We start from the raw sequence: 54467 nt of genomic DNA on the forward strand, positions 1-54467 counted from the left end.
ACCGTGCAAGCACTCTATAACGGCCAGATAACGCTGACAAGAGTTCGCTGTTATGTTTTCGTGATCGGTTTCCTGAGAGGCCCCCCGGGGGTGGAAGCTGCGAGCAGGCGAGGCGGATCTGACGCCCTCTTGACCGCTGCATCCAGATGTGTACAGTGTCAACATACGCACTCGCACACTCGGAGGTTCCGATGCAGAGCTCGACCCAGAACGCCCTTCCGCCCGTCGTCGATGCCGAGGAATGGCGACGTGAGCTCGATGAGCTCCGCGTGCGCGAGAAGGCGGCGACGCGAGAACTCGACGCCATCGCGGCGCAGCGCCGCAGGCTGCCGATGGTGGAGATGCCCGACTACACGCTGATGGGCGAGTACGGTCCGGTGCGCCTCGCCGACGTCTTCGAGGGCAGATCGCAGCTCATCGTCTACAACCACATGTGGTTCGAGGGGAAGCAGTGGCACTGCCCGGGCTGCACCGGGTACACCTCGCAGTTCACCCGGCTCGACTTCCTCGACGCGTACGACGCCCGGTTCGTCATCGTGACGCAAGGTCCGATCGACGAGGCGCTCGAGTACAAGGAGCGCACGGGCAACCGCATGGACTGGTACTCCAGCGCCGGGAGCCCGTTCGGCGCCGACGTCGACGCGCCCGCCGGCGGCGGTTTCGCGGTGAATGTCTTCCTCCGCGACGGCGACACCGTCTACCGCACCTGGCACACGAACGGCCGGGGCACCGAGCAGCTGAGCCACACGTTCCCGCTCATCGACGTGCTCCCGTACGGCCGCCAGGAGGAATGGCAGGACTCGCCGGAGGGCTGGCCGAAGACCGACGCCTACGACGGCTGGTTCACGTCGAAGAAGGTCGCGGAGCTGTACGGACCCGGCGCGCACACACACGCGTAGAGCACGGATGCCGCACCCCGCGACTGCGGCCGGGGTGCGGCATCCGTATCAGGTCGAAGCTGACTGATCAGTACCAGTCGGTGGCCTGCGAGTGGCCCCACGCGGCGCACGGCGTGCCGTACGAGCCGGCGATGTAGCCGAGGCCCCACGCGATCTGGGTCGCGGCGTTGGTCTGCCAGTCGGCGCCGGCGCTCGCCATCTTGTTGCCGGGGAGCGACTGCGGGATGCCCGTCGCGCCGCTGCCGGCGTTGTAGGCCTGGTAGTTCCAGCCCGATTCCTTGTTCCAGAGCGACTCGAGGCACGAGAACTGCCCGTCGCCCCAGCCGTACTGCGAGGCGGCCATCTGGCGCGCGATCGCCTTGGCGCCCTCGGGAGTGTTCGCGGCGGCGAGCGCGGCGGCGGCCGCTTCGGCCTGGCGCTGCGCCTCGGCGGCTGCGGCTGCGGCGGCCGCGGCCGCCTCTTCCGCGGCCTTCTTCTCCTTGGCGGCGGCGAGGTGTTCGCGCAGCTCTGCCACACGTGTCTTCACCGTCTCGGTGACGGCGCTCGCGTCGGCGGTGAGTCCCGGAACCAGGAGCATGGGAACGAGGTCGACCTTCGCGAGGCGGTCGGCCGCCTGCTCGAGGCCGGCGGTGTCGACGGAGGTGTCGCCGATGCCCAGGTCGAGCCCCGCGGCGGTGATGTCGGCGGTGACCGAGGCGGCGTCGCTCAGCGCGACGCGGGCCGAGAGCAGGGTGCCCTGCGCATCGACGCGGATGTCGCGGAAGGAGTCGGCGGTCGCTTCGGGTGCGGCGGCCGAGGCGATGGCCGAGGCGGCCAGTGGGGCGGCTGCGGCGAGTGCCGGAGAAGCGAGCGTGAGGCCCGTCGTGAGGAGCACGCCCAGGGCGGCTCCGGTGGCGACGGCGGGCACGAAGAAGCGGCGGCGTGAACGGCGGGCAGGCGTGGGTGACTGGTCTGAATGCATGACGAACGTACGATCCTTCGGGTTTCGCGCCGCGGGTATCGGCGCCCGTGCGCCTTCGGGTCGGACGCACAAGTCCCCGAGTCTGCCTCATCGTGTCTGGACGGTTCCCGGTGTTTTCCTGGACGGAACGTGAGAGCGCTTTTCCGGGAAAGGCCTGATCGGAGAATGAGAATCTTCTCACGTGGGTGCGTCGGAGGGCCTTCGCGGGCGATCGACAGCAGTGAATTGCGGTTCACTTAGCGCTTGTCGGAAGCCCGACGGATGGTGCATGCTGGCCGCAGCAACGGCGCACCAGGAGGCACCCATGACGTTGACCGCAGCGCAGCGGGCGACATTCGAGTCCATCTTCGACACCTTCGCTCCCGGCGACGGCAACGGCATCCCCTCGGCCACCCGGCTGGGCGCGGTACCGATCGCCGAGGGCATGCTCGAGGCGAACCCGCGGAGGGAGGAGGCGGAGCTCCTCGCCCGCGTGCTGTCGCTGTGGGACACGCCGCTCGGCGGCGTGCTCCTGGGCATCGGCCCTCGCCGCTTCTCGACGCTCCCGGCTGCGAAGCGCGAGGCCGCGCTCATCGCGCTGTCGGACTCGCGCGTGCCCCTCAAGCGCGTACTGTTCCAGAACCTGAAGTCCGCGGCGATGCTGTCGTACTACGTCGCCCCCGGAGCCGACGGCGCCTCACCCCTGTGGGCGTCGATGGGCTATCCGGGTCCTCCTGGCCCACGCACCGATGCGGCGACGCCGCCGCTGCACCCGCAGACGCCGGAGTCCGATCTCTCGCTCGACTGCGACGTGGTCGTCGTCGGCTCGGGTGCGGGCGGCGGGACGGCCGCCGCGGTGCTCGCCGCGCGGGGGCTCGAGGTGATCGTTCTCGAGAAGGGCGCCTACTACGACGATCGGGACTTCGACGGCAGCGAGCTCGGCGGACTCGCCCGCCTGTACGCGCCAGGACCCTCCGCCACGGCCGAGGGCCAGCTCAGCATCCTGTCGGCGCAATGCCTCGGCGGCGGCACCGTCGTGAACTTCTCGACCTCGTTCCGCACACCCCATCACGTGCGCGAGGAATGGGCCGCAAACGGGGTGCCGCAGTTCACGACGCCCGAGTTCGACGCCGCCCTCGACGCCGTGTGGGCGCGGCTCGGCGTGAACGGCGCGTACAGTGCGCCGTCGGCGCGCGACCGCATCATGGAGCGCGGACTCACGAGCCTCGGCTGGCATGTCGGCGCGCTCGAGCGCAACGTCGTCGGCTGCGACACCAGTCTCGAGTGCGGCCGTTGCGGCTACGGGTGCCGCATCGGCGCGAAGCAGTCGGTCACGAAGACATGGCTGACGGATGCCGAGGGCTCCGGCGCGCGGCTCTACACGGGCGTCGACGTGCGAAAGGTCGAGACCGCGGCTGGTCGGGCGACCGGGGTGACGGGCCGCACCGCGACCGGGCACTCCGTCACGGTCCGCGCTCGCGCGGTCGTGGTCGCCGGCGGAGCGGTCCAGACGCCGGCGCTCCTGCGTCGCTCAGGACTGACGAACCCGAACATCGGCAAGCACCTGCGCCTGCACCCCGCGACGGCGGTGTGGGCGGAGTTCGACGAAGAGGTGCGTCCGTGGGAAGGTGCCATGCAGGCGCGCTACTCCGCCCAGCACGCCGACCTCGACGGCTCCGGCTACGGCGCCGTGTACGAGACCGCGGCCGCCAACCCGGGCCTTCGGTGGCGTTCCAGTCGTGGCGCGGCGCTCAGTCCCACCTCGAGGTGATGAAGCGCCTCGCGCACTACTCGAGCGTCGGCGTCATCACACGTGACCAGGACGCGGGCGAGGTGCGCGTCGACAAGTCCGGCGAGCCGACCATGCACTACCTCCTGTCGGACCGCGACGCCGCACGCGTGCACGCGGGGGTGGCGGGCGCGTCCCGCATCCTCGAAGCGGCCGGTGGGCTGCGCATGTTCTCGGGGCATCAGGCGGGCATCGAATGGACCCGCGCCGGCGGCGAGCCGCTCGACGCCTTCATTGCGCGCTGCGCCGCGGCCGGGTACGGGCCGGGGCGGTGCTCCATGGCGGCGCTGCACATCATGGGATCCGCGCGCATGGGCGGCTCTGCGGCCACGAGCGCGGTCGACCCCGACGGTGCCACGTGGGAGGTGCCCAACCTCGTCGTCGCGGACGCCTCCACCTTCCCCACGGCCTCCGGCGTCAACCCGATGATCTCGATCGAGGCCATCGCGTACATGACGTCGACCCGTCTCGCCGGCCGTCTGGGGGGATGACTCCGTAACGAAAGTCCTGGCGTGTGGGTGTTTCCCGCGCCATCGGGCGGGCGCTAGCGTTGCGCTCGACGGGGCACGGCGTGGTGCGGTGCGTCGTCGGTGCGCGCACGACACCTCGCGAAGGAGAGATCCATGGCTACATCGTCCGCAGCAGACATCGTCAAGGCCGTCGGCGGCGCCGGCAACATCGAGAGCCTGACGCACTGCGCCACCCGGCTGAGATTCCAGCTCCACGACGCGTCCGGCGTCGACGCCAAGGCCGTCGAGGCGATCCCCGGAGTCATGGGCGCCGTGCCGCAGGCCGGCGAGCGGTTCCAGGTCGTCATCGGCGGCGGCGTCCAGAACGTCTACAACGACATCATGGCGCTGCCCGAGATGAAGGACGGCGGCGGGGGCGCAGCATCCGATCCCGACGATCTCGATTCCATCAAGGCGCGCGAGCGCGCTAAGGGCGTGCGCGGCAAGGTCGCGTGGATCGACTCCTTCTTCGAGTTCCTGTCGGACTCGTTCCGGCCGCTTCTCGGCGCTCTCCTCGGAGCGTCGTTCTTCATCACGTTCATGGCGCTGCTGGCCACCGTGGGCGCCATCCCGGACTGGAATGCTCCGGGTGTCACGCTCGAACCGTCGTGGGCGTTCGTCAACCTGATGTGGCAGTGCATCTTCGTGTTCCTGCCCCTGATGGTGGCGTACAACGCGACGAAGAAGGTCGGCGCAGACCCGTGGGTGGGCTTCGGCATCATGGCCGTGCTGATGCTGCCGGGCTTCCTCGCGCTCGGCGACGGGGTCGAGCCCACCGTGGTCTTCGGCGTCGATGTGACGATCGTGCCGATCTTCGGGTTCCCGCTCACGATCTTCGACTACAGCTCGCAGGTGTTCCCGCCGCTGCTGATGGCGGGTGCTCTCGGCCCGCTGTACAAGCTGTTGCGCAAGCTCATCCCCGCGAACCTGCAGCTCATCTTCGTGCCGTTCTTCGCCATGCTCGTCATGATCCCGCTGACCGCGTTCATCATCGGCCCGATCGGCGTCTACGCGGGCGCCGCTCTCGCGCAGGGGCTCGCGGCGATCAACAACTTCTCGCCGTTCATCTTCGCGATCGTGATCCCGCTCGCGTACCCCTTCATGGTGCCGCTGGGCCTGCACTGGCCGATCAACGCCGTCATGCTCCTGAACATCCAGACCCTCGGGTACGACTTCATCCAGGGCCCGATGGGCGCGTGGAACTTCGCGTGCTTCGGAGCGACCGCCGGCGTGCTCGTGCTGTCGCTCCGCCACCGCGACACGCAGATGCGCCAGACGGCGACCGGCGCGCTCGCCGCAGGCCTGCTCGGCGGCATCTCGGAGCCGTCGCTGTACGGCATCCATCTGCGGTTCAAGCGGATCTACCCCCGCATGCTGGTGGGCTGCTTCGTCGGCGGTCTCACGATCGGCATCGGCAGCCTCATCATGGGGCTTCCCGACGGGGTCACCACGCAGGCGTTCGTGTTCACCTCGCTGCTGACGATTCCGGCGTTCAACCCGATCGGGCTGTACGCGATCGCGATCGGTCTCGCGTTCTTCACGTCGATGTTCCTGGTGATCTGGTCGAACTTCCGCACGCCCGAGCAGCAGGCCGAGTTCGAGGCGACGCGTGACGCGGCCGAGGCGGCCGCGGCCGCCGAGCACGTCACCCCGGCTGCGGTCGAGGCGAGCGAGCCCCGTGCCATCGACGCGTCGGAGGCGGCCCCGGCAACGGCCGCCGTCCCGGTTGCCACCGCCGTGCTCGAGAAGGCGTCGATCGAAGTGCTGTCGCCGCTGGCGGGCAAGGTCGTTCCGCTGTCGGAGGTGCCCGACCCGGTGTTCGCGGGCGGGGTCATGGGCCCGGGCGCGGCCATCGAACCGGTCGGTGACACGGTGTTCTCACCCGGCGCGGGCGTGATCGCGGCCGCACAGCCGACCGGGCACGCGTTCGGCATCGTGCTCGACGGCGGTGTGGAGCTGCTCATCCACGTCGGCATCGACACCGTCAACCTGAAGGGCGAAGGCTTCGACGTGAAGGTGAAGAACGGCGACCGTGTCGAGCTCGGCACGCCGCTGGTGACGTTCGATCGCGCGGTGATCCAGCAGGCCGGCTACCCGCTCATCACGCCCGTCATCGTGCTCAACGCCGACGACTTCGGGGAGGTGTCGCCGGTGCTCGAAGGCGATATCGCCGTGGGAGGCTCGCTCATCACGGTCGACCCCAAGCCCGCCGCGGGCTGACGCGAACGACGAAGGGGGTGGATGCCGGAGGCCCGGCATCCACCCCCTCCGTCGTGCGGCCTACTTGCGGTGCGCGGTGTAGTACGCGAGGAGCGCGCGGGTCGAGGCATCCTGAGCAGCGATCGCCGCCTCGTCGCCCTCGATGGCCGGCGCGATCTGCAGCGCCAGCTGCTTGCCGAGCTCGACGCCCCACTGGTCGAACGAGTTGACGCCCCAGATCACGCCCTGCGTGAAGGTGATGTGCTCGTACAGCGCGACCAGCTGGCCGAGCACGGCGGGCGTGAGCGCCGGCGCGAAGATCGACGTCGTCGGCTTGTTGCCCGCGAACGTGCGAGCGGCGACCAGGGCGCCGGTCGTGCCCTCGGCCTCGACCTCTTCGGCGGTCTTGCCGAAGGCGAGGGCCTTCGTCTGCGCGAGGAAGTTCGACAGGAACAGGCCGTGCACGTCGCGACCGCCGTCCTCGAGCGGGTACGCGGGGTTCGCGAAGGCGATGAAGTCCGCGGGGATGAGGCGCGTGCCCTGGTGGATCAGCTGGTAGAACGCGTGCTGGCCGTTGGTGCCGGGCTCGCCCCAGAACACCTCGCCGGTGTCGGTCGTCACCGGACTCCCGTCCCAGCGGACGGACTTGCCGTTGGACTCCATGGTCAGCTGCTGCAGGTACGCGGCGAAGCGGGAGAGCTGCTGGGCGTAGGGGAGCACCGCGTGCGACTGGGCGCCGAGGAAGTTCGAGTACCAGACGTTGAGGAGCCCCATCAGCACCGGCACATTGCGCTCGAGCGGCGTGTTCGCGACGTGCTCGTCGACCGCGTGGAAGCCGGCCAGCAGCTCGCGGAACACGTCGGGGCCGAGCTCGATCATGAGCGAGAGGCCGATGGCCGAGTCCACGGAGTAGCGGCCGCCGACCCAGTCCCAGAAGCCGAACGCGTTGTCGGTGTCGATGCCGAACGCGGCGACCTTGTCGAGAGCGGTCGAGACGGCGACGAAGTGGTGGGCGACGGCATCCGTCTTCGCCTCGTCCGAAGCGTCGATCGAGCCGGACGCCGCGAGACCCGCCCAGAGCCAGTCGCGCGCGAGGCGCGCGTTGGTCAGCGTCTCGAGGGTGGTGAAGGTCTTCGACGCGACGATGAAGAGCGTGGTCTCGGGGTCGAGGTCCTTCGTCTTGTTCGCGAGGTCGAACGGGTCGATGTTCGACACGAAGCGGGCCTGGATGCCGGCGGTGGCGTAGGGCTCGAGCGCGGCCGAGATCATCACCGGGCCCAGGTCGGAGCCGCCGATGCCGATGTTGACGATGTGCGTGACCTTCTTGCCGGTCACACCCTTCCACTCGCCGGAGCGCACGCGGTCGGCGAAGGCGGTCATCGCGGTGAGCACCGACTGCACGTCGGCGTCGACGTCCTGGCCGTCCACCACGAGCGCGGGCTCGGCGCCGGCGGGGCGGCGGAGCGCCGTGTGGAGCACCGCGCGGTCCTCGGTGGTGTTGATGTGCTCGCCGGCGAGCATCGCGGCGTAGCGCTCGGCGACGCCGGTCTCTTCGGCGAGGCGCACGAGGGCCGCGAGGATCTCGTCCGTCACGAGGTTCTTCGACAGGTCGACGTGGAGGTCGGCGAGCTCGAAGCTCAGGCGCTCGGCGCGACGCGGATCGATGGCGAACCAGTCGCGCAGATCGGGGGCGAACGAGTCGCGGATCGAGCTGAGCTCGGCCCAGGCGGACGTGGTGGTGGCATCGATGGGAGCTGTCACGCACCCCAAGGTACCCGCGCGGGTGCGCGCGTTGGTTACGCGTTACTCACCGACGCCCCGCCGCTGTTGTGAGGCAGGCGTCCCGCCGTCGTTCAGGGAGCCGACCGTAGGCTGGAGGCACCATGCCCTTCCCCTCGCCCGACCTTCGCCTGATCGCCGTCGACATGGACGGCACCCTGCTCGACGGCCACGGCCGCATCCCCGAGGCGCTCTGGCCGCTCTTGGACCGCCTGCACGCGGACGGCATCCGCTTCGCGCCGGCGAGTGGGCGGCAGCTCGCGACTCTCCAGCGCGCGTTCGCCGAGCACCTCGACCACATGGTGTTCATCGCCGAGAACGGCGCGTACGTCGTCGAGGGCGACACCGAGATCAGCTCTGACGCGATGGACGCCGCGTTCACGGTGTCGCTCGTCACGCGCCTGCGTGCGCTCGCTGCGAAGGGGCGCGACCTCGGCGTCGTCGTGTGCGGCAAACGGTCCGCCTACATCGAGCGCGCCGACGACGCCTTCCTCCCCGAGGCCGAGAAGTACTACGCCCGCCTCGAGGCGGTGCCGGACCTGCTCGCGGTCGACGACCAGATCCTCAAGGTCGCGATCTTCGACTTCGCGGATGCCGCGGCCACCGCCCCCGCGCTCGACGACCTCCGGGCCACCCACCAGGTGGTGGTGTCGGGCGAGCACTGGATCGATGTGATGAACCAGGGCGTCAACAAGGGCGTCGCGCTCGGGCGACTGCAGGCGGCGACCGGCATCACGCCCGCGCAGACGGCGGTGTTCGGTGACTACCTCAACGACCTCGAGATGATGGATGCCGCGTCCCTGTCGTTCGCGATGGCCAACGCGCACCCGGATGTCGCGGCGCGGGCGCGCTTCCGCGCCCCGTCGAACCTCGACCACGGCGTGATCACCACGATCGAGAAGCTCCTCGACGGCGTGCCCGACACCGTCGCCTGACGGAGTCGATAGCCTTCGGGCATGGCGGTGAGTCAGACCAGGCGTGCGCGCGCAGCGCGACGCCGTGCCCGCCGGGTGGCCGCAGCCGACAACGACCTGACGCTCGACGAGTGGGAGGCCCTGGTCGAGGCGTGGGGAGCGTGCGCCTACTGCGGCGTGACGGCGGGTCCATTCCAGAAGGACTGCGTGCTTCCCATCTCACGCGGCGGCCGCTATACGTTCGAGAACGTCGTTCCCGCGTGCCGGTCGTGCAACGCGAGCAAGTGCAACGACGAGGTGACCGGGTGGCTGCGGCGCAAGCGGCTCGACGAGCGCGCATTCCTGTTGCGTCATGTCGAGGTGCTCGCCGCGTGGCGCGGCACCGCCTCGGTGCCTCAGGAGACACCGTGACCGTCAGCATCCGTCCCTACGAAAGCGCCGACTGGGACGACATCCAGCGCATCCACGACGCCGCGCGGCTCGACGAGCTCCGCGGCGCCGGTCTCCTCGATGCCTATCTCGACCTCGCCGCCACGTACGAGAACGAGGGCCTCTTCGACGACGAGGTCTGGGTCGCCGAGACCGACGGCGCGGTCACGGGCTTCATCGCCGGCAGCGTCGGCCCCGACGGTGGCGAGATCACCTGGATCTACGTCGACCCCGGCCAGTACCGCCGTGGCATCGGCCGGGCGCTCGTCGAGCATTTCGTCGCGCGCTCCGGCGGACGGGTCGAGCTCGAGGTGCTCGACGGAAACGCGGCGCGCGACTTCTACGAGGCGATAGGCTTCGTGCTCGAGTCGACCACGACCGGCAAGCTCGCCGGTAACGAGATGTTCACCGCGACCGGACACACTCTCGTCTGGACCCCGCCGCAGCTGTAGACATCGCGCGGAATGGGAGGCGGCCCGCGTGCTTCGGGTGCACGCGGGCCGCCGGTTCCGGAGCGACGGATGCTACTGCGCGGCGTATCCGCCGTCGACGAGGTGGTAGCTGCCGCTGACGAACGTGGCGGCGTCCGACGCGAGGAAGGCCACGAGGTTCGCGACCTCCTGCGGGTCGCCGAGGCGGCCCAGCGCGTGCTTCGCGGCGAGCGCCGTCTGCGCGTCGGCGTCGAGGTTCGCGTCGACGAGCGGCGTGTGGATGAATCCGGGGCCGACCGCGTTCACGCGCACGCCCTGCGTGCCGTACTCGAGCGCGGCGTTCTTGGTGAGGCCGACGACGCCGTGCTTGGACGCGACGTACGCCGACGACATGGGGATGCCGACCGAGCCGAGCACCGAGGAGATGTTGACGATCGAGCCGCCGCCGTTCTTCGCGATCGCGGGCGCCTGCGCGCGCGTGCCGTAGAACACGGCGTTCAGGTTGATCTCGATGACCTTCTGCCAAGAGTCGATCGGGTACTCGCCGACCGGTGCCGCCGCGCCGCCGATGCCGGCGTTGTTGACCGCGATCCGCAGGGGAGCGAGGGCCTCCGCGGCCTCGACGGCCGCCTGCCCGACCGCGGGGTCCGACACGTCGCCGACGAACGCGGCGGCCGCGCCGCCCGCGCCGGTGATCTCGGCGACGACCGCGTCCGCGGCCTCCTGTCGCACGTCCGCGACGAGGACTGCTGCGCCGTTGGCGGCGAGGGTGAGGGCGACCGCCCGGCCGATGCCGGATCCTGCGCCGGTGACGATCGCGGAACGCTCCGCGACATCGTACGTAGCCATGATTACCTCCGTTGGTGGCGTCATCGCGTGGCGCCGATCACTTCTCCGACATCTGTCGGGTATGTGTGAGTTAACCTACACCTGTCGAAAAGATTCCCGGAGGCGCGATGGATCCCCGCAAGCAGCGCAGTCGCGACCGCCTGTACGCCGCGGTGCTCGCGCTCGCGGCGGATCAGCCGATCTCGAGCCTGACGGTGACCCAGATCGCCGACGCGGCCGGCGTGCACCGCTCGACCTTCTACGAGCACGCCGAATCGCCGCAGGGGCTCGTCGAGGCCGCGCTCACCGCGGAGCTCGACGTGCTGCGCAGCGACCTCATGAAGGACCGGGCGGATGCCGCGACCGCCGTCGCGACCGTCACCGAGGGGGTGCTGCACCACATCCTGCGGCACGTCGACATCTACCGCCGCGAACTCGCCGACGGCGGGGGAGCGCTGCACGCGATGCTCGGCCGCCACTTCCGCGGCACCACCGAGACGCTCCTGGAGCGCGGTCGCGTCCGGATCCCGGTGGACGTCGACGGCGTGAGCACCACGACCGTCCAGGCCGCCGCGGCCCGCTTCCTCGCGGACGGCACGGTGGGGATCATCGACGGGTGGCTGCGGCATCCGTCCCCGCGGGTCGAGGACTTCCTCCGCGTATACCTCGCGCTGCTGCCGGCCTGGTGGCCGCACCGTCCCCCGGTGTGACCGGGGCTAGGAGGCCGCCGGTTCTGTCCCGGTGAGCACGGCGATGCCGTCGAGCACGGCGCGTTCGGTCGACCGCGCTCCGAGCACCCGGAAATGACCGGACGTCGGCACCGCGATGTTCGTCGCGCCGTCCAGGGCGCTCCCCTCGGGGATGTGGGGGTCCCACGGCCCGAACACCGACACGATGCGGCCGTTGACCGAGGTCTCGCGGCCGAGGGTGAGGATGGTCTCGTCCTTGGGTCTGAAGGCGCGGATGCTCGGGACGACGAAGAGGCGGGCGAGGCGCGAGCCGCCGAACGGCGTCGCCACGGCGACGAGTCCGAGAAGGCCGATGGGGCGCCCGCCGTCCGGCGCGGCCGCAGCACCCTCGGCGGCGTCGCGGCCCGCGGCTGCCTCCGCGGCGGCGCGCGCGGCGGCGCCGGACGAGACGAGCAGGTGCTTGCCGATGAGTCCGCCCTTGCTGTGGGCCACGAGCACGCGCCCGGCGTCGGGGGCCGCCGTGCGGGCGAGCAGCTCGCCGAGGCGGTCGGCGGTCGACGAGATGGTCCGGCGGTTCACGCCCAGGCCGTGGACGACCGTGACACGGTGGCCCGCGTCGGCGAGCGCGTCGCCGAGCGGGCGCAGGAACGTCCAGTGCTCGTACACGCCCGGGATGAGATAGACCTCGGGGAGCGCAGGGTCGCCGCGGCGCCACGACGGCGGAGCGGGGCGCGGTCGCCCGATCGCCCACGGGAACGAGAGCACGGCGAGCTGCCGGCGACCGGCGTAGACGTAGTCGGCGATCCACGACAACCCGCGCCCCACCAGCGACGGGCGCGCGAACGTGGTCGCTTCCGGCGAGGGCGGCATGGGCGAAAGTCTAGAAGCCCCCGCGTCCGCCGTGCCGCTCGTGTCGATGCGGGTCACACGGCGCGGACGCTGTTGTTGCGCTTGTCGTGCGTCAGCTCGGCGAGCCCGAGCTCTTCGAGCAGCGGCGGGAGGTACATCCCGAACCGTCCGCGGTATCCCTTCCGGAGTCCGTACCAGCCGCCGACCGGGTTGCCCTCGTCACGGCCCCACGCCTCGACCGTGCCGTCGGCCGCCGGCTTCTGCTCATCGGCGGCGCCGAGCGGCACCCAGTCGCCCTGCTCGCGCAGCCACGCCGCGAGGTCGTCGATCGCGCTCAGGTGGTACTTCAGCGTCGTCGAGCCCACCTGGCAGACGAGTGCGGGCGGGTCCGCCGCCTCGTCGCGGTACATCGTGTATTCGCTGGTCCCCGGCGCCGTGGTGAGCTGCCACGGGTCCTCAGCGGTCCCTGAACCTGCCATCTCCATCCCCCTCCGTCGGTGCGAGTCTGGCCGGATCGCGGGGCGACGGCAAGAGGCGCGGGTCAGTCCGCGGCCGGGGCGTCGGTCGTGCCCCGGACTCCCGTGATGGCCGCCTCGACGACGGACGCCGCGAGGGCATCGATGACGGATGCCGGCTGCCACCGCACCGGGCCGTGCACGGCGATGTCGGCGAACCCGTGCACCGCCGACCAGCACGCCCATTCGGCGTAGGGGCGACGGTCGGCCGGCAGTGCACCGGCCTCCACCATGGCGTCGAGCGTGTCCATCAGGAGCCGGAACGGGGCGACGATCTCGTCGTCCAGGGTCACGATGCCGTCGTTCGCGTGGGTGTCCTGGGTGAAGAACGCGGTCTCGAACCAGCCGCGCTCGGTGCGCGCGAAGTCGATGTACGCGAGGCCGACGCGGCGCAGCCGCTCTGTCGCGGCCGCCGCGGGCGAGAGGCCGGCCGGCGTGGCCTCGACGCGCGACGTGATCGCGGCGGCCAGGGCCAGCTGCGCTTCGCGCGCGACGGCGCGCACCAGGGCGTCGCGATCCGCGAAATGCCGGTAGGCGGCGTTGGGCGAGACCCCGACGGCGCGAGTCGCCTCGCGCAGCGTGACTGCGGCCGGGCCGCCGGTGCGCGCGAGCTGCAGGCCCTCGCCGATGAGCGCGTGTCGGAGGTCGCCGTGATGATAGGCACGCAGGGGCGAAGTCATTGCGTCCTCCCGGCCGGGTGTGTACGTTGTGAACACTGAATGTGAACAGTGTCCACATTCACCATAGACCCTCGCCCTCACCGCTTGTTCCGCGAACACGCCGAAGGAATCGTCATGAGCCAGCCGAGCCCTGCCGGGCCCGCAGCATCCGAAGATCCCGTCCAGCACCATCCCGATGGGCGCACGCTCCGCGCGTTCTACCAGGTGCTCGTCAACACCGCGCTCGCCAACGTGACCTCGAGCTACCTCTGGTTCGCGCTGACGTTCTGGGTCTATCTCGAGACGAAGTCGGTGCTCGCGACGGCAGTCATCGGCGGCTCGTACATGCTGCTCGTCGCGGTCTTCGGCGTCGTGTTCGGCGTGATCGTCGACCGCATGAAGAAGAAGTCGGTCATGCTGCTCTCGAGCATCGTGACGGTGTCGGCGTACGTCGTCGCCGGGGCGATGTTCCTGGCGTTCCCCGAGAGTGCGCTGCTCGACTGGACCGGTCCGTGGTTCTGGGCGTTCGCCGGGGTGATCCTCGTGGGCGGGGTCGTCGAGAACCTGCGGAACATCGCGTTGTCGACGACGGTGACCCTGCTCGTGCCGGGGGACCGGCGCGACAAGGCCAACGGTCTCGTCGGCGCGGTGCAGGGCATCGCCTTCATGGTGACGAGCGTGTTCTCGGGTCTGTCGATCGGGCTGCTCGGCATGGGCTGGACGGTCGCCATCGCGATCGCCGCCACCGGCGTGGCGCTGATCCACCTGATCTTCGTCCCGATCCCCGAGCGCGGCGTCGCCCACGTCGAAGGGGAGGCGCCGAAGGGGTTCGGCTTCAAGGGCGTGATCCCGGCGGTCATGGTCGTGCCGGGGCTGCTCGCCCTCATCCTCTTCTCCACGTTCAACAACCTCGTCGGCGGGGTCTTCATGGCCCTCATGGACCCGTACGGACTCACGCTCTTCTCGGTCGAGATGTGGGGGATCGTCCTCGGAGTGACGAGCTTCGGGTTCATCATCGGCGGCGCGCTCGTGGCGAAGTTCGGCCTGGGCAAGAACCCGGTGCGCACGATGCTGCTCGTCAACATCGGCATCGCGCTGCTCGGCATGACCTTCGCGATCCGCGAGTGGTGGTGGCTGTACGGCCTCGGCATCCTGATCTTCATGGCTCTCATGCCGATCGCCGAGGCCTCCGAGCAGACGATCGTGCAGCGCGTCGTGCCCTTCGAGAAGCAGGGACGCGTCTTCGGATTCGCCGCGAGTGTGGAGTCCGCGGCGGCACCGGTCTCGGCCTTCCTCATCGGACCCATCGCGCAGTTCTGGCTCATCCCGTACATGAATTCTCCCGAGGGCCAGCAGTCGTGGGGCTGGCTGCTCGGCGAGGGTGAGGCCCGCGGCATCGCCCTCGCGTTCGTCGGTGCGAGCCTGGTGCTCCTGCTGGTCGTGCTGCTCGCCTTTGTCTCGAAGCCCTACCGCGAGCTGTCCGACGCGTACGCCGCAGCTCCGCCGTCGCTCCACACCGACGAGGACGGGACGGATGCTCCAACCCCGGCCACATCGGCGGCCGGCGCGATCGGCGAGGCCGGAGAAGACCTGCGCTCGGGGCTGCGCTGACGCTGCGGGTCAGAAGCGGGCGAGGCCCGCGGCGGCCGCCTCGTCGGGACGGCCGGGGAACACCTCCAGTGCGAAGCCCTCGGTGTCGACAGCGACCGTGAGCAGGGTCGCCCACTGATCGAGGCGGGGCAGGGTCGGGTCGGGCGTCATGCAGATCTCGGCGGCGGCGCCGTGTCCGCCGCACGCCGCGAGCGCCCGCGCGGTCGGTTCGAGGCCTGTGAGCTCGGCCCGCACGCCGTCGAGGTGCGCCAGGCGGACCGCAGTCGTCTCATCCGACATCGTGTCGCCCTCCGACAGCATCGGGTCCAGGAAGTGATTGGTGTGGAAGAGCCAGCCGTCGGGCCCCGGCTCGACGACGCCCATCCCCGCAGGCGAAAGCTCGAGGGCCATCGCGCGGGACTCGGACCCGTTCGAGTCGAACACCGTCAGCACCGTGGATGCGCTGACCGCGGCGCTCGCCGCGATGCGGTGCGCGTCGTCGACCGACCGTGCCTCGTCGAGCACGCGGCGCGCGACCGCGTGGACGGGAACGCCGCCTGCAGCCGAGTCGGACTCGTGCGACAGGATGTTGAAGTGCAGTCCGACGCCGGCACTGTTCACACCGATCTTGCCGGGGGTCCCGAACTCGGTGAACAACTTGACGTCCAGTCCGCTCGTCGCACGGAACTCGACCAGGAGTGCCTCTGGCACGAGGAAGTCGTGCCAGTCCCAGGTCTGGAGGGACTCGGCCGCGACTCCGGCGCCCACACGCACGGCGGTGGAGCACTCGCCGACCCGGGGCGGCGCCACCGCGAGGATCTCGGTGCGCGCACCGACCGCCGCGAGCCGCCACCGCTCGATCCCCGCTGCATCCGCGATCGCGTCGGATTCGGCGGCGAGATCGGGCGCCCACGCTTCCAGCGCCGTGCGACTGCGCTCCGCGATCGTCCTGACGTCGCGCGCCCCGATGCCGAGCTCGGAGAAGTGCGCGACGTAGAGGGCAGCCGTCTGCGCGTACTGCGGCGCGAATGCCGTGCCGAGTTCGCGGCCGCGGGCCACAGCATCCGTCTCCCTCGAGAGAGCTGTGCGAAGCTTCATCGTTCTCCTGTGTCAGACCCGCCGGGGCGAGAAACCCCATGTTCGCAAGAAGATCGCACCAGGCGCGGTCTCTCGACGCGTCTGTGGCTTCTCGCTGTCAGGCAGCGAGCTCGGGCGTCCGCGGGGGAGCAGTGCGGCGCGGCCGCAGGGCCTCGAACGCCGCGGCCCAGGCGAGCAGGTCGGCGTCGCTGTACGCGCGCCCGGCGATCGTCAGGCCCACCGGCATCCCGATGTCGTCCATCGTCCCCATCGGCACGGTGACCGTCGGGATGCCGAGGTGGCGGATCGCGAGGTTGCCGTTGGCGACCCACACGCCGTTGCGCCAGCCGAGATCGGCGGATGCCTCGTTGACGTCCATGTCGGCCGGGCCGACGTCGGCGACCGCGGGGAAGAGCACGGCGTCGAGGCCGAGGATCGACATCCAGTCCTCGAGGTCGATGCGCCGGGTCTCTTCGAGGCCGCGGACGCCGTCGGCGATCTCGGGGATGTCGGCGAAGGAGCGGTACGGGTGCTCGCGCACCTGGGCCGGATAGGTCGCGATGTCGTCGTCGAAGCCGGTGTACCGGTCGGGCAGCGCGCCGTCGGGGTGCGGGAAGATCGTCGCGCCGTCGACGTCGTCGAGCCGGTCGAGCGCCGGATCGCCGTTCGCCCGCAGGAAGTCGTCCCACGCCCACGCCGACAGATCGACGATCTCGCGCTGGAGGAACTCCTCGGTCACGAGCCCGCGCGTCTTGATCGTCGGGGCGCCCGGGCGGTCGCCCTCGTAGTTCGTGACGGCCGGGAAGTCGACCTCCACGACCTCGGCGCCCGCCGCCTCCAGGTCGAGCCGGGCCTTCTCCCACAGCGCGAGCACCGAGGGCCGGGTCTCGATGCGGGTGCCGGTCGGCCCGCCGATCCCGCCGTCGGGGTCGGTTCCGGCCTCCGGATCGGCGTTGATGTACATGCGCGGCACGCCGAACCGGCGCCCCGCGAGGGTCGCGGCGGCGGCGTCGGCATCGCCCGACGCGAGCGCCGGGTACGACGCCGGGCGCAGGGCCGAGGCATCCGGGATCGCGATCCAGGGCTGCGCGCGCCAGAAATCGCCGCGGGTCTCGGGGTCGTCGGCGACCATCACGTCGAGGATCTCGAGCAGGTCGGCCATCGTGCGGGTGTGGGGTACGACGACGTCCATCGTGGGCACGAGCGGCCAGTTGCCACGCACCGAGATGACGCCGCGCGACGGGGTGTAGGCGCAGAGCGCGTTGTTCGAGGCCGGGGCGCGGCCGCTCGACCAGGTCTCCTCGCCGAGGCCGAACGCCGCGAAGCTCGCCGCGGTGGCCGTGCCCGAGCCGTTGGACGACCCCGACCCGAACGCCGAGGTCAGGTACTCGGCGTTGTAGGGGCTCTCGGCGCGGCCGTAGACGCCGCGCTGCATGCCGCCGTTCGCCATCGGGGGCATGTTGGTGAGCCCGATGAGCACGGCTCCGGCCGCGCGCAGCCGCTCGATCGAGAACGCGTCGCGCTGCGCGACGAGGTCGGCGAACGCGGGGGAGCCCGCCGCGACGGTGAGGCCCTTGGCCATGAACGAGTCCTTGGCGGTGTAGGGGATGCCGTCGAGCGGCCCGAGCGCGCGCCCTTCGGCGCGACGGAGATCGGATGCCTCGGCCTCGGCCCGCGCGTCGGGATTGCGCACGACCACCGCAGTGAGGGCGGTCGCCGTGCCGGGCGCGTCGTACGCGTCGATCCGGGCCAGGAACGCGTCCACGAGCTCGACGCTCGTCACGCCGCCGGACTCGAGGGCCTCGCGGAGCTCGGCGATCGTCTTCTCGACCACGGGGTAACGGCTGCTCATCGGGCCACCGCCGGCTGCTGCTGCGTGATGCAGTGGATGCCGCCGCCGCCCGCGAAGATCTGGCGGGCGTCGACCGTGACCGCACGGCGGCCCGGGTAGGCGGCCTCGAGGACCTCGCGCGCCTGCGCGTCGGCGCGCTCCTCGCCGAAGCCGCACGCGATGATCCCGCCGTTCACGACCAGGTGGTTCACGTAGCTGTAGTCGACGAACCCCTCGTGGTCGCGGAGCGTCTCAGGGGCGGGCAGGTCGATGATCTCGAAGGTTCGGCCCGCGGCATCCGTCTGCTCCGAAAGGAAGGCGCGGAGGTCCCGCGACACCTCGAAGTCGGGATGTTCGGAGTTCTGCTGCGCGTGCAGCAGCACGCGACCGGGCGTGGGGATCGTGGCCACGATGTCGACATGGCCGTTCGTGCCGAACTCGTCGTAGTCGCGGGTCAGGCCGCGGGGGAGCCACACGACCTTCGTCGCGCCGATCGTGCGGGCAAGCTCCGCCTCGACGCGTGCCCGGTCTGCGAAGCGGTTGCGGCGCGGGTCGAGTTGTACCGTCTCGGTGACGAGCACTGTGCCTTCGCCGTCGACGTGGATGCCGCCGCCCTCGTTGACGAGCAGCGAGCTCACGACCTCGGCGCCGACGAGGTCCGCGGTGAAGCGGGCGTGCTGCGCCGCCTTCTCCCACGAGGCCCATTCCGGCGCGCCCCAGCCGTTGAAGATCCAGTCGACGGCGCCGAGCGCGCCGGGACGCTCGTCGTCCACGACGAACGTCGGGCCGTGGTCGCGGAACCAGAACTCGTCGACCGGGGTCTCGACGATGTCGATGCCGGAGTCGAGCATGCGCCGGGCGCGCTCGGCCTTCGACGGATCGACGAGCATCATGACCGGCTCGAAGCCGGCGACGGCGTTCGCCACCGCGCTCCAGGCCGCGTAGAAGCGCTCCTGCTCGGCGGGGTCGTCGCCGAGCGTCGGCCCCTCGTTCGGGAACGCCATCCACGTGCGCTCGTGCGGATCGCCCTCGTGCGGCATCCTCCAGGCCATCGTCGCCCCTTCGTTCGGCGTAATCGCGGTGGCGGTCGATACGCCTCGCGAAGTAATTGATCTAGCGATCAATAGGAAAGATACCTATGCTGGCGAGACCATGTCAAGCACATCGTCCCGGCCGCGCACCCGCAAGGCTCCTGCGGAGCGCGCCGCCGAGATCATCGCGGCCGCAGCCGCCATCGCGCGGGAGCAGGGACTGAGCGCCCTCACGCTGCGCGCCGTCGCCGAGCGGGCCGGCGTCGCCTCGGGCCTCGTCGCCCACTACCAGCCGACGATGGACGACCTCGTGGCCCGCGTCTACGCCGACCTCGTCGACGAGGAGGTGCGAGACGTCGAGCAGGTCGTCGGCGCGGTCGCCGATCCGGCCGCGCGGCTCGGGGCGCTGATCGACACCCTCATGGACGGCGAGCGCGAGGAGCTCACCGTGGTGTGGGTCGAGGGCTGGGCGATGGCGCGCCGCAACGACGCCCTCGCGCGCGCCGTGGCGGCGCAGATGGAGCGCTGGCAGACGCTCGTCGAGTCGATCATCGAGGACGGATGCCGCACCGGCGCGTTCTCGACGACCGAGCCCGGCGAGGTGGCGTGGGAGCTCATCGGGATGATCGACGGACTGAACGCGCAGTCCCTCGCGCGCGGCGCCGACACGACGCGTTTCGCCGCCCGCACCGCCCGCGCGGCGGAGGCTCTCGTCGGCGCCGCGCCCGGATCGGTGCCGGTGAGTTCGTGAGCCGCCGCCCGCCGTCCGCGCCGCGCGCGGCGCCGCAGGGCCAGGATGGAGCCATGAGCGCGATCCCCACCGTGACCTTGAACGACGGCGCCTGGTTCCCCGAGCTGGGCCTGGGCACCTACGACCTGCGGGGCGAGGAGGGGATCGCGGCCATCGTCGCCGCGATCGACTCCGGCTACCGCCTGCTCGACACCGCGGTCAACTACGAGAACGAACGCGAGGTCGGCGAGGCCGTCCGCCGCAGCGACGTCGACCGCGGCACGGTGCTCGTCGCGTCGAAGATCCCCGGTCGCCACCACGGCCTGCCGGAGGCGGTCGACAGCATCAGGGGCTCGCTCGATCGGCTGGGCCTCGACCGCATCGACCTGCAGCTGATCCACTGGCCGAACCCCAGCGTCGGCAAGTACGTCGACACGTGGCGCGGTCTGATCGAGGCGCGCGAGCTCGGTCTCGTCCGTTCGATCGGCGTCTCCAACTTCACCGAGGACCAGCTCACCGAGCTCATCGAGGTGACGGGCGTCGTGCCGTCGGTGAACCAGGTCGAGCTGCACCCGTACTTTCCGCAGGCGCAGCTCCGCGCGTTCCACGCGACGCACGGCATCCGCACCGAGAGCTGGAGCCCGCTCGCCAAGCGCAGCGAGCTGCTCACGGAGCAGATCCTCACCGAGCTGGCGACGGTCCACGACGTGACGCCGACGCAGGTCGTCCTTCGCTGGCACACGCAGATCGGCAGCACGCCGATCCCCAAGTCGGCCGACGCCGACCGGCAGCGGGAGAACGCCGACGTCTTCGGCTTCACCCTCACCGACGACCAGCTCGCCGCGATCAGCGCGCTCGAGCGCGGTCGCCTGTGGGACGGCGACCCGAACACCCACGAAGAGATGTGACGGAACGGATGCTGCGGCCCCGCGCAATGCGCCGGGTCGCAGCATCCGTTCCCCTCTCACGCGTCGGGGAGGGCGTCGAGCCATTCGGCGAAGGTCTGGGTGCCGCGCAGCGCCTCGGGGCCGGGGAGGAGCGCTCCCGATCGGAGCGCGCGGCCGAAGGCGCCGGGGGTGTTCACGACGGGAACCGGCGTGCGGTGGCCGATCGCGTGGGCGTAGCGGTGCACCATGTCGGCGAGGCTCTCCTCCTGGGGTCCGGCGAGGTCGGTGGCGCGCCCGGCGGGACCCTGCTCGGCGAGGTCGACGAGGTGCTCCGCGACCTCGTGCACGGCGACCGGCTGCACACGGCCGGAGGGGGCCACGTGCGTGCCGGCGTGGCCGCGGTGGTACGTCATCGCCGCGTATTCGTGGAACTGCGTCGTGCGCAGCACCGTCCACGGCACGCCGGCATCCGCGACCAGCCGCTCCTGGACCAGCTTGCCGGCGTAGTAGCCGTCGGGCGCGGCCTCGGCACCGACGATCGTGAGCACCAGGTGGTGCGCGACGCCGGCCCTCCGCTCGGCCGCGAGCAGGCTCTTCGTGGCGCCGGCGAAGAACATCACCGAGACGTCGGGCTTCGCCGTCGCCACGTTGGTCACGTCGATCAGAGCGTCGACCCCGTCCAGGGCGCCGGCGAGACCCGCGCCGCTCAAAAGCTCGACCCCCGTGCGGCGCGACAGGCTCACGACATCGTGGCCGCGCCCGCGCGCGATCTCCCCGATGTGCCCGCCCGTCATGCCGGTGCCGCCGGCGATGGCGAGTCTCACGAATCCTCCTGGTGCGTGTGACCCCGACCCCCGCCCAGCGTAGACCCGCGGCCCCGCCGCACGATACGAGCGGCTCGGGCCCGCTCGGGGGAGAGTTCGCACCCGAGCCGCTCACGAGGCGGCCCGACGAGCGCACCGCCTCGATCGCAGGGAGGCGCGCTGGCGCCGCTCAGATACCGATGGGCTCAGCCGAGTTCGGTGAGCCACTCCGCGAACGGCTGGACGCCGAGCACCGCGCCGTCGCCGGGGAGCGCGAGGCCCGCCCGCATGCCCTTCATCTGCGCACCCGGCAGGCTCACCGAGGGGATCCAGCCGCCGTGGCCGGTGCGCCGTGCATACGCCTTGACCATGTCGTCGAGCCGCTCCTCGTGGGGACCCGCGAGGTCCGCGGCACGCCCCTGGGGTGCGCCGGCGGCGAGTCGGGCGAGGTAGGCGCCGACCTCGCGGGCGGCGACGGGCTGCACGCGCGCCCTCGGCGCGACGTGCAGCGGCCCGACCTTCGCACGGTCGAACAGCTGCGCGGCGAACTCGTGGAACTGCGTCGCGCGCAGGATCGTCCACGGCACGGATGCCGCCTCGACCACGCGCTCCTGTGCGAGCTTGCCGGCGTAGTAGTCGTAGGGCATCCGGTCGATGCCCACGATCGACAGCAGCACCACGTGCGGAACGCGTGCCTGCGCGGCCGCCGCGACGAGATTGCCGGTCGCGGTCTGGAAGAACCGCGTCGCGGCATCCGCCGACAGCGTCGACACGTTCGCGGTGTCGATGACCGCATCGACGCCGTCCAGCGCGGCGTCGAGACCCGCGCCGGTGGTCAGATCGACGCCGGTGCCGCGACTGAGCACGACCGCGTCGTGCCCGTCCGCCCGCACCGCCTCCACCACATGGCTTCCGACGACACCCGTGCCTCCGGCGACCGCGATCCTCATGACATCACTCCTCTCGTCCCCGATCGGGGATCTTCGACAGTCCGACGACGCGGCACGCCAGAATGTGAGGGAAACGGCTCGCAATCTCCCGGCGCGCATCGTCGGAACATCGAGAAGGGATCACGGATGCCTCCCACCGACGAGGTCGAGAGCGAACGCCGCGCCCTGCTCGGCCTCTGCTACCGCATGCTCGGCACCGTGGCCGACGCCGAGGACGCGGTGCAGGAGACGTACGTCCGCTGGTTCCGCCTGTCGGACGAGGAGCGGGCCGCGATCCGCAACCCGGCCGCCTGGCTGACGCGGGTCGCCGGACGCGTGTGCCTCGACATGCTGGGCTCGGCGCGCGCCCGGCGCGAGCGCTACGTGGGGGAATGGCTGCCGGAGCCCGTGCCGCAGGACTCGCCGCTCGCAGCATCCGTCCCTCTCGATCCGATCGAGCAGGTCACGCTCGACGACTCCGTCTCGATGGCCCTGCTCGTGCTGCTCGAGTCGCTCACCCCCGCCGAGCGCGTCGCCTTCGTGCTGCACGACGTCTTCGGCGTGCCGTTCGCCGAGATCGCCGAGACGGTGGGGCGGAGTCCGGATGCCGTGCGCCAGCTCGCGTCACAGGCGCGGCGGCGCGTGCAAGAACGCCGCACCGGCGCCGCCTCGCGGGAGCAGCACGACGCGGTCGCCCGCGCCTTCGCGGCGGCGACCACGACCGGCGAGCTCGACGCCCTCGTCGCGGTGCTCGACCCCGGCGTCGTGCTGCGCTCCGACGGCGGCGGACGCGTTTCGGCCGCACTGCGTCCGGTGCGCGGCGCCGACCGCGTGGGGAGGTTCCTCCTCGGTCTGCCGCGACTGGAGCCCGACGCGGTGCTCGTCGCGATCGAGACTCCCGACGGGCTCGGCTTCCTCGCGACGATCGACGACGAGCCCAGCGCGCTGGTGACGCTGGAGGTGCGCGACGGGCGGGTCACCGACGTCTACATCATGCGCAACCCCGACAAGCTCACGCAGTGGGGGAGCTGACGGATCGACATTCCGCGGTCCGTGGAGCGTCGGTTAGCGTGGATCGCATGGCGTCCCCCACGAACTCCACCCCCTTCGATTCGCTGACCGACTACATCGCCCTCCCGCGGGTGGAGGCGCTCGCCCTCTCGCCCGACGGGAAGACCGCCGTGCTCACCGTCGCGGCGCTGAAGAAGGACGGCACCGGCTACGACCGGTCGCTGTGGGCGGTACCGGCGACGGGCGGCGGCACGCCCCGACGGCTGACGCGGTCGGCGAAGGGCGAGGCCGGCGCCGCGTTCACCGCCGCCGGCGACATCCTGTTCGTCTCGGCCCGCCCCGATGCCGACGGCGACGCCGACGACGAGTCGGGCCAACTGTGGCTGCTGCCCGCCACCGGTGGTGAAGCCCGCCCCGTGACGCGACTGGCGGGCGGGGTCGACGGCATCGCCGCGACCGCCGATGCCTCCGCTCGGCTCGTGATCTCGGCCTCCCTGCTGCCGGGCGCCGACACGCTCGAGGCCGAGGCAGCGCTGCGCGCCAAGCGCAAGGAGAAGAAGGTGTCGGCGATCCTCCACGACACCTACCCTGTGCGCTACTGGGACCACGACCTCGGTCCCGCCGAGCCGCACCTGCTCGCGATCGACATCGACGCCCTCGAAGACACCATCGCCGCGGCGGTGGCCGACACGGCGGCAGCGGACGCGTCGGAAGCGGATGCCTCGACCCCCGGCACGGACGCCGAGGCCGTGGCATCCACGTCCGAGAAGCCGTACCCCTCCACCCTCCCGCGCCCGCGCGATCTCACGCCGAAGCCGGTGCGGTCGCTCGACCACGCAGAAGCCGCACTCACGCCGGACGGGTCGACGCTCGTCGTATCGCTCGAGCACCGTGAGCAGCGCGCGGGCCGCCGGGTGATCGTCGCGATCGACACGGCGACGGGTGAGCGCACGACGCTGTTCGACGAGGTCGGCGTGGACTACGAGGCGCCGGCGATCAGCCACGATGGCACGCGCATCGCGTACCTCCGCACCGTCAAGAGCAGCCCGGTCGCGCCCACGGACTCCGAGATCTGGCTCGCCGGCATCGACGGCAGCGGCGCACGGCGCGTCGCGGCCGAGTGGGACCACTGGGCGTCGTCGCTGGCGTTCGCGGCCGACGACACGGCGCTCATCGCGACCGCCGACCACGACGGCCGTGGACCGGTGTTCCGCATCCCCGTCGACGGCGGAGCGCCCGAGAAGCTCACCGACGACGACTTCGCGTATTCGAACGTCGTGGTCGACCGCGGCACGGGAGAGGTCGTCGCGCTCCGCTCGTCGTGGGTCGTGCCGCCGCACCCGGTACGCATCGCACGCGACGGCGCGGTGACCTCGCTCGCGACCCCTGCCACGACGCCGGTCGCACCGGGCTCGATCACCGAGGTCGAGACGACCGCCGAGGACGGCGCGCGCGTGCGCGGCTGGCTGCTGCTGCCCGAAGGCGCGTCGGCCGAGGCGCCGGCGCCGCTGCTCCTGTGGATCCACGGCGGTCCGCTGAACAGCTGGAACGCGTGGAGCTGGCGGTGGGCGCCTCTGCTCGCGGTCGCTCGCGGGTACGCCGTGCTGCTGCCCGACCCCGCCCTGTCGACCGGTTACGGACTGGACTTCATCGCGCGCGGCTGGAACAGCTGGGGCGGGAAGCCCTACACCGACCTGCTGTCGATCACCGACGCCGTCGAGGCGCGCGACGACATCGACGAGACGCGCACCGCGGCGATGGGCGGATCGTTCGGCGGCTACATGGCCAACTGGGTCGCCGGCCACACCGACCGGTTCCGGGCGATCGTGACCCACGCGAGCCTCTGGGCCCTCGACCAGTTCTCGGGCACGACCGACAGCTCGGAGTACTGGCAGCGCATCTTCACGCCCGAGGCGATGATCGAGCACTCGCCGCACCGGTTCGTGCGGGAGATCCGCACGCCGCTGCTCGTCGTCCACGGCGACAAGGACTACCGCGTGCCGATCGGCGAGGGGCTGCGGCTCTGGTCGGAGCTCGCCGAGCACCACGCCGACGAGGACGGGCGCATGCCGCATCGCTTCCTGTACTTCCCCGACGAGAACCACTGGGTCCTCAAGCCCCAGCACGCCGTCGTCTGGTACGAGACGGTGTTCGCGTTCCTCGGCGAGCACGTGCTCGGCGCGGAGCCGTCCCGGTACGAGCTGCTCGGCTGAACGGCGCCGATCCAGCCAGCGGGTCCGGCGCGCCCCTCAGGACGCGTGCCGGACTTCGCAGTCGCTTCCCGGCGACAGGATCGCCTCGTGCCCGTCGTCGTAGCGGACCACGAGCAGCGGGTTGTCCCCGGTGCCGCGGACCTCGATGACTTCACCCGCGCGCTCCACGGCACCGACGACACGGCCGTGGATGATCACGCGATCGCCGACGCTCGCTTGCATGGCGGACCACCTCCTGGCGCTCACGATACGACGCGGCGGCGGCCAGGGGTAGGGGCGAGCGGGTGCGACCCTACAGCTGGGCCCCGTCGTCGTCGCGATCCTCGAGCCCGACGCTGCGACCGCGCCAGGACTCGTACGCCATGAGCCAGCCGATCGAGACCGCGGCGGCGAGCACCACGCCCAGCAGCACGTTGCCCCAGATGAGTCCGAAGACGATCCCCAGCGTGAACATGAGGGCTGTGCCGAGCGCCCAGCCCGAGTGGCCGCGCGTCCAGCCCTTCCGCGTCGTGGTCATGTCGAAAGCCTAGGGGCCGCGGCGGAGCCCATGGGCGGCCTGCGGCCCGGAGCCTCTCGGTAGGTTGGAAGGATCACCCCATACGGAACGGACGCCATGACCCTCAACGTCAGCCCGCTCACCCTCGGCACGTCGCCTCTCGGCCGCGACACCGAGCCCGGTTCACCCGAAGAGGACGCCGCCGTCCGATTCGCGGAGCAGCTGTTCGACAGCAGCCACGCCTTCATCGACACCTCGAACAACTACGCCGGCGGGCGGTCCGAGGCGGTGCTGGGCCTCGCGCTCGCACGGAAGGGAACGGATGCCGCCACCCGCGTCATCTCGAAGGTCGATAGCGATCCCGAGACCGGTGCCTTCGACCGCGACCGCGTCCTGCGCTCGTTCGAAGAGACGACGACGCGCCTCGGCGTCGACCGTCTGCCGCTGCTGCACCTGCATGATCCCTACACCGTGACCTTCGACGAGGCGATGGGCCGCGGCGGAGCGGTCGAGGGACTCATCGAGCTGCGCGAGTCGGGTCGCGTCGACGCGATCGGCGTGGCCGCGGGACCGGTCGGGATGATGGCCCGCTACGTCGAGACCGGCGTGTTCGACGCCGTGCTCATCCACAACCGCTTCACGGTCGTCGACCACTCCGCCGCGCCGGTCTTCGCCGATGCGCGCGAGCGCGGCATGACGGTGTTCAACGCGGCGCCGTTCGGTGCCGGCATCCTCGCCACCGGCACGCGCGAAGGGGCGATGTACGGTTACCGTCCGGCGACACCCGAACTCCAGGAGTGGGTGTCGCGCCTCGAGCGTGTGGCCGCCTCGTTCGGCGTCAGCCTCCCGGCGGTGGCGCTGCACTTCTCGCTGCGGTCGCCGCTGGTCGACTCGACCGTCGTCGGCATCTCGTCGGCGCAGCGTCTCGCGCAGCTCGACGAGCTCGCCGCGACGCCGATTCCCGACGAGGCGTGGACAGAGCTCGAAGCACTCGGCCCGGCGCCGTCGCCCGTCGACGACAGCGCCTACGCCTGATCGCTCGCCCCCTGCGTCGAGCACGCGCGGACCCCGGCTCCTGCCGGGGTCCGCGCTCCGGTCTCACGCCTGCTGGGCGTTGACCGCGACCATCCAGTCGATGCCGAAGCGGTCGGTGAGCATGCCGAACTTGCCGCCCCACGGCGGGGTGTCGTACGGCATCGTGATGGTGCCGCCGTCGGCGAGCTTGTCCCAGAAGCCCTGCAGCGAGGACTCGTCGTCACCGCTGACCGAGACGGAGACGCCGGCCGGCTTCTCGTAGTTCATTCCGGTGGGCGTGTCGGAGCCCATGAGGATGAAGCCGTCGGGGCTGGTGAGCTGCGCGTGCATCACGAGGTCGTTCTCGGCGGGGTCCTGCACCATCCCCTCGTACTCGCCGAACGTCGAGATGTCGAGGTCGCCCCCGAACACGCTTTGGTAGAAGGTCATCGCCTCACGGGCTTCGTTCCTGAAGGAGAGATACGGGTTGAGGCTGGGCATGTCGAACTCCTGAGATGGGTGGTGGATGCCGCGCCCGGCCGCGTGGCGCGTCCCAGTGTCGCCCTGACCTCCGACATCCACAAGGGAGTCCGCGACGTCAGTTCTCCTTGGGCCCTTCTGCCGCCCACGCGATCGCGTCGTCGAGCGCCGACACAGCGAAGATGCGCAGCTCGCAGGGGAACAGGAACGAGATCCCGTGGATCACCTCGCCGATCAGGCTGTGATCGGTGACGAGCGCGATGCGCCCCCACACGTGGGCCGGCTTGCCCTCGAGCTTGGCGTCCTGCCAGAGGGCGCCGAGCGAGTAGCGTTCGAACTCGTCGCCGAGGACGTAGACCAGGTTGACCTTGCGACCGGCGTCGACCGCCGCGTCGATGGCCGGGTCGAGAGACCCGACGTAGTCCGATGCGTCGACGGCGCCGACGGCGCGGAACCCGATGACGCCGTCCGGCAGGCCGTGGAGAGACTCGATCATGCGTCCATCCTGTCGGCGGACGCGGCGACCGCGACGCGGACGCGCGGAGAGTCAGCGGTCGCGGTGGTCCTCGGGGTGCAGGCGCGCGCCACGCCGGGGCTCTCGCACACCGCTCGCGCCGATCAGGCGGATGACGCGCTGACGCTGACCCGGCCACGCGGCCAGGAGCCGCAGCATCCCCTCGTCGTCCGTGCGGTGGCCGGTCAGCGCATAGCCCACCTCGTGCGCCACGTGATAGTCGCCGACGCTCACGGCATCGGTGTCGCCGAGTGCCCGGATGCGGGTCTCGGCGGAGGTCCAGGGACCGATGCCGGGCTGGCTCACGAGCACTCGGTCGACGGCCTCGCCGTCCTGGGCGGCGAGCACGGCCCCCGCGATCGCATCGCCTCGGCGGGCGGCGCGCACGACGGTCTTCGACTGCGGCGGTTCGAGCCCCGCGCGGTGCCACACCGACGAGGGGACGTGCTGCCATCCGTCGATCGTCGGCGGCGCGAACATGGGCGCCGGCGTCGGACCGGGGGCGCGCTCGCCGCACCACGTCACGACGCGCCGCCACGCGCCGAACGCCTGCATGCCGGTGACCTTCTGCTCGAAGATCGCGCTCACCAGGGCGTCGAACACGAGATCGGTGCGCGAGAGGCGCAGGCCGGGGTTGCGGTGGTGGGCGTCGGCGATGAGCGGATGCCGGGACGCGTCGAAGTCGCCCGACTCGTCGTCCGCACCGCACAGCGCAGGAAGCTGCGCGAGCGCCCACTCGCTGCCCGGACCCCAGGCCGCGCCGCGGATCACGCCCGGATGCGTCTCGCGGATCGCGAGCGTCGCGATGCCGCCCGGCGTACGGCTCACCCGCCAGATGACCGCGTCCGAGACCGCCATCGTCGGGTCGCCGGCTCCGCGTCGCTGATACAGCACGGTGCGCCGGAGGTCGAGCGGATGCCGCGGCCGGTACTCCGTCTCGAGCGGCCGGCCATGACCGGGCCGGGGATCGCGTGTCATCGCGCGCGGACCGAAGCGCTCGGCATCCCTCGTCCGAGGAATGCGCGAGAGCGAGGTGGTCATGCCGCCCACCCTACGCCGACGCCTCCGACATCGCCGCCGGAGGAGCCTCGATCAGAAGCGGTCGGGCGACGGGGTGCCGTGGCCGTAGCGGATGACGACGTCGGCGTGACGGTCGAAGCGGTAGCCGACGCCGCGCACCGTGCGCACGATGTCTTCGTAGCGGCCCAGCTTGGCGCGCAGGCGACGGACGTGCACGTCGATGGTGCGCTCGCCCGGGGCGTCGTCGTCGGTCGCGCCCTGCCAGAGCGAGGTCACCAGCTCGGTGCGCTCGATCGTGCGGCCCTCGCGGAGCACGAGGTACTGCAGCAGCTCGAACTCCTTGAACGTGAAGGCGGCGGACTCCCCGTCGATGAGCACGCGCTTGCGCGAGATGTCGACGACGACGCCGCCCGACGCGGGCTCTTCGTCCTCGGGCTCCTCCTGCTTGGTGCGGGCGACCGCCGACGGCTCGTGCAGCGCGAGGCGCACGACGTCGACGTCGCGGCCGCCCGAGCCGACCGGCGCGAGCGCGACGGTGGCGTAGGTCTCGGCGGAGGGTGCCAGCTCGGCGAGCGTGCGGCGCAGGGCGTCGACGAGCACGCCGAGGTTGACGCCGGAGGCGGCGGCCTTGGCCTCGTCGATGCCGACGTAGAGGGCGAAGCCGCGCGGCGCCGTGCCGGCGGGGAGAGCGCGCCCGGCCGGCTGTGCGGGCTCGGGGGCCGGCGCCGTGGGCGCCTCGACCGCGACGGGGTGATTCACGGCGCGGAGGTGGCGGACGGGGGCGGCGGTGGTGGTGGGACGGTCGAGGAGAGCGGTGGTCGACATGATGATGGTCCTTGCGGGAGGAACCCGGGGTGGCGGAAACCGGGTTGAATGATGTGCTGCGGCCCTGGTCGTCGGTGGCGAGAAAGGCCGTAGGCCGGGTGAGGCCTGTGCCCGACGTTGGGCGGTGTGCGAAGCGGGTCCGGGTGCGCGTGATCGACGCACGAAACCGGTGCTTCGGGGGACTCCGTACGATCCGTGTTCAGAAGCGGAGGAGGAGTCCGACGGGGGTCACCGTGCTAGTGGCACATTCGACAACACATGGCAACGCGACCGGCCATCATCATGCCGGCAGTCCTGTTCGCCTCCCGGGCGGACAGATACAGCGCGTTGTCAGTCATGTGCCCGATTATTACCGACTTTGTCCAAAAACGTCAAATCGCACGGGTTCTGGGCCCAGATCGTTTCGGAATGTGACAGATTGCTCAGTCCCACGTCGGGTGAGACCGAGTCTCAGCTGGGCGATCACTGCGACATACCGGGAGACGGGTCCCGCCCCGGCGCCGCGGGCGTAGCCTGACGGCGTGACCGACCTCCGCTTCACGAAAGAGCCCGACGCCTCGCGGTACACCCTGCACCGCGGCGACGACCTGGTGAGCGTACTCGACTACCGCGACGACGGACGCACGGTGGCCATGACCCGCGCCTACACCGTTCCGACCTTCCGGGGCCACGGGTACGCCGGCGAGCTCGTCGAACGGGCGGTCGAAGAGCTCGAGGAGCGCGGCGACCGCAAGGTCATCCCGGTGTGCTGGTATGTCGCGGACTGGTTCGATGCGAACCCGTCGCGCCGCGGCATCCTGAATCCCCGTCCGTAGTTCCCGCGTGCCCCGCCGACACCGTCGGCATTCCTTGTCAACCCCATGTCGCCGTGCGTCCACGCGACGGAGGCTGGGGGAGGACGAGAGGAGCACGCCATGGATCGCGATCGAGCGAGAAGCCAGGACCTGCCCGACGGCGTCGTGAACGCCGACCCGCCCGGCGGCTGGGAGCAGGTGGACGACACCGAGTCGCGGGAGCGCACCGCGGCGGTGAGCGAGGCCGACCTGCTGACGGATGCTGCCCTGCACCCCGACGACCCCGTCGAGGGGGAGGTGGCGCGGCAGGGCGCCGATCCCGACCTTGCGACCGACAGCGGAAGAGGGGAAGAACCGTGATGAGCACGACCGGCAACGAGTACGAGCAGCCCGGGGTCAACTACCCCGACCGAGAGGACGCAGCGGGTGCGGGCGGAACGCCGGCGCCGGGGGAATCGGTGCGCGATGAGTCGCCTGCGGCCCCGCCCACGCTGGGCGAGCCGGCGCCGGACGCGACGGATGCCCCATCCGCGACGGGAGACCCGGGTCAGGCCGATGTCGAGCCCGCGGCGCCGGCGCCACCGCCGCCGAGCCACGAGGCGATCGGCATCGGGATCGTGGATGACGGCATCGACCACCGCGGCCAGGACGGCGCCCGCGACACCCAGACGGCGGGGGAGGCGCAGCGCACGCCCGGCGCCCTCGGGACCGAGCAGGAGCAGCGGCTGCCAGCGATGGCGCAGAACAACGCCTCCGACATCGACAAGGTGGCGGGCATCGTCGCGCAGACGCGCCAGGACATCGGCACCCATCCCTTCGAGGAGATCGCGCACGTGCTGCGTCAGCGGCTCACGCAGTCCGGCATCGAACTGCCGGAGAACGACATCGAGGAGCTCGCCCGACAGGTGTCGGTCGGCGACACCGACGATCCGGCACGCCCTCGCCGGGAGCCCACGAGCTGACACCGCGATTCCGTCACCGATGTGCACGCGCCCGGCCCTAGGCTGGGCGCGTGCACATGGAGGCAGTGTTCACCGTCGTCGCCGTCGGCTTCGAAGCGATCGGCGCCGCCGCCATGATCGTGGGCTTCGTGATCGCGCTCGTTCTGGGCGCGCGTTCGCTCGCGCGCCACGAGGGCGGTCAGGCCGCGTTCACGACGCTGCGGACGACCCTCGGCGCCGCGATCCTCCTCGGACTCGAGGTGCTCGTCGCCGCGGACCTCATCCGCACGATCACCTCGAAGCCGTCGCTCGAGGACGCGGCCATCCTGGGCCTCATCGTGCTGATCCGGACCATCCTGTCGATCTCGATCCAGATCGAGATCGAGGGCACCCTGCCCTGGCGTCGCGCCCTCCTGCGCAGCGGGGGTCAGATGATCGGCGACGCCGTGGCGAAGGACCGCGCGGCCCAGCAGGCCGCCGGGGCGGCGCGCGGGCCCGCTCCCGCGGACCCGCGCACGCCCTGACCGTCGTCGGCTACGCGACGGCGCAGACCGCGGGGTCGTGCTCCGAGACGTGCAACCCGATCGGCCGAGCCCACGCGACGCGCTGCGGGCGGGCGATGACGCGGGCCGGGCGGTGCGGGGCGACAGCGGTCTTCCGCTCGCGGATGGAGGCGAGGAGCGCGTGCTCGTGGTCTCGCGACCAGGTGTCGTGGCGGTACTGCTGTTCGGCGGCGTATACAGCGAACATGGTTTCCTCCGTTGGTTCCGACAGTGTGAAACCTACGCGGGGGTTCCGACATTGCCGGCTGCGGCGGGGATGGCAGGATTCCGGCGAGACCAGGCAGTCGTGAGCCGTCGTCACGCCGATCCGGCGAACTCGCGGATGACTCGCGCGGCGGGTGCCGCATCCCGGATCATCGTCTCGTGACCGTGCCCGGCCACCTCTGCCAGCCGGCCGTCGGGCAGCGCGTCGGCGACCCGTCGGCACCACTGCTGCGGTGCGACGATGTCGTCCTCGCCGCGCAGCACCAGCGCCGGCATCCGCACGCGCGGCAGCACGTCCTCAGGACGGTGCCGGAGCATCGCGCGGAACTTCGCGCGCAGCCGCGGCCCGGCTCGCACGTACTCCCGGGCGCCGCGCGCGATCACCACCGGGCTCTCGACGGCGATGTCGCGCAGGAGCCGCCACAGCTGCCGGGGTGCCGTCCGCGCCGCGGGGTCGACGGTCGGTCCGATGAGCACGATGCGGTCGGCGAGCGCGGGGTGGCGCACGGCGACCTCGAGCGCGACCTGCGCACCCATCGAGTGCCCGATGAGGACGGCGGGACTGCGCACGCGGGCCCCGAGGTAGGCGGCGACGAGATCGGCGGTCCGCTCGATCGTGAGCACGCGGCGCGGTTCCGGGGCCTCGCCGTAGCCGGGGAGGTCGAACGCGACGACCTCGCCGTCGCCCAGATGACGCTCGAGGTCGGTGAAGACGCTGCGACCCATGCCGATGCCGTGGATGAGGACGTACACGTGCTCACCGCGCCCGCGCCGCTCGGCGACGAGCGTCGCGCCGGCGTGCGCGAATCTCTCGACGTCCGTCATGGATCAGGCGGCGCCAGGCTGATCGCGCAGGCCAACGCGATCGGGGATGTCGAACTGCACCCGCGGCAGCCAGGCCTCGGGCTCGGGCCACGGCCGTGAGGCGGGCAGTGTGCGCAGCCTCGCCCGCAGGGCGGTGCCGGATGCCTCGACCGGAAGCACGCGCGACGGCGCGTGGTGGGCGAGCGCGCCGAGCCACCAGTGCCGCCACGTGCCCTCGATCGCCTCCGGTCCGGCGACGACGTAGTAGTCGGGCATGACGGCCTCGCCCGACGCGAACAGCGACAGGAGCGCCCCGACCTCCGCCTCGAGGGAGCCGAGCGTGGCGCGCTCCTCGTACAGCTCGACCCAGGCCGACGCGACGTGCTCGAGCGGATCGGCGTCGTGGACGACGTACGGCATCGAGACCGAGGCGACGAGGTGCGCGGCGACGGCCGGCTCGGCCTCACGGAGCGACAGCGCGACGAGCGCGGGAACATCGGCGAGACCGGTCAGCAGTTCGTCGCTGTCGGCCCCGACGAGCGCGACCACGGTGGATCGCGGAGCGGTGTCTGCGTTGTGCGCCATGTTCCACGATACGTCCGCCGGAGGACCGAAGGGAGGGTGCACCGCCGGAGGACGCGGAAACCCCGGTGGTTCGCGGGTCCGCGGCCTGCCTCGCGGGCGATGTCAGGGGCCGAACGTACCGTGATGAGCATGCGGATCCTGCACACCTCGGACTGGCACATCGGGCGGTCGTTCCACGGCCACTCGACGCTCGATGCGCTGCGCGGTGTGCTCGAGGCGCTGGTCGCGCAGGTGGCGGGGCGCGGCGTCGACCTCGTGATCATCGCGGGCGACGTGTTCGACTCCGCGACCCCCGCGGCGGGCGCGTACACGCTCCTGACCGACGCGCTGCGCGGCCTGGCCGATGCGGGTGCCACCGTTGTCGTCACGAGCGGCAACCACGACTCGGCGGCCCGGCTCGGCTTCCAATCGGGCCTCCTCCGCGACGGCGTCCACGTCATCACCGATCCCGCCACCATCGGCGCCCCGGTCACCGTCCACGACGAGCACGGCCCCGTGCACGTGTACGGCATCCCGTACCTCGAGCCCGTGCTCCTGCGCGGTGCCTGGCCCGGCGTGCGCACTCAGGCCGACGTGCTCGCGCACGCGATGGACCTGGTGCGGACGGATGCTGCGGCCCGGGGCGCGCGCTCGATCGCGGTCGCGCACTGCTTCGCGGCGGGGGTCGAGCCGACGCCGCACCTCGAGCGCGACATCCAGCAGGGCGGGCTCGACATCGTTCCGCTGTCCACCTTCGACGGCGTGGACTACATGGCCCTCGGCCACATCCACGGGCGTCAGCAGCTCTCGCCGCGCGTGCGATACGCCGGGGCGCCCCTTCACTACAGCTTCGACGAGGGGCACAAGCCGCGCGGGTCGTGGCTCGTCGAGCTCGGCGCCGACGGACTCGACGACGTGGAGTGGCTGCCGCTGCCGGTGCCGCGCGCCCTCACCACGCTGACCGCGACGCTGGACGAGCTGCTCACCGACGATCGCTTCGCGACTCACGCTGACGACTGGGTGCGCGCCGAATACACCGATCCGCTGCCGCAGCGCGACCCGATGCGGCGACTGCTCGCCCGATTCCCTTTCTGCGCCGAGGTGCGTCACGCTCCGGTCGCGACGCGCATCGACGACGCACGCACCTATGCCGAGCGCGTGCGCTCCGCGCGCAACGACGCCGAGCTCGTCGACGCCTTCCTCTCCCATGTGCGCGAGGGAGAAGGCGCGTCGATCCGTGAGGCTGAGCTCGTCGGCGAGCTGCTGGAGCAGCGCGCGCGGGTGGAGGCGACCGCGTGAGGCTGCACCACCTCGAGCTCACCGGCTTCGGACCGTTTCGCGAGACGCAGAGCGTCGACTTCGAGTCGTTCGAGCACGACGGCATCTTCCTCATCGCCGGACGCACCGGCGCGGGCAAATCGAGCATCCTCGACGGCGTCTGCTTCGCGCTGTACGGAAGCGTGCCCCGCTACGAGACGGGCGACAAGCGCCTGCGCAGCGACCACTGCGCACCCGAGGATCCCACCGAGGTCCGCCTCGAGTTCACCGTCGGCGACCGCCGCTGGCGCGTCACCCGTGCCCCGGAGTACCAGCGGCCGGCGCGCCGCGGCGGCGGGCTCACCACCGAGCCGACGCGCGCCGAGCTCGAAGAGCGCGTCGAGGGCACGTGGATCGGCCGCGCGGCGAAACCCCGCGACGTCGGTCTGTTCCTCGACGAGGTGCTCGGGCTCAACGCACAGCAGTTCCAGCAGGTGATCCTGCTCGCGCAGAACCGGTTCTCGAAGTTCCTCCTCGCCTCCGGCACCGAGCGGCAGTCGCTGCTGCGGGCCCTGTTCGGCACGCGTCGCTACGAGGAGTACGCGCGCGAGCTGGGTGAGCGCAGCAAGGCGGCGCAGCACGAGCTCGACGCGCTCGGGGAGCGGGCCCGCACCCTGCTCGATCAGGCGGAGCGCCTGATCGCGGCGCACGAGCTGGTGCCGGCCGAGGAGGCCCAGGGCGAGGCTCCGCTCGACCTGGCCGCGCGGCGCGCGGCCGTCGATCTGGGGCAGCAGCGTGCGTCGTACCGCCTCGACACACTGACCCGCGAGCGCGCCGCTGCGGACGACGCCCGCACCGTCGCGGAGGCTGCACACGCTGAGCGGGTCGCGCTCGCGAAGGCGCAGGCCGAGCTCGACCGCGCTCGGAACCGGCTCGCCGTGCTCGAAGAGGTCGGCCCGCGGATCGCCGACGACCGTCGGCGACTGACCCGGGCGCGCTCGGCAGAGGTGCTGCGCGCACCACTCGAGACGGCCGGCCGAGCCGAGCGCAGTGCGGCGACGACGGCTGAGCTGGCCGCGTCCGCCGACGCTGCATGGGCGCGTGCGGTCGCGGGCACCGATGACGCGGCCGCCGGCGATCTCGCCGCGGTGGTCGAGCGCCTCACGGGCGAGCTGGCCGTGTGGACCGCGGCCCTCGCACAGGAAGCCGCCCTGGCCGATGGCGAGACGCGGAAGACGGCTGCCGCCGCGGAGGTGGCACGGCTCGAGGCGGATGTCGTCGCCCTCGATGCACAGCGGGCGCTGGTGCCGGCCGAGCTCGAGCGCATCGATACGGAACTCGAGACCGAGCGCGCGGCGGCGTCCCGTCGCGATCCCGCGCACGTGCGCCACGGCGAGCTCAGCGCGCGCCTTGCGGCTGCGATCGAGGCAGAAGGGCTCGCCGCCGCCCAGCGCGACGCCGAGATCGTCCACCGCGACGCGGCCGCGGCCACCGCTGCCGCCGCTGCGAGGGTCGCCGCACTCCTGCAGCTCCGCCTCGATGGCTACGCGGGCGAGCTCGCCACCACGCTCGTCGAGGGCGAGCCCTGCGCCGTGTGCGGTGCGACGGCGCATCCGTCACCGGCCGCGCCGGCCGACGAGCCGGTGACCGACGAGCTCCTCGCGGCTGCCGAAACCGAGCGCGACGCGGCGGCCGCGCACGAGCGCACCGCGGCTGACGCCGCCAAGGCCGCGCGGGAACGCCATGGCGCGGCAGCCGCACGCGCCGGCGGCGAAGGCGTCGATGCGCTCCGCGAGCAGCTGACCGCTGCCACCGCCGACCTGGCCGCCGCCGAGCGCGCCGTCGAGCGCCGCGACGCACTCGCGGCCCGGCGCACCGAGCTGGCGGCGCTCGACCTCGAGGCTGAGGCATCCCGCGCGTCCCTGACGGAGCGACTCGCCGAGGCACGCACCCGGATCGCGGCGCTGGAGGAGCGGGTCGCAGCTGCGCGCGAGGCGGTCGATGCGGCGCGCGGCGAGCACGCGAGCGTCGCCGACCGCGTCGCTCACGCGACCTCGATGCGCGACGCGGGCCGCGCGGCGGTCGACGCCCGCGCCGAGGCGCACCGCGCGGCGACGCTGGCCGTGCAGGCGCGCACCGACGTCGAAGAGCGGGTCGCAGCATCCGTGTTCGCCGATGCGGCCGAGGCGAGCGCCGCGCTTGCCGCACCTCGCGACGTGGAAACCCTCGCCGAGCGGGTCTCGGCGCACGACACGCAGCTCGGCGCGGCGCGAGCACGGATGCTCGAGCTCGAGCTCGAGCTCGCGGGCGCGCCGACCGAGCGCGTCGACACCGAGGCGTCGCAGGCCGCGCTCACGGCCGCCGACGCGGCACGCACCGACGCGCTCCGCGCGGAGAGCGACGCCCGCACGCTGGTGGCGGGACTCCGCGATCTCGCGATGCAGATCGACCAGGCGTACGCCGGCGTCGCCGCCCGGGCCGCAGATGCCGCAGCCATCGCCCGGCTCGCCGACACGGTCGCCGGGCGCGCCCCCAACACGATGAAGATGGACCTCGAGACGTTCGTGCTCGCCGCCGAGCTCGAAGAGATCGTGGCCGCCGCGAACCTGCGCCTCGGCGACATGTCGTCGGGGCGATACCGGCTGCAGCACACCGATGCGCGGGCCGCGCGCGGCGCCGCCTCCGGCCTCGGCCTCGAGATCATGGACGCCTTCACCGGCCAATCCCGTCCGGCCCAGTCGCTGTCGGGCGGCGAGACGTTCCTCGCGTCGCTCGCGCTCGCCCTCGGGCTCGCCGAAGTGGTCACCGCCCGCGCCGGCGGTGTGCGACTCGACACCCTGTTCGTCGACGAGGGCTTCGGCTCGCTCGACGAGGAGACCCTCGACCTCGCCATGCGCACCCTCGACGAGCTGCGGCAGGGCGGGCGCACCGTGGGTGTCATCAGCCATGTGGCCGCGATGAAGGAGCAGCTGCCCGCGCAGCTCGCGGTCGAGGCGACCCCTTCCGGGCCGAGCGTCATCCGGCAGGACGCGGCCGCCCGCGTCTGAGCAGCGGACTCCGCGCCCGGCCTGTGCGGCACAGGGTGGGTCTTCTCCCACTGTCGCCGGGGCGATGCACGGGTGTATCGTTCGCGGCAGATCGCTTCCTGGGGGATTCGCGATCCCGCCCGACCGCCGGCGCTCGTCCGGCCGCGGCCGTTCGCCGCGCCCTCTCGTAACGACGACGTACGGAGTCGACATGCGTTCCACCTCTCGGGCGCGCCGCGCCCTCGCCGCGTTCGCGGCATCCGCCCTCCTTCTCACCGGCACTCTCAGTGCCGCCTCCGCCGCGCACGCCGCACCCGCGCCGGCGACGATCACTCGCATGGCCGCGCTGGGCGACTCGATCACGCAGGCGGCGATGACGTGTTCGAGTCTCACGTCGTGTCCGACCAACAGCTGGTCCACGGGGTCCACGACGTCGGTCAACTCGCACCTGCTGAGATTGCGGGCGGCCGGGTCGACAGGCCTCGTCAACGTCTTCAACGACGCCAAATCGGGCGCGGGATCGTCGGCGCTCCCCGCCCAGGCGCAGCTGGCCGCCGGACAGGGAGCCCAGTACGTCACGATCGAGATCGGCGCGATCGACGCCTGCACCCGGACGGTGGCGCAGATGACGACGGTCGACGCGTTCCGCACCAACGTGCAAGCGGCGCTCTCCACCCTGGCCGCGAGTGCCGGGGCGCCGGAGATCTTCGTCGCGAGCATCCCGAGCCTGCAGCGCCTCTACGACATCAACAGGTCGAGTCTGTCTGCCCGTCTCGCCTGGTCGCTGCTCGGCACCTGCCAGTCGATGCTCGCCAACCCGAGCAGCAGCGCGGCCCCCGACGTGCAGCGCCGCACGCTGGTGCAGCAGCGGGTGACCGATTTCAACAAGGTGCTGGAGGCCGCCTGCGCTGCCACGCCGAAGTGCCGCTTCGACGGATACGCGGTCGCGAACTATGCGTTCGTGAAGTCCGACATCTCGACGCGCGACTACTTCCACCCGTCGCTGTCGGGCCAGGCGACACTGGCGAACATCACGTGGGCGAAGACGCAGTGGGTCTCGTGAGTCGGGGTCAGACGCCGTAGTCCGCGCGGATCCGGTCGCGCAGCTGGTGGCTGCAGGCGGTCACGGCGGTGCGCCAGTCGGTGATCGCGCCGTCCTGGGCGCGATCTGAGACGGCCTTGAGTACGCGGATCGGCACGCCGAACCGCTGCGCGACCCAGATGTAGGCGTACGTCTCCATGTCGACGAGGCCGGCGCCGAGCGGACGGATGACCTCGACGGCCTCGGAGTCGTCGACGAAGTGGTCGCCGGTGGCGATCGTCACGCCGTCCCCGTCGAGCTCGACGCGCGCCGGCAGCGACACATGCTGGCCGACGATGCCGTCGATGTCGGTCACGTCGTGCTGCAGGGCGGCCGAGATCTCGTAGACGGATGCGTCGAGCCGGGCGTCGATCGCCCCCGCCGTGCCGACCACCACGATCTCGTCGTAGGCGGTCGCGTCGAGCGCGCGGGTGAGCGCGTAGGTCGCCTGCAGCTTGCCGGGGCCGGTGACGAGGCGGTCGAATCCGTCGAGGTCTTCCGGGAAGGCGACGAGCTCGGAGGCGAGGGCGGCGACGAGGAGTCTCACCCTTCCATCATCTCCCGCGCGGCCTTGTTTCCACCCGCCGCTCTTCGAAACGGGGTTAGCCTGGGCACGATGTCACAGTCACAGCCGGCGCCGCAGAGTTCCTCGAGCACCGCGCGCGCCGTGCCGGTCACGACCGCCGTCATCCCCCTCTCGCACGGAGCTCGCTGGCGCGCGTTCTGGGTCTGCGTGTCGGTCGCGGCGATCACCATCCTCGACATGACGAAGGTCAACGTCGCGCTGCCGTCGATCGGCGAGGTGCTCGGTGCGAGCTCGACGCAGCTGCAGCTGATCGTGTCGGGGTTCGTCCTCACCTTCGGGCTCGTGCTCGTGCCGATGGGCCGCCTGGGCGACCAGCGCTCGCGGCGGACGCTGTTCGTCGTGGGCCTCTCGCTCTACACGGTCACGAGCGTGCTGTGCGCGCTCGCGCCGACCGCCGAGCTCCTGCTGATCGGGCGACTGCTGCAAGGCGTCGCTGCGGGCATCCAGATGCCCCAGGTGCTCGGCATGGCCCAGGAGCTGTTCCAGGGCAAGGAGCGTGCCCGCGCCTTCGGACTCTTCGGCGCGACGATCGGCATCGCGACGGCCTTCGGTCCCACGCTCGGCGGTCTGCTCATCGCCCTCGGCGGGCCGACGAACGGCTGGCGCCTCATCTTCTGGATGAACGTGCCGCTGTGCCTCATCGCGATCGCCCTCGCGCTCTGGCTGCTCCCCGATACCCGCACGAGGTCCCAGCGCAAGGTGCAGCTCGACCCGGTCGGTGTGCTGCTGTTCGGCGCGAGCGTGATCTCGCTCATGTGGCCCTTCCTCTTCACCACCGGCGCGCCGACCGACAACCCGGCGCGGTGGTGGCTGCTCGTCGCTTTCGCGCTGTTCGCGTCCGCCTTCATCGCGTGGGAGCGTCGCTACGCGAAGCGCGGCCGCAACCCGCTCATCCCGCTCGGCCTCTTCCGCATCACGTCGTACCGCAACGGCACGCTGCTGCAGACGGCGTACTTCACGGCGGCGCCGGCGATGTTCCTCGTCACGACGCTGTTCCTGCAGCTCGGCCTCGGGCTCGCACCGGTGTACGCCGGGATGGTCTCGATCGGGTTCGCGCTGGCCTCCGCCGTCACCTCGTGGATCGGCGGCAACCTCGTCAGCACTCACGGCCGCGTGGTCGTGGTGTGGGGTCTCGCCGGCATGCTGCTGTGCGTCGGCGGGCTGGTGCTCGCGGCGCTCTACAGCGACCCCGCGTGGACCCCCTACATCGCCGCCGCCGTCATGACCGTCGGCGGGGCGGGCGGCGGTCTCGTGATCGCGCCCAACCAGGCGCTCACGCTCGGCGACATCCCCGTCAAGCAGGGTGGCCTCGCCGGCTCCGTCGGCCAGCTGGGCCAGCGCATCGGCGCGGCGGTCGGCACGGCGGTCGCGCTGTCGCTGTTCTACGCCGCGATCTACCGTGAGTCCGGCTCCCACGACAGCCTCGTCGTGTACCACGACGCGTACGCCTTCGGGATGCTGTCGGTCGCGGTCTTCCTCGCCCTCGCGTTCCTGGTGGCCATCGTCGACCTCACCGCGCGCCGCACCGCGCGCGAGCGCAAGGCCGCCGTCAGCGGCGCAGAGACGCCGGTCCCATGACCGGGCGCCGCCGGTCGCGCTTCCACCGGGCGTGCGACTCGCGGAACTCCGCGCGCGTCGTGAAGCGGTAGCGGTATGACACCGCCCGCACCCATCGCGGCTTCTCGCCCGCGAACGGATCGTGGGCGAGCAGGCGCAGGGTCGCAGCATCCGCTTCCAGAAGCCGCACCAGGAATGCGGTGAACCAGTCGTCGAGCGACCGCCCGAGGGGGAGGAACCACATCAGCCAGTCGAGGCGCAGGTGGTACGGCGCGAACTGCCGCGGGATGCGGTGCACGTCGCCGGGCTTTCCCTTGAAGGCGTACTCGTGCCAGGTGGCCGTGCCGGGGTCGTCGTCCATCGTGCCTTCGACCACGATCTCGATGCGCTCCTTCGTGACTGTGCCGAATGCGCCGTAGGCGTTGGCGAGCTGCCACCGGTTGAACGAGGCGTTCATGAGCTGCCGCCGCGCGAACAGATTCTGCAGCGGCCACCAGCTGATCACGAGGTACAAAACGCCGACCGCGCACGTGACGACGAGCCAGTACACGGGGATCCCGTCGATCACCCCGGGCCCTTCGACAGGCTCAGCGACCGGTGCTCGGCTCGGTCCCTGAGCCTGTCGAAGGGGCACTCCGATCGCCGAGAAGGCGAGCACGATCGTCATCCAGTTGAGCCAGGCGAAGTTGCCGGTGGCGACGAGCCAGGCCTGCGTCGCGATGACGATCGCGGCCGCCACCGCCCCGACGACGGCGGGCCCCGGCCCCGGCACGAACAGTCCGACGAGCGGCGCGAACAGGAACCACGGCACCACCAGCTGCGCGAAGTGGTTGCCGAGCACCTCGCCCTTGTGGAACCAGCGGGGGAGGAGGTGCGCCTGCCGGCTGAGCGGCCCCGGCATCGGCTGCGTCTCGTGGTGGTAGGTGAGCGCGGTGAGGTCGCGCCACTCGCGGCCGCCGCGGATCTTGATCATGCCCGCGCCGAACTCGAGCCGGAAGACCAGCCACCAGAACAGCACGATCACGACGACCGGCGGTGGCTGGTCGTCAGACCCCAGGAAGGCCGCGAGGAACCCGGCCTCGAGCAGCAGCATCTCCCAGCCGAATCCGTAGAAGGTCTGCCCGATCGACGTGATCGACATGTAGCCGAGCCACAGCGCGAGGAAGCACAGCATCGGCACCCACGGCGGACCGAGCTGCGGGAGGCCGATGACCAGCGTGGCCGCGATCACGATGCCCGCCCAGCACAGGGCGGCGAGCCTGCGGTCGGTGTACCGGAGGTGTCGGAAGAGGGTGGGGCGCAGCTGGGCCCACGCGCCCCGAGGCTCCGCGCGACGCGCCAGCGGCGCGTGGAGAGGGCGTGGGGATCGGTGTCCCCGTTTCGAGGTGCGCACCCACTCGAGGAGTTCCGGCGCCGGCAGCAGCCCGTGCTCGCCGAGGAGCGGGCGGAACTGGTTCAGCGACGACACGAACGCGACGACGAACAGCGCCGCGACGCCCCGCTGCAGCACCTGTCGAGCGAACTCGAAGTCGACCGCGGCGAAGGCGTCCACGGGATCACGCTCCGAAGAGATCCCCGAGCTCGAGGCGGTCGCCGCGATGACGCGCGCGATCGTGCAGGGCCTGGCGCGCGGCGTACCAGCCCGGCATCCCGGTGACGCCGGGTCCGGGCGGGGTCGACGCCGACGCGAGATACACGCCGCGCAGCGGCGTGCGCCACGGCGTCGTCGAGACGACGGGGCGCCGGATCGCCTGTGCGAACGTGAAGGCGCCGCCGAGGATGTCGCCGCCGATGTCGGCGGGGTTGTACGCGGCGCGCTGGGCGGCGGTCATCGCGTGGCTCGCGAGGATGCGGTGACGGAATCCTGGGGCGAAGCGCTCGACCTGCCGCACGACGGCTTCGGTGGGGTCGAACGTCGACCCTGCCGGAACGTGGATGTACGCCCACAGCACGTGCTTGCCGGCAGGGGCGCGCGTGCCGTCGAGCACGCTCGGCTGCACCGTCAGGACGTACGGCCGGTCGGTCAGTCCGCCCCGCGCCACCGCGTTCTCGCTCGCCTCGACCTCCTCCCGCGTACCGCCGAGGTGCACGGTGGGGGCCAGGGCGACGTCTGGGTGGGCCCACGGCACGGGTCCGTCGAGAGCGAAGTCGACCTTCGCGGCGGCCGGGCCGTACCGGTACTGCCGCACCGCGTTCGCGTACCGGGCGGGAAGGTCGGGGTGCGTGAGGAGGAGCCGCGGCGTGGTGTCGAGCAGGAGCAGGTCGCCGGCGTCCGGGTCGCCCCAGTCCAGTCCCGCGAGGGACTGCACGTGGGTGCCGGTCTCGACGGTGCCGCCGTGCGCCTTCAGGTCGTCGACGAGCGCGTCCGCGATCGCCTGCGAGCCGCCGCGGGGGAACGCCCAGCCGTCGGCGGAGTGCCCGTGCGCCGCGAGGAAGAGCCCGGACGCCGCCCCTCCGAGCGAGGGCAGCGGGGTGTTCGCGTGCGCGAGCACGCCCGTGAGGAGCGCGTTCGCCTCCTCGGTGCGGAAGGTGCCGCGGCCCAGGCGCGTGCCGAGCTGCAGGGCGCGCAGTCCGAACCGGACGGTGGTGATCGGATGCCGCGGCCACCGCAGCAGCTGGGACCCGGTGAAGTCCACCAGCCCGCCGAGATGACGGCTGAGAGGGCGCAGGACGCCCCGCCACGCGCGGCCGTCGGGACCGAGGGCATCGGCCGTGCGCTCGATGTCGCGCCACGCGATCGCCGCGCGCCCGCCGTCGAGCGGCTGCGCGTAGGAGGCGAGCGGGTGGATCCAGCCGACTCGCTCGTGGATGCCGAACGCCCGGAAGAAGGGCGACGACAGCGCCGCGGGGTGTACCGCCGAGCACACGTCGTGGCGGAAGCCGGGAAGGGTGAGCGCCGCGGTGCGGACGCCGCCGCCGATGGTCGCCGCGGCCTCGAGCACGCGCACCTCGTACCCGGCGCGCGCCAGCGCGACCGCGGCCGACAGCCCGTTGGGGCCGCTGCCGATCACCGTCGCACGCCTCGCCATGAGCCCCATACTTCCATCGCCTCACGGCCGCGGGAGGGGGTTGACGAGGTGTGGCGTGGCGATCTTCCTCACCGCTCGGCCGCGCGACAGGATGGAGGTGCGGATGGGCCGCGGAGAATGAGGTGGATCATGCAATCGGTGCTTCTCGAGACTCCGGCAGGAATCACGGCGCGGCTCGGCTGGGACCCCAAGCTCTCGGACCACGACCGCAAGCGCGTGCTCGCCAAGGAGATCGTCGCGACGAAGCTCGGTGTCGACCCGAAGGACGTGCGCGTCGAGCGCGAGGCGCCCCGCACCTTCGGGTTCCACACCCAGCTGATCGCCGAGGTCGGCGGCGCCGAGGTGCCGCTGAAGATCCGCAACGTGAACTTCCGCGCCGCCACCGTCGTCGCGGTCGCCGATGCGGACGCCTCCCTCGGGCTCGATCTGCGGGACGCTCACCCCGACGATGCCGAGCTGCACCTCATGAAGCGGCACTCGCACCTGCTCGACGAGAACGACCTCGACAAGCTCCTCGCCCACTGGACCCGCGTGCAGGCCGTGCGCGACGCCGACGGTCGGGGTGCTCGCGTCGCCGCCGATCACGTGCGCCTGGACAGCCCCCTGACGAAGGGCTGGATCCCCGACCGCAAGGTCTTCTACAAGCTCGCGGACCTGTCCCGCGACAGCTGGATCATCACGCTGGCGTACACGCAGGCGCCCGCCTGAGGACGGACTTCGTAGGGAAGGATGCCGCGGGCCGCGGCATCCTTCATCCTCAGTCCTTCACGAGATCGGGGAGGGCGGCCTTCAGCTCCGCCAGCCACACGCGGGCGTTGCCGTCGGACGGGGCGCGCCAGTCGCCGCGCGGCGACAGCGAACCTGCCGGCGAGACCTTCGGACCGTTGGGGATCGCGGAGCGCTTGAACTGCGCGAACGCGAAGTAGCGCTTCAGGAACACCTGCAGCCACTTCGCGACCGTGGGCAGGTCGTAGGCGTAGCGGTCCTCGTCGGGGAAGCCGGGAGGCCACGCGCCCGCCTGGGCATCGCCCCACGCGTGGGCGGCGAGGTAGGCGATCTTCGACGGACGGAACCCGTACCGCAGGATGTGGAACAGCGCGAAGTCGTGCAGCGCGTAGGGGCCGATGCGGTCCTCGGTCGACTGCATCTTGCCGTCCTGGCCCATCGGCACGAGTTCGGGCGAGATCTCGGTGTCGAGCACCGACTGCAGCACCTCGGCCTCGCGGTCGTCGACGCCCTCGCGCTCCGAGATGACCCAGCGGATCACGTGCTGGATGAGGGTCTTCGGCACGCCGGCGTTGACGGCGTAGTGGCTCATGTGGTCGCCGACGCCGTAGGTCGCCCAGCCGAGGGCGAGCTCCGACAGGTCGGAGGTGCCGATGACCATGCCGCCGTGGTGGTTCGCGAGGCGGAAGAGGTAGTCGGTGCGCAGACCCGCCTGCACATTCTCGAACGTGATGTCGTGCACGGGCTCGCCGTCGGCGAACGGGTGCCCCAGACGCTCGAGCATCTCGATCGCGAGCGGCCGGATGTCGATCGTCTCGATCGAGGCGCCGACCGATTCGGCGAGGGCGATCGCGTTGGACTTCGTGTGCTCGCTCGTTGCGAATCCGGGCATCGTGTACGCGAGGATGTCGCTGCGCGGGCGCCCCATGAGGTCCATGGCGCGCGCGACCACGAGCAGTGCATGGGTCGAGTCGAGTCCGCCTGACACGCCGATCACCGGCTTCGGGCCGCCGATCGCGCGCATGCGCTGGACGAGCCCCGAGACCTGGATGTTGAACGCCTCGTAGCAGTCCTGCGCGAGGCGGGCGGGGTCGTCGGGCACGAAAGGGAACCGGTCGAGCGTGCGGCGCAGGCCCACGTCGGTGCGCGGCGGGTCCAGTCGGAAGTGCACGGTGCGGAACGAGGCATCCGCTCCCGTCGCCCTGCGGTTGTCGTCGAAGGTGCCCTGGCGCAGGCGGTCCTGGCGCAGGCGGTCGAGGTCGACGTCGGCGATCGAGCGGCGCGGACCGTCGGGGAAGCGCTCGGTCTCGACGAGCAGGTTGCCGCCCTCGTAGATCATGGTCTGACCGTCCCACGAGAGGTCGTTCGTGGACTCGCCCGCGCCCGCCGCGGCATACGCGTAGGCGGCGAGGCAGCGCAGCGACTGCGACTGGCAGAGGTCCTTGCGATCCTCGGCGCGCGCGATCGTGATCGGGCTGCCGCTGAGGTTCAGCAGCACCGTGGCCCCCGCCAGTGCCGCGCGCGACGATGGCGGGATCGGCACCCACACGTCCTCGCAGACCTCGGCGTGCACCACGAGACCGGGGACGTCGAGCGCCTCGAACAGCAGGTCGGGTCCGAACGGCGCCTCGAGCTCGCCGACGCGGATGTCCTGGCCCGCCTGGTCGTCGCCCGGCGCGTACCAGCGGCGCTCGTAGAACTCGCGGTAGGTCGGCAGGTACGACTTCGGGGCGACGCCCAGCAGCTCGCCGCGGTGGATCACGACGGCGCAGTTGTAGAGGCGGTTGCGGTGGCGCAGCGGCGCGCCGACGACGAGCACCGGGAGGAGATCGACGGATGCCTCGACCAGCCCCTCGATCGCGGCGACGACCGCGTCGAGAACGGGGTCCTGCATGACGAGGTCGTCGATCGCGTAGCCGGTCAGGCACAGCTCGGGGAAGACCGCGACGGCGACCGCGTCGGCATCGCACACGCGCGCGGCCTCGAGCACGGCGTCGGCGTTGGCGGCGGGGTCGGCGATCTCCACCGGGATCGTGCACGCGGCGACGCGGGCGAACCCGTGCCGGTACGCGCTGTCGAAGGGCAGGCTCATGGGGTCAAGTCTGGCAGGTGGCTGTCGCGGACGGACGTGTCGGGGGGCGCGGCTCATGGACGGACGCAGTGTCTGCCGTCGCAGCTACTGTCGAGGTGGGCCCACGCGCCCCGAGGCTCCGCGCAGCGCGAAGCGATGCGTGGAGAGGGTGTGGGGAGAAGGGCGGGGTATGCGATACATCGAGGACGAAGGCCGGATCGTCTGGAGCGCGAGCGATCTGAAGACCGCCGCCGAGTGCGAGTTCGCGTGGCTGCGCGCGATCGACGCGCGGCTCGGGCGCGTGGCCGCGGTGGAAGATCCGGAAGACCTCACCCTCGAGCGCGCCGGTCGCCTCGGCACGGTGCACGAGCGCCGCGTGCTCGCCGACTACCTCGAGCGATACGGGGATCGCGTGGTCGAGATCCCCGAGACGCGATCATCGGATGCTGCGGCCCTCGCCGATGCGGTCGCCCAGACGAACGCCGCCCTCGCGTCGGATGCCGAGGTCGTCTACCAGGCCGCCTTCTCGACGGAGTCGTTCGTCGGCTTCGCGGACTTCCTCGTCCGCGACGAGGCCGGGCGCTGGCTCGTGCAGGACACCAAGCTCGCGCGCCACGCGCGCGTGACCGCTCTCATGCAGCTGGCGGCATACGTCGACCAGCTCGACCGCCTCGGGGTGGCGCGCTCCGGCCGGGTGCAGCTGCTGCTCGGCGACGGCAGCGTCAGCGAGCATGAGGTCGACGACCTGCTGCCCGTGTTCGCCCTGCGGCGCGAACGGCTCGCCGCGCTCATCGCGGACCGCCGCCTCGACCTCGGAGCGGCGGGGGAGCCGATCGCGTGGGGCGACCCGCGGGGCGAGCTCGGCGTCGTCGCGTGCGGGCGCTGCGCGACGTGCGACGCCGAGGTCGTGGCATCCCGCGATCTGCTCCTCGTGGCGGGTATGCGCCCCGTGCAGCGCGAGCGGCTGCGTGCCGCCGGCATCGAGACGATCGAGCAGCTCGCCGGGGCGCCGGCCGGGCCGGCGGGCATGAACCCCGATGTGTTCGCGTCGCTGCGCACGCAGGCGCGCCTGCAGCTCGAGAGCCCGGCGGGCACTCCGCCGCTCATCGCACCGAAGCCCGTGCCGCACGAGGTCGTCATGGCGGAGAGCGTGCGCGCAACGGACGGCGCGTCGGTCGCCCAGGCGACGGTGGCCGCCGTGCTCGAGGCTCCTGTGGTCGTTCCTGCTCCGCCGATCCCCGTGTTCGAGGTCGTCGCGCCTCAGGCGCTCGGCGCGCTTCCGCGGCCCGACCACGGCGACCTGTTCTTCGACTTCGAGGGCGACCCGCTGCACACCGAGCCGCCGACGCCGGGGGAGCCCACGCAGTGGGGCATCGACTACCTGTTCGGGTGGGTCGACACCCGCGAGCAGTACACCGCGCTCTGGGCGCACTCGTTCGCCGACGAGAAGCGGGCGCTCGAGACGTTCCTCGACATCGTGAACCTCCGCCGGCAGCAGTTCCCCGGCATGCACATCTACCACTACGCGCCGTACGAGCCGACGCATCTGCTCGCGATGGCGGCGCGCCACGGCGTGCGCGAGGCCGACGTCGATCGCCTCCTGCGCGACGGCGTGTTCGTCGACCTGTACCCGATCGTGCGCCGGGCACTGCGCGTCGGCTCCCGCTCGTACTCGATCAAGAAGCTCGAGCCGCTCTACATGGGCGATGAGGTGCGCACGAGCGACGTGCAGAAGGGCGACGACTCGATCGTCCGCTACGTCGAGGCGCGTGCGCTGCAGGCCGACGGCGCCGAGGCCGAGGCAGGCCTCGTGTTCGATGACCTCGCCGACTACAACCGCTACGACTGCGTCTCGACCCGGCGCCTGCGCGACTGGCTCGTCGACCGTGCGCGCGAGGCGAAGCTCGTGCCGTCACCGAATCCCGAGCCCGACGAGCGGGCGTACGAGCCGTCGCCGCGCGCGACGCTGCTCGACGCGCTCGCCCTCGGTCACCCCGACGACTCGGTGGCCGCGCGCTCGCTGCGGCTGGGCGCCGCGGCGATCGACTACTACCCGCGCGAGGCGAAGTCGTTCTGGGCCACGCACTTCCTGCGGCTGCGCGAGCCCGTCTCGCTGTGGGACGAGACCCGCGACGTCGTGGCCATCGACCCGGCGCGCAGCCGTGTACGGGAGGACTGGCACTTCCTCGAGAGCGGCAAGGGCGGTGAGCGGCGCATCGTCGAGCTCCGGGGCGACCTCGCCCCCGGCACACGGCTGAGCGAGGGCTCGAACCCGTTCGCGCTGTACGAGCTGCCCGCACCGTTCCCGTTCGAGGCGTCGCCGCGTTGGATCCATGCGTACCGGTCGGTGACCGTCGTCGAGGTGCTCGACGACGGCGCGGTGATCGAAGAGACCGCGGTCGACGGCGTGACCTGGAGCGACCTGCCCCTCGCGCTCACCCCGCAGGCGCCGCCCGCCGCCGGCAACCAGCAGAAGGCGATCGACGCGTGGGCCGACGCCGTCATCGCGGCCGCGCCGGATCTTCCGGCCGACCCGGCCACCGACATCCTGTGCCGTCGTCCGCCGCGCACCCTCACGGGAACCCTTCCCGCGGTGGGGGACGACGCGGTCGACGCCATCGCGCGCGCTGTGCGCGACCTCGACCGCAGCTACCTCGCCGTGCAGGGCCCGCCCGGAACCGGCAAGACGTACGTCGGCTCCCACGTGATCGCCCGGCTCGTGCGCGACCACGGGTACAAGGTCGGCGTGGTCGCCCAGGGGCACGCGACCATCGAGCATCTCCTCGACCGCGTCATCGCGGCGGGGGTGCCGGCGGTCCAGGTGGGCAAGGTGCCGAAGGACGCGACGGGCGATCACGCCTTCACCGTGCTGCCCAAGAACGGCGTGGCGGCGTTCACGGCCGAGCACGAGGCATCCGGTTACGTCATCGGCGGCACCGCGTGGGACTTCAGCCACGAGGGCCGCGTCCCGCGCGGCAGCCTCGACCTCCTCGTGGTCGACGAGGCCGGCCAGTTCTCGCTCGCGTCGACGATCGCGGTGTCGCTCGCCGCTCCCCGGCTGCTGCTGCTCGGCGATCCGCAGCAACTGCCGCAGGTGAGTCAGGGCACGCACCCCGCCCCCGTCGACACATCGGCGCTCGGCTGGGTCATGGACGGCGCCGACGTCATCCCGCACGAGTACGGGTACTTCCTCGCCGAGACCCGGCGTATGCGTCCCGAGGTCGCGGCGCCCGTGTCGACGCTGTCGTACCGCGGCGAGCTCGAGGCGCACCCCTCGACGGCGCTGCGTCGCCTCGACGGCGTCCCCGCGGGCCTCGTACCTATCGCGCTGCGTCATCACGGCAACGCCACGCAGTCGCTCGAAGAGGCCGCGGAGGTCGCCCGCCTCGTCACCGATCTGATCGGCCGGGAGTGGACGGATGCCGCCACCGACGACTCTGACGGCTCCTCGGTCGCGCTGCCGCCGCGGCCGCTCGAGCAGCAGGATCTCATCGTCGTCACGCCGTACAACGCGCAGCAGGTCGCGGTCGAGGCGGCCCTCGCCGCAGCAGGATTCCCCGATGTGCCCGTCGGCACCGTCGACAAGTTCCAGGGCAAGGAGGCCGCCGTCGCGATCGTGTCGCTGGCGGCCTCGAGCGGGCGCGACGCGCCGCGCGGGCTCGAGTTCCTGCTGCTGCGCAATCGCCTGAACGTCGCAATCTCGCGCGCGATGCACACCGCATACGTCGTGTACTCGCCGGGGCTCCTCGACGACCTGCCGTACACCCCCGAAGGTGTGGCGCGTCTGAGCGGTTTTGCGCGGCTGGTCGGCCGGGCCTGAGGCCCGCGTAGACTCGCGCTCACAGTCGAACACGTCGCACACCACAGCCCCGAGCGTCTCGCACCGGTCAGGGACGAGACACCCGCCCGAACAGGAGCCCGCATGGCCGACGACGCCGCGCAGCAGTTCGAGATCGACCTTCCGCCCGAGCTCATCGGCGGCAACTACGCCGACTTCGCGAACGTGTGGCACACGCCGACGGTGTTCGTGATGGACTTCCTCACCCTCGCGCAGCCGCCGCGCGAGCAGGTCGACGCCGAGACCGGCCAGCGCCACACGGTCGTCCCGGCGCGCGTCGTCAGCCGCATCCGCATCCCACCCGACCAGGTGTTCGAGCTCGCGAAGGCGCTGACCCAGCAGCTGGAGTTCTGGGAGCGGGAAACCGGTCGTCGCAACCCGCAGGAGCCCCCGCTCGGCGATTGAGGCGGTGCCCGGGAGGCGCGTCCGAGAGGTGAGCCGCTAGACGGACGACAAGGCCAAAGTCAACCCCTTTGGGCGAAATATTCTCGCCACGTAACCTTGCCACGCGTCGTAAAAAGCGCAGAGGCGCGGTATCCGTTCGGCGAGGGGCGGATGCCGCGCCGCCGCATATCCGGTATCACTGCCTGTGCTTCCTCCTCTGACACACGGAGGGGGACGACATGACCACGATCGACCAGCCGCTCGCGACGATCGCGACCACGCCGGAGCCGGCGGCCCATACCGAAACGGCGATGGATGCTGCGCCCCGGCGCCGTGGGATCGTCTTCTGGATCGTCCGCTACCTGCCCGCCGAAGTCGCCGGAACCGCCGCGATGGTGGTCGGGGGACTCCTCGCCACCCTCTGGACCGACGCGGCACCGCTCATCGCCGTGGCGGCCCTCCTCGGCGAGATCCTCGGCTTCTATGCGGTGCTCGCGATCACGATCTACATCGAGCAGGCGCCCGCTTCGGCGACACGCCGGCGGGCTGTCGGCCGCACCGCGGTGCTGCTGGTGGCGGAGTTCGGCGCGGCCGAGCTGCTCGACACCTTCCTGGTGCGCCCGGCGGCACTGATGCTCGGCGTGTGGCTCATCCCCGATCCGCTGTGGGGCATGCTCGCCGGCAAGATCGCCGCCGACATCGTGTTCTACGCGGTCGCCGCCGGCGCCTTCACCGTCACCGCCAAGACCGGCCTGCGCGACGCACGTCGCCCCGCGGTCCTGAAGGAGGTGGCGACGTGAATCTCGCGGCCCTCCGACGTGAACCCCGCACGACCCGGGCGCTCGAGAGCCGACGTCGGGCCGAGGCATCCGCTCTGCTGTCGTCCGTGGCGGCTCGCGCGGCCATCGCGCTGCACGGTACACCGCTGCTGCTGCTCGACCCGGAGCGCGTGCGCCGGCAGTACCGCCACCTGCGCAACGCACTGCCGTTCGTCGGGTTCCACTACGCGGTCAAGGCGCTTGCCCACGACGCCGTGCTCGACGTCCTCGGCGACGCGGGCTGCGGGTTCGACGTCGCGACCGGCGAGGAGCTGTCGATGCTGACGCGACGCGGTGTCGCGGCATCCCGCATCATCCACACGCACCCGATCAAGAAGCCCGCCGAGATCGCCGAGGCGCTGGCCGCGGGGGTCCGCACCTTCGTGGTCGACAACGACGTCGAGATCGAGAAGTTCCGTGGCGCGCCGAGCGACACACGACTGCTGGTGCGTCTCGCCTACCGCAGCCCGCACGCGAAGAGCGACCTGTCGAGCAAGTTCGGGGTCGGGCCGTTCGAGGCGGCGCATCTCGTCGAGCGGGCGCACGCCGCGGGCATCACGGTCGCCGGCTTCAGCTATCACGTGGGCAGCCAGCTGGACGACCCGGCCCGCTTCGCGACGGCGGCCGCCGACACGCTCGAGCTCATGGGCATCCTCGAGCGGCGCCTCAACGTGCAGTTCGACACCCTCGACATCGGCGGCGGCTTTCCGGCGTCGTACGACTCCGAGTCGGCGGCCGTCGAAGACGTCGCCGCAGTGCTCCGTCCGGTGCTGGAGCCGCACGCGCGGCGGCTCGACATCATCGCCGAGCCCGGCCGGGTGATGGTGGCCGACGCGATGACCCTGGTCACGAGCGTCGTGGGCGTCGCCGAGCGCAGCGACGGTCGCTGGTACTACCTGGACGACGGGCTCTACGGCTCGTACTCGAACGTGCTCACCGAGGACGTGCACCCGCTCGTGTTCGCCGAGCGAGACCTCACCGGTCGGCGAGATGCGGCGAACCATCGCTGGGCGACCCTCGGGGGCCCGACCTGCGATTCGTCGGACGTGATCGCGCGCGAGGTGCTGCTGCCCGACCTGGCGGTCGGCGACCTGCTGGTGAGTCCGACGATGGGTGCGTACACGACGGTCACCGCGACGCGATTCAACGGTCGCCCGTTCACACCGGTCGCCGTGGTCGGTCGCGGTGCGACGACCTCCGAGGTCGCCGTGGCGTCGGATGTGCGCCGCGTGCCGATCGTGTGATCGTGCGGATGTCGCGGGTCAGACCGTGCCGTAAAGCCGGTCGCCGGCGTCGCCGAGCCCGGGCACGATGTAGCCCTTCTCGTTGAGACGCTCGTCGAGCGCACCCAGCACGAGGGTGACGTCGCGGCCGGCGACCTGCTTCTCGATCGCCGCGACGCCCTCGGGAGCGCCCAGGATGCAGATCGCGGTGACGTCCTGCGCGCCGCGGTCGAACAGGAACTCGATGGCCGCGCCCAGCGAGCCGCCGGTGGCGAGCATCGGGTCGAGCACGAAGCACTGGCGATCGCTCAGATCGTTGGGCAGGCGCTCGGCGTATGTCGTGGGCTCGAGGGTCTCTTCGTTGCGCGCCATGCCGAGGAAGCCGACCTCTGCGGTCGGGATGAGCTTGACCATGCCCTCGAGCATGCCGAGCCCCGCACGGAGGATCGGCACGACGAGGGGGCGTGGCTCGTCGATACGGACGCCGGTCGTCGTCGTCACGGGCGTCTGGATCTCGATCGGCGCGACGCGGACGTTGCGGGTCGCCTCGTAGGCGAGCAGCGTCACGAGTTCCTCGGTGAGCTGGCGGAACACCGGCGACGGGGTGCGCTGGTCGCGCAGCACCGTGAGCTTGTGGGTGATGAGGGGGTGGTCGGCGACGTGCAGGCGCATAGAGACAGGTTAGTGCGTCGCGGTGCCCGAACCCGGGGCGAGTTCTTCGCGGGCGGCTACGCTCGTGCTGTGCTTCCCGCCCCCGCCGACCTTGCCGCGATGGACCGCGCGCTCGCGCTCGCCCTGGCCGCGGGGGAGGCCGGGGACGTACCCGTGGGGGCGGTGGTGACGGATGCTGCCGGCACCGTGATCGGCGAGGGCCGCAACCTCCGCGAGGCCCTGCACGATCCGACCGCGCACGCAGAAGTGGTGGCTCTTCGCGCGGCGGCAGCCGCCCGCGGCACCTGGAACCTCGAGGGATGCACGCTCGTCGTGACCCTCGAGCCCTGTGTGATGTGCGCGGGCGCGGTGCTCCAGTCGCGCATCTCGCGGCTCGTCTTCGGCGCCTGGGACGAGAAGGCCGGCGCCGCGGGCTCGGTGTACGACGTCGTGCGCGACCGGCGCCTGCC

The 54467-nt window shown here is 71.6% G+C and carries 53 protein-coding genes (1 of these 53 cut by a window edge); 28 read left to right on the top strand and 25 right to left on the bottom strand.

The window, feature by feature from the left end:
- Positions 1–191: 191 nt before the first annotated feature.
- A complete protein-coding gene (locus tag ACFC1K_RS06065) occupies positions 192–899 on the top strand; it encodes a DUF899 domain-containing protein (RefSeq protein WP_375870872.1) in 708 nt (235 codons plus the stop codon).
- A gap of 67 nt (positions 900–966) precedes the next feature.
- Here the strand turns inward: ACFC1K_RS06065 and ACFC1K_RS06070 are convergent, their stop codons facing one another.
- Positions 967–1860, bottom strand: coding sequence for a phospholipase (locus ACFC1K_RS06070; protein ID WP_375870873.1), 894 nt, complete (start codon positions 1858–1860; stop codon positions 967–969).
- Between the two features lie 304 nt (positions 1861–2164).
- Here ACFC1K_RS06070 and ACFC1K_RS06075 point away from each other — a divergent pair, with 304 nt between their 5' ends.
- The 3 genes from ACFC1K_RS06075 (at position 2165) to ACFC1K_RS06085 (ending at position 6357) form a co-directional block, all read left to right on the top strand.
- Positions 2165–3610, top strand: coding sequence for a GMC family oxidoreductase N-terminal domain-containing protein (locus tag ACFC1K_RS06075; protein ID WP_375870874.1), 1446 nt, complete (start codon positions 2165–2167; stop codon positions 3608–3610).
- Positions 3610–4119, top strand: a complete 510-nt coding sequence (locus tag ACFC1K_RS06080; protein ID WP_375870875.1) for a GMC family oxidoreductase — start codon at positions 3610–3612, stop codon at positions 4117–4119. Before ACFC1K_RS06075 ends, ACFC1K_RS06080 begins: the two co-directional genes overlap by 1 nt.
- Positions 4120–4251: 132 nt before the next feature.
- On the top strand, positions 4252–6357 hold the full coding sequence (locus tag ACFC1K_RS06085; RefSeq protein WP_375870876.1) for a glucose PTS transporter subunit IIA: 2106 nt from the start codon (positions 4252–4254) through the stop codon (positions 6355–6357).
- A gap of 60 nt (positions 6358–6417) precedes the next feature.
- Here ACFC1K_RS06085 and pgi read toward each other — a convergent pair whose 3' ends face one another.
- Positions 6418–8097, bottom strand: coding sequence for a glucose-6-phosphate isomerase (gene pgi, locus ACFC1K_RS06090; protein WP_375870877.1), 1680 nt, complete (start codon positions 8095–8097; stop codon positions 6418–6420).
- Between the two features lie 122 nt (positions 8098–8219).
- On the opposite strand from pgi, the gene ACFC1K_RS06095 reads away from it, so the two are divergent.
- Genes ACFC1K_RS06095 through ACFC1K_RS06105 form a run of 3 tightly spaced genes read left to right on the top strand, consistent with a single transcriptional unit; the run spans position 8220 to position 9910 of the window.
- Entirely contained in the window at positions 8220–9050 is an 831-nt protein-coding gene (locus ACFC1K_RS06095; protein WP_310285447.1) for a Cof-type HAD-IIB family hydrolase, read from the top strand.
- 21 nt (positions 9051–9071) lie between these two features.
- Entirely contained in the window at positions 9072–9440 is a 369-nt protein-coding gene (locus ACFC1K_RS06100) for an HNH endonuclease (RefSeq protein WP_310285445.1), read from the top strand.
- On the top strand, positions 9437–9910 hold the full coding sequence (locus ACFC1K_RS06105) for a GNAT family N-acetyltransferase (protein WP_375870878.1): 474 nt from the start codon (positions 9437–9439) through the stop codon (positions 9908–9910). Before ACFC1K_RS06100 ends, ACFC1K_RS06105 begins: the two co-directional genes overlap by 4 nt.
- Positions 9911–9982: 72 nt before the next feature.
- Here ACFC1K_RS06105 and ACFC1K_RS06110 read toward each other — a convergent pair whose 3' ends face one another.
- Positions 9983–10738 (bottom strand): SDR family NAD(P)-dependent oxidoreductase, encoded by a 756-nt coding sequence (locus tag ACFC1K_RS06110; protein WP_375870879.1) that lies wholly within the window; start codon positions 10736–10738, stop codon positions 9983–9985.
- A 107-nt stretch (positions 10739–10845) separates the two neighbouring features.
- On the opposite strand from ACFC1K_RS06110, the gene ACFC1K_RS06115 reads away from it, so the two are divergent.
- Positions 10846–11427, top strand: coding sequence for a TetR/AcrR family transcriptional regulator (locus ACFC1K_RS06115; RefSeq protein ID WP_375870880.1), 582 nt, complete (start codon positions 10846–10848; stop codon positions 11425–11427).
- Positions 11428–11433: 6 nt separating this feature from the next.
- Here the strand turns inward: ACFC1K_RS06115 and ACFC1K_RS06120 are convergent, their stop codons facing one another.
- From ACFC1K_RS06120 to ACFC1K_RS06130, 3 genes are all read right to left on the bottom strand, one after another.
- The gene (locus tag ACFC1K_RS06120; RefSeq protein WP_375870881.1) at positions 11434–12276 is read right to left on the bottom strand and encodes an esterase/lipase family protein; all 843 of its coding nucleotides are present in this window, start codon (positions 12274–12276) and stop codon (positions 11434–11436) included.
- A gap of 53 nt (positions 12277–12329) precedes the next feature.
- Positions 12330–12734 carry a DUF6855 family protein gene (locus ACFC1K_RS06125; RefSeq protein WP_375870882.1) on the bottom strand — a complete coding sequence of 135 codons (405 nt, stop codon included), beginning with the start codon at positions 12732–12734 and terminating at the stop codon, positions 12330–12332.
- Positions 12735–12796: 62 nt separating this feature from the next.
- Entirely contained in the window at positions 12797–13450 is a 654-nt protein-coding gene (locus tag ACFC1K_RS06130) for a TetR/AcrR family transcriptional regulator (RefSeq protein ID WP_375870883.1), read from the bottom strand.
- Positions 13451–13564: 114 nt separating this feature from the next.
- Here ACFC1K_RS06130 and ACFC1K_RS06135 point away from each other — a divergent pair, with 114 nt between their 5' ends.
- Positions 13565–15040 carry an MFS transporter gene (locus ACFC1K_RS06135; RefSeq protein ID WP_375870884.1) on the top strand — a complete coding sequence of 492 codons (1476 nt, stop codon included), beginning with the start codon at positions 13565–13567 and terminating at the stop codon, positions 15038–15040.
- A gap of 9 nt (positions 15041–15049) precedes the next feature.
- Here ACFC1K_RS06135 and ACFC1K_RS06140 read toward each other — a convergent pair whose 3' ends face one another.
- The 3 genes from ACFC1K_RS06140 to ACFC1K_RS06150 form a co-directional block, all read right to left on the bottom strand.
- Positions 15050–16117 (bottom strand): C45 family autoproteolytic acyltransferase/hydolase, encoded by a 1068-nt coding sequence (locus tag ACFC1K_RS06140; RefSeq protein WP_375870885.1) that lies wholly within the window; start codon positions 16115–16117, stop codon positions 15050–15052.
- Positions 16118–16214: 97 nt separating this feature from the next.
- On the bottom strand, positions 16215–17948 hold the full coding sequence (locus ACFC1K_RS06145) for an amidase (RefSeq protein ID WP_375870886.1): 1734 nt from the start codon (positions 17946–17948) through the stop codon (positions 16215–16217).
- Positions 17945–18979, bottom strand: coding sequence for an agmatine/peptidylarginine deiminase (locus tag ACFC1K_RS06150; protein ID WP_375870887.1), 1035 nt, complete (start codon positions 18977–18979; stop codon positions 17945–17947). Before ACFC1K_RS06150 ends, ACFC1K_RS06145 begins: the two co-directional genes overlap by 4 nt.
- 100 nt (positions 18980–19079) lie before the next feature.
- Here ACFC1K_RS06150 and ACFC1K_RS06155 point away from each other — a divergent pair, with 100 nt between their 5' ends.
- Both ACFC1K_RS06155 and ACFC1K_RS06160 read left to right on the top strand, forming a co-directional pair.
- Positions 19080–19709, top strand: coding sequence for a TetR/AcrR family transcriptional regulator (locus ACFC1K_RS06155; RefSeq protein WP_375870888.1), 630 nt, complete (start codon positions 19080–19082; stop codon positions 19707–19709).
- A 53-nt stretch (positions 19710–19762) separates the two neighbouring features.
- Positions 19763–20596 (top strand): aldo/keto reductase, encoded by an 834-nt coding sequence (locus ACFC1K_RS06160; protein WP_375870889.1) that lies wholly within the window; start codon positions 19763–19765, stop codon positions 20594–20596.
- 56 nt (positions 20597–20652) lie between these two features.
- On the opposite strand, the gene ACFC1K_RS06165 is transcribed toward ACFC1K_RS06160, so the two are convergent.
- Together ACFC1K_RS06165 and ACFC1K_RS06170 are read right to left on the bottom strand one after the other, a co-directional pair.
- On the bottom strand, positions 20653–21399 hold the full coding sequence (locus ACFC1K_RS06165; RefSeq protein WP_375870890.1) for an SDR family oxidoreductase: 747 nt from the start codon (positions 21397–21399) through the stop codon (positions 20653–20655).
- Between the two features lie 185 nt (positions 21400–21584).
- Complete coding sequence (locus ACFC1K_RS06170; protein WP_375870891.1) at positions 21585–22328, bottom strand: SDR family oxidoreductase; 744 nt, start codon at positions 22326–22328, stop codon at positions 21585–21587.
- A gap of 126 nt (positions 22329–22454) precedes the next feature.
- Between ACFC1K_RS06170 and sigJ the strand changes: the two genes are divergently transcribed.
- Entirely contained in the window at positions 22455–23339 is an 885-nt protein-coding gene (gene sigJ / locus ACFC1K_RS06175; protein WP_310285422.1) for an RNA polymerase sigma factor SigJ, read from the top strand.
- A gap of 47 nt (positions 23340–23386) precedes the next feature.
- On the top strand, positions 23387–25531 hold the full coding sequence (locus ACFC1K_RS06180; RefSeq protein ID WP_375870892.1) for a S9 family peptidase: 2145 nt from the start codon (positions 23387–23389) through the stop codon (positions 25529–25531).
- Positions 25532–25567: 36 nt separating this feature from the next.
- On the opposite strand, the gene ACFC1K_RS06185 is transcribed toward ACFC1K_RS06180, so the two are convergent.
- Both ACFC1K_RS06185 and ACFC1K_RS06190 read right to left on the bottom strand, forming a co-directional pair.
- A complete protein-coding gene (locus ACFC1K_RS06185; RefSeq protein ID WP_045297722.1) occupies positions 25568–25753 on the bottom strand; it encodes a DUF1918 domain-containing protein in 186 nt (61 codons plus the stop codon).
- 70 nt (positions 25754–25823) lie between these two features.
- Positions 25824–26048 (bottom strand): hypothetical protein, encoded by a 225-nt coding sequence (locus ACFC1K_RS06190; protein WP_056368759.1) that lies wholly within the window; start codon positions 26046–26048, stop codon positions 25824–25826.
- A 96-nt stretch (positions 26049–26144) separates the two neighbouring features.
- Between ACFC1K_RS06190 and ACFC1K_RS06195 the strand changes: the two genes are divergently transcribed.
- Positions 26145–27062, top strand: a complete 918-nt coding sequence (locus ACFC1K_RS06195; protein WP_375870893.1) for an aldo/keto reductase — start codon at positions 26145–26147, stop codon at positions 27060–27062.
- A gap of 63 nt (positions 27063–27125) precedes the next feature.
- Here the strand turns inward: ACFC1K_RS06195 and ACFC1K_RS06200 are convergent, their stop codons facing one another.
- From ACFC1K_RS06200 to ACFC1K_RS06215, 4 genes are all read right to left on the bottom strand, one after another.
- Positions 27126–27542, bottom strand: coding sequence for a VOC family protein (locus ACFC1K_RS06200; protein WP_310285417.1), 417 nt, complete (start codon positions 27540–27542; stop codon positions 27126–27128).
- Between the two features lie 97 nt (positions 27543–27639).
- Positions 27640–28017 (bottom strand): STAS/SEC14 domain-containing protein, encoded by a 378-nt coding sequence (locus ACFC1K_RS06205; protein ID WP_375870894.1) that lies wholly within the window; start codon positions 28015–28017, stop codon positions 27640–27642.
- A 51-nt stretch (positions 28018–28068) separates the two neighbouring features.
- Positions 28069–29076 carry a DNA-3-methyladenine glycosylase family protein gene (locus ACFC1K_RS06210; protein ID WP_375870895.1) on the bottom strand — a complete coding sequence of 336 codons (1008 nt, stop codon included), beginning with the start codon at positions 29074–29076 and terminating at the stop codon, positions 28069–28071.
- A gap of 51 nt (positions 29077–29127) precedes the next feature.
- Positions 29128–29880 (bottom strand): winged helix-turn-helix domain-containing protein, encoded by a 753-nt coding sequence (locus ACFC1K_RS06215; RefSeq protein WP_310285411.1) that lies wholly within the window; start codon positions 29878–29880, stop codon positions 29128–29130.
- A 521-nt stretch (positions 29881–30401) separates the two neighbouring features.
- Between ACFC1K_RS06215 and ACFC1K_RS06220 the strand changes: the two genes are divergently transcribed.
- From ACFC1K_RS06220 to ACFC1K_RS06235, 4 genes are all read left to right on the top strand, one after another.
- Complete coding sequence (locus ACFC1K_RS06220; RefSeq protein WP_310285409.1) at positions 30402–30695, top strand: GNAT family N-acetyltransferase; 294 nt, start codon at positions 30402–30404, stop codon at positions 30693–30695.
- A gap of 99 nt (positions 30696–30794) precedes the next feature.
- A complete protein-coding gene (locus tag ACFC1K_RS06225) occupies positions 30795–31034 on the top strand; it encodes a hypothetical protein (protein ID WP_375870896.1) in 240 nt (79 codons plus the stop codon).
- Positions 31034–31636 (top strand): hypothetical protein, encoded by a 603-nt coding sequence (locus tag ACFC1K_RS06230; RefSeq protein WP_375870897.1) that lies wholly within the window; start codon positions 31034–31036, stop codon positions 31634–31636. The genes ACFC1K_RS06225 and ACFC1K_RS06230 overlap by 1 nt, the downstream gene beginning before the upstream one ends.
- Positions 31637–31692: 56 nt before the next feature.
- On the top strand, positions 31693–32139 hold the full coding sequence (locus tag ACFC1K_RS06235) for a DUF1622 domain-containing protein (RefSeq protein ID WP_375871157.1): 447 nt from the start codon (positions 31693–31695) through the stop codon (positions 32137–32139).
- Positions 32140–32149: 10 nt separating this feature from the next.
- Here the strand turns inward: ACFC1K_RS06235 and ACFC1K_RS06240 are convergent, their stop codons facing one another.
- The 3 genes from ACFC1K_RS06240 to ACFC1K_RS06250 all read right to left on the bottom strand — a co-directional run bounded on the left by ACFC1K_RS06240 (position 32150) and on the right by ACFC1K_RS06250 (position 33771).
- Positions 32150–32365, bottom strand: a complete 216-nt coding sequence (locus tag ACFC1K_RS06240; RefSeq protein WP_375870898.1) for a hypothetical protein — start codon at positions 32363–32365, stop codon at positions 32150–32152.
- Positions 32366–32475: 110 nt separating this feature from the next.
- Positions 32476–33207, bottom strand: coding sequence for an alpha/beta fold hydrolase (locus tag ACFC1K_RS06245; RefSeq protein ID WP_375870899.1), 732 nt, complete (start codon positions 33205–33207; stop codon positions 32476–32478).
- Positions 33208–33210: 3 nt separating this feature from the next.
- Positions 33211–33771, bottom strand: coding sequence for a hypothetical protein (locus tag ACFC1K_RS06250; protein ID WP_310285402.1), 561 nt, complete (start codon positions 33769–33771; stop codon positions 33211–33213).
- A 129-nt stretch (positions 33772–33900) separates the two neighbouring features.
- Here ACFC1K_RS06250 and ACFC1K_RS06255 point away from each other — a divergent pair, with 129 nt between their 5' ends.
- The 3 genes from ACFC1K_RS06255 (at position 33901) to ACFC1K_RS06265 (ending at position 39096) form a co-directional block, all read left to right on the top strand.
- Positions 33901–35049 (top strand): exonuclease SbcCD subunit D, encoded by a 1149-nt coding sequence (locus tag ACFC1K_RS06255; RefSeq protein WP_375870900.1) that lies wholly within the window; start codon positions 33901–33903, stop codon positions 35047–35049.
- A complete protein-coding gene (locus ACFC1K_RS06260) occupies positions 35046–38054 on the top strand; it encodes an AAA family ATPase (RefSeq protein WP_375870901.1) in 3009 nt (1002 codons plus the stop codon). The genes ACFC1K_RS06255 and ACFC1K_RS06260 overlap by 4 nt, the downstream gene beginning before the upstream one ends.
- A 190-nt stretch (positions 38055–38244) precedes the next feature.
- A complete protein-coding gene (locus tag ACFC1K_RS06265; protein ID WP_375870902.1) occupies positions 38245–39096 on the top strand; it encodes an SGNH/GDSL hydrolase family protein in 852 nt (283 codons plus the stop codon).
- A 7-nt stretch (positions 39097–39103) separates the two neighbouring features.
- On the opposite strand, the gene ACFC1K_RS06270 is transcribed toward ACFC1K_RS06265, so the two are convergent.
- Complete coding sequence (locus ACFC1K_RS06270) at positions 39104–39661, bottom strand: nucleoside phosphorylase (protein WP_310285397.1); 558 nt, start codon at positions 39659–39661, stop codon at positions 39104–39106.
- 69 nt (positions 39662–39730) lie between these two features.
- Here ACFC1K_RS06270 and ACFC1K_RS06275 point away from each other — a divergent pair, with 69 nt between their 5' ends.
- Positions 39731–41278 (top strand): MFS transporter, encoded by a 1548-nt coding sequence (locus ACFC1K_RS06275; RefSeq protein ID WP_375870903.1) that lies wholly within the window; start codon positions 39731–39733, stop codon positions 41276–41278.
- Here the strand turns inward: ACFC1K_RS06275 and ACFC1K_RS06280 are convergent.
- Entirely contained in the window at positions 41250–42809 is a 1560-nt protein-coding gene (locus tag ACFC1K_RS06280) for a lipase maturation factor family protein (RefSeq protein ID WP_375870904.1), read from the bottom strand. The two genes, ACFC1K_RS06275 and ACFC1K_RS06280, sit on opposite strands and share 29 nt — an antisense overlap.
- Before the next feature lie 4 nt (positions 42810–42813).
- The gene (locus ACFC1K_RS06285; protein WP_375870905.1) at positions 42814–44286 is read right to left on the bottom strand and encodes a phytoene desaturase family protein; all 1473 of its coding nucleotides are present in this window, start codon (positions 44284–44286) and stop codon (positions 42814–42816) included.
- Between the two features lie 129 nt (positions 44287–44415).
- On the opposite strand from ACFC1K_RS06285, the gene ACFC1K_RS06290 reads away from it, so the two are divergent.
- Complete coding sequence (locus tag ACFC1K_RS06290; RefSeq protein WP_310285391.1) at positions 44416–44994, top strand: hypothetical protein; 579 nt, start codon at positions 44416–44418, stop codon at positions 44992–44994.
- Between the two features lie 49 nt (positions 44995–45043).
- Here the strand turns inward: ACFC1K_RS06290 and ACFC1K_RS06295 are convergent, their stop codons facing one another.
- Complete coding sequence (locus ACFC1K_RS06295) at positions 45044–47104, bottom strand: NAD(+) synthase (protein ID WP_375870906.1); 2061 nt, start codon at positions 47102–47104, stop codon at positions 45044–45046.
- 169 nt (positions 47105–47273) lie between these two features.
- On the opposite strand from ACFC1K_RS06295, the gene ACFC1K_RS06300 reads away from it, so the two are divergent.
- From ACFC1K_RS06300 to ACFC1K_RS06315, 4 genes are all read left to right on the top strand, one after another.
- Positions 47274–50903 (top strand): TM0106 family RecB-like putative nuclease, encoded by a 3630-nt coding sequence (locus tag ACFC1K_RS06300; RefSeq protein ID WP_375870907.1) that lies wholly within the window; start codon positions 47274–47276, stop codon positions 50901–50903.
- A 102-nt stretch (positions 50904–51005) separates the two neighbouring features.
- Complete coding sequence (locus tag ACFC1K_RS06305) at positions 51006–51326, top strand: DUF3467 domain-containing protein (RefSeq protein WP_310285386.1); 321 nt, start codon at positions 51006–51008, stop codon at positions 51324–51326.
- A 218-nt stretch (positions 51327–51544) separates the two neighbouring features.
- The gene (locus tag ACFC1K_RS06310; RefSeq protein ID WP_375870908.1) at positions 51545–52105 is read left to right on the top strand and encodes a hypothetical protein; all 561 of its coding nucleotides are present in this window, start codon (positions 51545–51547) and stop codon (positions 52103–52105) included.
- Positions 52102–53367: a type III PLP-dependent enzyme gene (locus ACFC1K_RS06315; protein WP_375870909.1), complete on the top strand. Its 1266-nt coding sequence runs from the start codon at positions 52102–52104 to the stop codon at positions 53365–53367. Before ACFC1K_RS06310 ends, ACFC1K_RS06315 begins: the two co-directional genes overlap by 4 nt.
- Positions 53368–53385: 18 nt before the next feature.
- Here the strand turns inward: ACFC1K_RS06315 and upp are convergent, their stop codons facing one another.
- A complete protein-coding gene (upp, locus tag ACFC1K_RS06320; RefSeq protein WP_310285380.1) occupies positions 53386–54018 on the bottom strand; it encodes a uracil phosphoribosyltransferase in 633 nt (210 codons plus the stop codon).
- 99 nt (positions 54019–54117) lie between these two features.
- Here upp and ACFC1K_RS06325 point away from each other — a divergent pair, with 99 nt between their 5' ends.
- Positions 54118–54467: the 5' portion of a nucleoside deaminase gene (locus ACFC1K_RS06325; protein WP_375871158.1), read on the top strand. 82 nt of this gene lie beyond the right edge of the window; 350 of the gene's 432 nt are visible here — the first part of the coding sequence; the start codon lies at positions 54118–54120; the stop codon falls past the right edge of the window.

Source organism: Microbacterium sp. NPDC056057, assembly GCF_042266945.1.
Lineage (GTDB): Bacteria > Actinomycetota > Actinomycetes > Actinomycetales > Microbacteriaceae > Microbacterium > Microbacterium trichothecenolyticum_C.

Excerpts from the sequence above, each read along its gene's own strand:
- ACFC1K_RS06065 (WP_375870872.1), top strand. The coding sequence starts at position 192 with ATGCAGAGCTCGACCCAGAACGCCCTTCCGCCCGTCGTCGATGCCGAG.
- ACFC1K_RS06070 (WP_375870873.1), bottom strand. The coding sequence starts at position 1,860 with ATGCATTCAGACCAGTCACCCACGCCTGCCCGCCGTTCACGCCGCCGC.
- ACFC1K_RS06075 (WP_375870874.1), top strand. The coding sequence starts at position 2,165 with ATGACGTTGACCGCAGCGCAGCGGGCGACATTCGAGTCCATCTTCGAC.
- ACFC1K_RS06080 (WP_375870875.1), top strand. The coding sequence starts at position 3,610 with ATGAAGCGCCTCGCGCACTACTCGAGCGTCGGCGTCATCACACGTGAC.
- ACFC1K_RS06085 (WP_375870876.1), top strand. The coding sequence starts at position 4,252 with ATGGCTACATCGTCCGCAGCAGACATCGTCAAGGCCGTCGGCGGCGCC.
- ACFC1K_RS06095 (WP_310285447.1), top strand. The coding sequence starts at position 8,220 with ATGCCCTTCCCCTCGCCCGACCTTCGCCTGATCGCCGTCGACATGGAC.
- ACFC1K_RS06100 (WP_310285445.1), top strand. The coding sequence starts at position 9,072 with ATGGCGGTGAGTCAGACCAGGCGTGCGCGCGCAGCGCGACGCCGTGCC.
- ACFC1K_RS06110 (WP_375870879.1), bottom strand. The coding sequence starts at position 10,738 with ATGGCTACGTACGATGTCGCGGAGCGTTCCGCGATCGTCACCGGCGCA.
- ACFC1K_RS06115 (WP_375870880.1), top strand. The coding sequence starts at position 10,846 with ATGGATCCCCGCAAGCAGCGCAGTCGCGACCGCCTGTACGCCGCGGTG.
- ACFC1K_RS06120 (WP_375870881.1), bottom strand. The coding sequence starts at position 12,276 with ATGCCGCCCTCGCCGGAAGCGACCACGTTCGCGCGCCCGTCGCTGGTG.
- ACFC1K_RS06125 (WP_375870882.1), bottom strand. The coding sequence starts at position 12,734 with ATGGCAGGTTCAGGGACCGCTGAGGACCCGTGGCAGCTCACCACGGCG.
- ACFC1K_RS06130 (WP_375870883.1), bottom strand. The coding sequence starts at position 13,450 with ATGACTTCGCCCCTGCGTGCCTATCATCACGGCGACCTCCGACACGCG.
- ACFC1K_RS06135 (WP_375870884.1), top strand. The coding sequence starts at position 13,565 with ATGAGCCAGCCGAGCCCTGCCGGGCCCGCAGCATCCGAAGATCCCGTC.
- ACFC1K_RS06140 (WP_375870885.1), bottom strand. The coding sequence starts at position 16,117 with ATGAAGCTTCGCACAGCTCTCTCGAGGGAGACGGATGCTGTGGCCCGC.
- ACFC1K_RS06145 (WP_375870886.1), bottom strand. The coding sequence starts at position 17,948 with ATGAGCAGCCGTTACCCCGTGGTCGAGAAGACGATCGCCGAGCTCCGC.
- ACFC1K_RS06150 (WP_375870887.1), bottom strand. The coding sequence starts at position 18,979 with ATGGCCTGGAGGATGCCGCACGAGGGCGATCCGCACGAGCGCACGTGG.
- ACFC1K_RS06155 (WP_375870888.1), top strand. The coding sequence starts at position 19,080 with ATGTCAAGCACATCGTCCCGGCCGCGCACCCGCAAGGCTCCTGCGGAG.
- ACFC1K_RS06160 (WP_375870889.1), top strand. The coding sequence starts at position 19,763 with ATGAGCGCGATCCCCACCGTGACCTTGAACGACGGCGCCTGGTTCCCC.
- ACFC1K_RS06170 (WP_375870891.1), bottom strand. The coding sequence starts at position 22,328 with ATGAGGATCGCGGTCGCCGGAGGCACGGGTGTCGTCGGAAGCCATGTG.
- sigJ (WP_310285422.1), top strand. The coding sequence starts at position 22,455 with ATGCCTCCCACCGACGAGGTCGAGAGCGAACGCCGCGCCCTGCTCGGC.
- ACFC1K_RS06180 (WP_375870892.1), top strand. The coding sequence starts at position 23,387 with ATGGCGTCCCCCACGAACTCCACCCCCTTCGATTCGCTGACCGACTAC.
- ACFC1K_RS06185 (WP_045297722.1), bottom strand. The coding sequence starts at position 25,753 with ATGCAAGCGAGCGTCGGCGATCGCGTGATCATCCACGGCCGTGTCGTC.
- ACFC1K_RS06190 (WP_056368759.1), bottom strand. The coding sequence starts at position 26,048 with ATGACCACGACGCGGAAGGGCTGGACGCGCGGCCACTCGGGCTGGGCG.
- ACFC1K_RS06195 (WP_375870893.1), top strand. The coding sequence starts at position 26,145 with ATGACCCTCAACGTCAGCCCGCTCACCCTCGGCACGTCGCCTCTCGGC.
- ACFC1K_RS06200 (WP_310285417.1), bottom strand. The coding sequence starts at position 27,542 with ATGCCCAGCCTCAACCCGTATCTCTCCTTCAGGAACGAAGCCCGTGAG.
- ACFC1K_RS06205 (WP_375870894.1), bottom strand. The coding sequence starts at position 28,017 with ATGATCGAGTCTCTCCACGGCCTGCCGGACGGCGTCATCGGGTTCCGC.
- ACFC1K_RS06210 (WP_375870895.1), bottom strand. The coding sequence starts at position 29,076 with ATGACCACCTCGCTCTCGCGCATTCCTCGGACGAGGGATGCCGAGCGC.
- ACFC1K_RS06215 (WP_310285411.1), bottom strand. The coding sequence starts at position 29,880 with ATGTCGACCACCGCTCTCCTCGACCGTCCCACCACCACCGCCGCCCCC.
- ACFC1K_RS06225 (WP_375870896.1), top strand. The coding sequence starts at position 30,795 with ATGGATCGCGATCGAGCGAGAAGCCAGGACCTGCCCGACGGCGTCGTG.
- ACFC1K_RS06230 (WP_375870897.1), top strand. The coding sequence starts at position 31,034 with ATGAGCACGACCGGCAACGAGTACGAGCAGCCCGGGGTCAACTACCCC.
- ACFC1K_RS06235 (WP_375871157.1), top strand. The coding sequence starts at position 31,693 with ATGGAGGCAGTGTTCACCGTCGTCGCCGTCGGCTTCGAAGCGATCGGC.
- ACFC1K_RS06240 (WP_375870898.1), bottom strand. The coding sequence starts at position 32,365 with ATGTTCGCTGTATACGCCGCCGAACAGCAGTACCGCCACGACACCTGG.
- ACFC1K_RS06245 (WP_375870899.1), bottom strand. The coding sequence starts at position 33,207 with ATGACGGACGTCGAGAGATTCGCGCACGCCGGCGCGACGCTCGTCGCC.
- ACFC1K_RS06250 (WP_310285402.1), bottom strand. The coding sequence starts at position 33,771 with ATGGCGCACAACGCAGACACCGCTCCGCGATCCACCGTGGTCGCGCTC.
- ACFC1K_RS06255 (WP_375870900.1), top strand. The coding sequence starts at position 33,901 with ATGCGGATCCTGCACACCTCGGACTGGCACATCGGGCGGTCGTTCCAC.
- ACFC1K_RS06265 (WP_375870902.1), top strand. The coding sequence starts at position 38,245 with ATGCGTTCCACCTCTCGGGCGCGCCGCGCCCTCGCCGCGTTCGCGGCA.
- ACFC1K_RS06275 (WP_375870903.1), top strand. The coding sequence starts at position 39,731 with ATGTCACAGTCACAGCCGGCGCCGCAGAGTTCCTCGAGCACCGCGCGC.
- ACFC1K_RS06285 (WP_375870905.1), bottom strand. The coding sequence starts at position 44,286 with ATGGCGAGGCGTGCGACGGTGATCGGCAGCGGCCCCAACGGGCTGTCG.
- ACFC1K_RS06290 (WP_310285391.1), top strand. The coding sequence starts at position 44,416 with ATGCAATCGGTGCTTCTCGAGACTCCGGCAGGAATCACGGCGCGGCTC.
- ACFC1K_RS06295 (WP_375870906.1), bottom strand. The coding sequence starts at position 47,104 with ATGAGCCTGCCCTTCGACAGCGCGTACCGGCACGGGTTCGCCCGCGTC.
- ACFC1K_RS06300 (WP_375870907.1), top strand. The coding sequence starts at position 47,274 with ATGCGATACATCGAGGACGAAGGCCGGATCGTCTGGAGCGCGAGCGAT.
- ACFC1K_RS06305 (WP_310285386.1), top strand. The coding sequence starts at position 51,006 with ATGGCCGACGACGCCGCGCAGCAGTTCGAGATCGACCTTCCGCCCGAG.
- ACFC1K_RS06310 (WP_375870908.1), top strand. The coding sequence starts at position 51,545 with ATGACCACGATCGACCAGCCGCTCGCGACGATCGCGACCACGCCGGAG.
- upp (WP_310285380.1), bottom strand. The coding sequence starts at position 54,018 with ATGCGCCTGCACGTCGCCGACCACCCCCTCATCACCCACAAGCTCACG.